At 71.8% G+C, this 55565-nt stretch carries 59 protein-coding genes and 1 riboswitch (2 of these 60 only partly in view); of the genes, 32 read left to right on the forward strand and 27 right to left on the reverse strand.

Annotated elements, in window-relative coordinates; translation table 11 throughout:
• Positions 1-727: the 5' portion of a helix-turn-helix domain-containing protein gene (locus tag K313_RS0105730; protein WP_205621820.1), read on the reverse strand. 206 nt of this gene lie to the left of the window's left edge; the window shows 727 of its 933 coding nt (coding positions 1-727); its start codon is at positions 725-727; its stop codon lies beyond the left edge, outside the window.
• 240 nt (positions 728-967) lie between these two features.
• Here K313_RS0105730 and K313_RS0105735 point away from each other — a divergent pair, with 240 nt between their 5' ends.
• A complete protein-coding gene (locus K313_RS0105735; RefSeq protein WP_029210790.1) occupies positions 968-3187 on the forward strand; it encodes a HelD family protein in 2220 nt (739 codons plus the stop codon).
• A gap of 45 nt (positions 3188-3232) precedes the next feature.
• On the forward strand, positions 3233-3565 hold the full coding sequence (locus tag K313_RS0105740; RefSeq protein ID WP_019284974.1) for a chorismate mutase: 333 nt from the start codon (positions 3233-3235) through the stop codon (positions 3563-3565).
• A gap of 93 nt (positions 3566-3658) precedes the next feature.
• Here the strand turns inward: K313_RS0105740 and K313_RS0105745 are convergent, their stop codons facing one another.
• From K313_RS0105745 to K313_RS0105765, 5 genes are all read right to left on the reverse strand, one after another.
• On the reverse strand, positions 3659-4951 hold the full coding sequence (locus tag K313_RS0105745; RefSeq protein ID WP_029210791.1) for an adenylosuccinate synthase: 1293 nt from the start codon (positions 4949-4951) through the stop codon (positions 3659-3661).
• A 78-nt stretch (positions 4952-5029) separates the two neighbouring features.
• Positions 5030-6028 (reverse strand): helix-turn-helix domain-containing protein, encoded by a 999-nt coding sequence (locus K313_RS0105750; protein WP_029210792.1) that lies wholly within the window; start codon positions 6026-6028, stop codon positions 5030-5032.
• A 324-nt stretch (positions 6029-6352) separates the two neighbouring features.
• Positions 6353-6778: a DUF3151 domain-containing protein gene (locus K313_RS0105755; RefSeq protein ID WP_019284977.1), complete on the reverse strand. Its 426-nt coding sequence runs from the start codon at positions 6776-6778 to the stop codon at positions 6353-6355.
• Between the two features lie 12 nt (positions 6779-6790).
• Positions 6791-7819: a class II fructose-bisphosphate aldolase gene (fbaA, locus tag K313_RS0105760; protein WP_029210793.1), complete on the reverse strand. Its 1029-nt coding sequence runs from the start codon at positions 7817-7819 to the stop codon at positions 6791-6793.
• Positions 7820-8170: 351 nt separating this feature from the next.
• Entirely contained in the window at positions 8171-8878 is a 708-nt protein-coding gene (locus K313_RS0105765) for a TrmH family RNA methyltransferase (protein ID WP_029210794.1), read from the reverse strand.
• Between the two features lie 130 nt (positions 8879-9008).
• Between K313_RS0105765 and K313_RS0105770 the strand changes: the two genes are divergently transcribed.
• Positions 9009-9689, forward strand: coding sequence for a DedA family protein (locus K313_RS0105770; RefSeq protein WP_019284980.1), 681 nt, complete (start codon positions 9009-9011; stop codon positions 9687-9689).
• Positions 9690-9775: 86 nt separating this feature from the next.
• On the opposite strand, the gene K313_RS24425 is transcribed toward K313_RS0105770, so the two are convergent.
• The 3 genes from K313_RS24425 to K313_RS0105785 form a co-directional block, all read right to left on the reverse strand.
• The gene (locus tag K313_RS24425) at positions 9776-10633 is read right to left on the reverse strand and encodes a LemA family protein (protein WP_029210796.1); all 858 of its coding nucleotides are present in this window, start codon (positions 10631-10633) and stop codon (positions 9776-9778) included.
• 142 nt (positions 10634-10775) lie between these two features.
• Positions 10776-11345, reverse strand: coding sequence for an orotate phosphoribosyltransferase (gene pyrE / locus K313_RS0105780; RefSeq protein WP_029210797.1), 570 nt, complete (start codon positions 11343-11345; stop codon positions 10776-10778).
• A 36-nt stretch (positions 11346-11381) separates the two neighbouring features.
• Positions 11382-12158 (reverse strand): SDR family NAD(P)-dependent oxidoreductase, encoded by a 777-nt coding sequence (locus tag K313_RS0105785; RefSeq protein WP_029210798.1) that lies wholly within the window; start codon positions 12156-12158, stop codon positions 11382-11384.
• Between the two features lie 48 nt (positions 12159-12206).
• On the opposite strand from K313_RS0105785, the gene K313_RS0105790 reads away from it, so the two are divergent.
• A complete protein-coding gene (locus K313_RS0105790) occupies positions 12207-13001 on the forward strand; it encodes an exodeoxyribonuclease III (RefSeq protein WP_029210799.1) in 795 nt (264 codons plus the stop codon).
• Between the two features lie 22 nt (positions 13002-13023).
• Here K313_RS0105790 and K313_RS0105795 read toward each other — a convergent pair whose 3' ends face one another.
• Positions 13024-13470, reverse strand: coding sequence for a hypothetical protein (locus K313_RS0105795; RefSeq protein ID WP_029210800.1), 447 nt, complete (start codon positions 13468-13470; stop codon positions 13024-13026).
• 149 nt (positions 13471-13619) lie between these two features.
• Positions 13620-13718, forward strand: a riboswitch (TPP riboswitch).
• On the opposite strand from K313_RS0105795, the gene thiM reads away from it, so the two are divergent.
• The 7 genes from thiM to bioD all read left to right on the forward strand — a co-directional run bounded on the left by thiM (position 13708) and on the right by bioD (position 20317).
• The gene (thiM, locus tag K313_RS0105800; RefSeq protein ID WP_029210801.1) at positions 13708-14532 is read left to right on the forward strand and encodes a hydroxyethylthiazole kinase; all 825 of its coding nucleotides are present in this window, start codon (positions 13708-13710) and stop codon (positions 14530-14532) included. It overlaps the preceding riboswitch by 11 nt.
• Positions 14529-15251, forward strand: coding sequence for a thiamine phosphate synthase (thiE, locus tag K313_RS0105805; RefSeq protein ID WP_240483942.1), 723 nt, complete (start codon positions 14529-14531; stop codon positions 15249-15251). The genes thiM and thiE overlap by 4 nt, the downstream gene beginning before the upstream one ends.
• On the forward strand, positions 15248-16069 hold the full coding sequence (thiD, locus tag K313_RS0105810) for a bifunctional hydroxymethylpyrimidine kinase/phosphomethylpyrimidine kinase (protein ID WP_029210803.1): 822 nt from the start codon (positions 15248-15250) through the stop codon (positions 16067-16069). The genes thiE and thiD overlap by 4 nt, the downstream gene beginning before the upstream one ends.
• 3 nt (positions 16070-16072) lie before the next feature.
• Positions 16073-16720 (forward strand): thiaminase II, encoded by a 648-nt coding sequence (tenA, locus tag K313_RS0105815; protein ID WP_029210804.1) that lies wholly within the window; start codon positions 16073-16075, stop codon positions 16718-16720.
• Between the two features lie 95 nt (positions 16721-16815).
• A complete protein-coding gene (locus K313_RS0105820) occupies positions 16816-18198 on the forward strand; it encodes an alanine/glycine:cation symporter family protein (RefSeq protein WP_029210805.1) in 1383 nt (460 codons plus the stop codon).
• Positions 18199-18264: 66 nt separating this feature from the next.
• Positions 18265-19596 carry an adenosylmethionine--8-amino-7-oxononanoate transaminase gene (locus K313_RS0105825; RefSeq protein ID WP_029210806.1) on the forward strand — a complete coding sequence of 444 codons (1332 nt, stop codon included), beginning with the start codon at positions 18265-18267 and terminating at the stop codon, positions 19594-19596.
• A 13-nt stretch (positions 19597-19609) separates the two neighbouring features.
• Positions 19610-20317 (forward strand): dethiobiotin synthase, encoded by a 708-nt coding sequence (gene bioD, locus K313_RS0105830; protein WP_034252036.1) that lies wholly within the window; start codon positions 19610-19612, stop codon positions 20315-20317.
• Between the two features lie 38 nt (positions 20318-20355).
• On the opposite strand, the gene clpB is transcribed toward bioD, so the two are convergent.
• Positions 20356-22920, reverse strand: a complete 2565-nt coding sequence (gene clpB, locus K313_RS0105835) for an ATP-dependent chaperone ClpB (RefSeq protein ID WP_029210808.1) — start codon at positions 22918-22920, stop codon at positions 20356-20358.
• Positions 22921-23153: 233 nt separating this feature from the next.
• Between clpB and K313_RS0105840 the strand changes: the two genes are divergently transcribed.
• From K313_RS0105840 to cls, 5 genes are all read left to right on the forward strand, one after another.
• On the forward strand, positions 23154-24389 hold the full coding sequence (locus K313_RS0105840) for an inorganic phosphate transporter (RefSeq protein ID WP_029210809.1): 1236 nt from the start codon (positions 23154-23156) through the stop codon (positions 24387-24389).
• 12 nt (positions 24390-24401) lie between these two features.
• A complete protein-coding gene (locus K313_RS0105845; RefSeq protein ID WP_034251975.1) occupies positions 24402-24707 on the forward strand; it encodes a hypothetical protein in 306 nt (101 codons plus the stop codon).
• An 11-nt stretch (positions 24708-24718) separates the two neighbouring features.
• The gene (locus K313_RS20195; RefSeq protein WP_029210811.1) at positions 24719-25111 is read left to right on the forward strand and encodes a DUF3349 domain-containing protein; all 393 of its coding nucleotides are present in this window, start codon (positions 24719-24721) and stop codon (positions 25109-25111) included.
• A 39-nt stretch (positions 25112-25150) separates the two neighbouring features.
• Entirely contained in the window at positions 25151-25462 is a 312-nt protein-coding gene (locus tag K313_RS0105855) for a DUF3349 domain-containing protein (protein ID WP_019284998.1), read from the forward strand.
• An 87-nt stretch (positions 25463-25549) separates the two neighbouring features.
• Complete coding sequence (cls, locus tag K313_RS0105860) at positions 25550-27046, forward strand: cardiolipin synthase (protein WP_029210812.1); 1497 nt, start codon at positions 25550-25552, stop codon at positions 27044-27046.
• Between the two features lie 27 nt (positions 27047-27073).
• On the opposite strand, the gene K313_RS24155 is transcribed toward cls, so the two are convergent.
• Together K313_RS24155 and K313_RS24160 are read right to left on the reverse strand one after the other, a co-directional pair.
• Positions 27074-27631 (reverse strand): hypothetical protein, encoded by a 558-nt coding sequence (locus K313_RS24155; protein ID WP_205621821.1) that lies wholly within the window; start codon positions 27629-27631, stop codon positions 27074-27076.
• Positions 27632-27695: 64 nt separating this feature from the next.
• On the reverse strand, positions 27696-28805 hold the full coding sequence (locus K313_RS24160) for a PHP domain-containing protein (RefSeq protein WP_205621822.1): 1110 nt from the start codon (positions 28803-28805) through the stop codon (positions 27696-27698).
• A 149-nt stretch (positions 28806-28954) separates the two neighbouring features.
• Here K313_RS24160 and K313_RS0105870 point away from each other — a divergent pair, with 149 nt between their 5' ends.
• The 3 genes from K313_RS0105870 (at position 28955) to K313_RS0105880 (ending at position 32088) form a co-directional block, all read left to right on the forward strand.
• Positions 28955-29482, forward strand: coding sequence for an O-acetyl-ADP-ribose deacetylase (locus tag K313_RS0105870; RefSeq protein ID WP_029210813.1), 528 nt, complete (start codon positions 28955-28957; stop codon positions 29480-29482).
• Positions 29479-30249: a carbon-nitrogen hydrolase family protein gene (locus tag K313_RS0105875; protein ID WP_029210814.1), complete on the forward strand. Its 771-nt coding sequence runs from the start codon at positions 29479-29481 to the stop codon at positions 30247-30249. Before K313_RS0105870 ends, K313_RS0105875 begins: the two co-directional genes overlap by 4 nt.
• A gap of 150 nt (positions 30250-30399) precedes the next feature.
• Complete coding sequence (locus K313_RS0105880; RefSeq protein WP_029210815.1) at positions 30400-32088, forward strand: substrate-binding domain-containing protein; 1689 nt, start codon at positions 30400-30402, stop codon at positions 32086-32088.
• A gap of 3 nt (positions 32089-32091) precedes the next feature.
• Here K313_RS0105880 and K313_RS0105885 read toward each other — a convergent pair whose 3' ends face one another.
• The 5 genes from K313_RS0105885 to K313_RS22915 all read right to left on the reverse strand — a co-directional run bounded on the left by K313_RS0105885 (position 32092) and on the right by K313_RS22915 (position 37709).
• Positions 32092-32556 (reverse strand): heat shock protein transcriptional repressor HspR, encoded by a 465-nt coding sequence (locus K313_RS0105885; RefSeq protein ID WP_029210816.1) that lies wholly within the window; start codon positions 32554-32556, stop codon positions 32092-32094.
• Positions 32557-32560: 4 nt separating this feature from the next.
• Positions 32561-33583 (reverse strand): DnaJ C-terminal domain-containing protein, encoded by a 1023-nt coding sequence (locus tag K313_RS0105890; protein WP_029210817.1) that lies wholly within the window; start codon positions 33581-33583, stop codon positions 32561-32563.
• Between the two features lie 92 nt (positions 33584-33675).
• Positions 33676-34422 (reverse strand): nucleotide exchange factor GrpE, encoded by a 747-nt coding sequence (locus K313_RS0105895; RefSeq protein WP_029210818.1) that lies wholly within the window; start codon positions 34420-34422, stop codon positions 33676-33678.
• The gene (gene dnaK, locus K313_RS0105900) at positions 34422-36323 is read right to left on the reverse strand and encodes a molecular chaperone DnaK (RefSeq protein WP_029210819.1); all 1902 of its coding nucleotides are present in this window, start codon (positions 36321-36323) and stop codon (positions 34422-34424) included. The genes K313_RS0105895 and dnaK overlap by 1 nt, the downstream gene beginning before the upstream one ends.
• 156 nt (positions 36324-36479) lie before the next feature.
• Positions 36480-37709, reverse strand: coding sequence for a DUF429 domain-containing protein (locus K313_RS22915; RefSeq protein WP_029210820.1), 1230 nt, complete (start codon positions 37707-37709; stop codon positions 36480-36482).
• 67 nt (positions 37710-37776) lie between these two features.
• Between K313_RS22915 and K313_RS0105910 the strand changes: the two genes are divergently transcribed.
• The 4 genes from K313_RS0105910 (at position 37777) to K313_RS0105930 (ending at position 42458) form a co-directional block, all read left to right on the forward strand.
• On the forward strand, positions 37777-38910 hold the full coding sequence (locus K313_RS0105910; RefSeq protein WP_029210821.1) for an FUSC family protein: 1134 nt from the start codon (positions 37777-37779) through the stop codon (positions 38908-38910).
• Between the two features lie 37 nt (positions 38911-38947).
• On the forward strand, positions 38948-39685 hold the full coding sequence (locus K313_RS24775) for a DUF3253 domain-containing protein (protein ID WP_313535013.1): 738 nt from the start codon (positions 38948-38950) through the stop codon (positions 39683-39685).
• Between the two features lie 98 nt (positions 39686-39783).
• Positions 39784-41358 (forward strand): SulP family inorganic anion transporter, encoded by a 1575-nt coding sequence (locus tag K313_RS0105925; protein ID WP_029210824.1) that lies wholly within the window; start codon positions 39784-39786, stop codon positions 41356-41358.
• Positions 41359-41471: 113 nt separating this feature from the next.
• Complete coding sequence (locus K313_RS0105930; protein ID WP_029210825.1) at positions 41472-42458, forward strand: aldo/keto reductase; 987 nt, start codon at positions 41472-41474, stop codon at positions 42456-42458.
• A gap of 31 nt (positions 42459-42489) precedes the next feature.
• Here K313_RS0105930 and K313_RS0105935 read toward each other — a convergent pair whose 3' ends face one another.
• The 3 genes from K313_RS0105935 to K313_RS0105945 all read right to left on the reverse strand — a co-directional run bounded on the left by K313_RS0105935 (position 42490) and on the right by K313_RS0105945 (position 44482).
• On the reverse strand, positions 42490-43440 hold the full coding sequence (locus tag K313_RS0105935; protein ID WP_029210826.1) for a helix-turn-helix transcriptional regulator: 951 nt from the start codon (positions 43438-43440) through the stop codon (positions 42490-42492).
• A gap of 24 nt (positions 43441-43464) precedes the next feature.
• On the reverse strand, positions 43465-44028 hold the full coding sequence (locus K313_RS0105940; RefSeq protein ID WP_029210827.1) for a CGNR zinc finger domain-containing protein: 564 nt from the start codon (positions 44026-44028) through the stop codon (positions 43465-43467).
• A gap of 112 nt (positions 44029-44140) precedes the next feature.
• Positions 44141-44482: a VOC family protein gene (locus tag K313_RS0105945; RefSeq protein ID WP_029210828.1), complete on the reverse strand. Its 342-nt coding sequence runs from the start codon at positions 44480-44482 to the stop codon at positions 44141-44143.
• A 154-nt stretch (positions 44483-44636) separates the two neighbouring features.
• Here K313_RS0105945 and K313_RS0105950 point away from each other — a divergent pair, with 154 nt between their 5' ends.
• Positions 44637-45341 carry a DUF2470 domain-containing protein gene (locus K313_RS0105950; RefSeq protein WP_156911163.1) on the forward strand — a complete coding sequence of 235 codons (705 nt, stop codon included), beginning with the start codon at positions 44637-44639 and terminating at the stop codon, positions 45339-45341.
• 103 nt (positions 45342-45444) lie between these two features.
• The gene (locus tag K313_RS0105955; RefSeq protein WP_029210830.1) at positions 45445-46188 is read left to right on the forward strand and encodes a sulfite exporter TauE/SafE family protein; all 744 of its coding nucleotides are present in this window, start codon (positions 45445-45447) and stop codon (positions 46186-46188) included.
• 102 nt (positions 46189-46290) lie between these two features.
• On the opposite strand, the gene K313_RS0105960 is transcribed toward K313_RS0105955, so the two are convergent.
• From K313_RS0105960 to arsB, 5 genes are read right to left on the reverse strand one after another with little or no spacing between them, the layout of a single operon-like run.
• Positions 46291-47034, reverse strand: a complete 744-nt coding sequence (locus K313_RS0105960; protein ID WP_240483943.1) for a DUF72 domain-containing protein — start codon at positions 47032-47034, stop codon at positions 46291-46293.
• Entirely contained in the window at positions 47031-48026 is a 996-nt protein-coding gene (locus K313_RS0105965) for a cation efflux transmembrane domain-containing protein (RefSeq protein WP_029210832.1), read from the reverse strand. The genes K313_RS0105960 and K313_RS0105965 overlap by 4 nt, the downstream gene beginning before the upstream one ends.
• Positions 48023-48535, reverse strand: a complete 513-nt coding sequence (locus K313_RS0105970) for a substrate-binding periplasmic protein (RefSeq protein ID WP_029210833.1) — start codon at positions 48533-48535, stop codon at positions 48023-48025. The genes K313_RS0105965 and K313_RS0105970 overlap by 4 nt, the downstream gene beginning before the upstream one ends.
• A gap of 41 nt (positions 48536-48576) precedes the next feature.
• Positions 48577-49002 carry an arsenate reductase ArsC gene (locus K313_RS0105975; protein ID WP_029210834.1) on the reverse strand — a complete coding sequence of 142 codons (426 nt, stop codon included), beginning with the start codon at positions 49000-49002 and terminating at the stop codon, positions 48577-48579.
• Positions 49003-49041: 39 nt separating this feature from the next.
• Positions 49042-50124 carry an ACR3 family arsenite efflux transporter gene (arsB, locus tag K313_RS0105980; RefSeq protein WP_029210835.1) on the reverse strand — a complete coding sequence of 361 codons (1083 nt, stop codon included), beginning with the start codon at positions 50122-50124 and terminating at the stop codon, positions 49042-49044.
• An 81-nt stretch (positions 50125-50205) separates the two neighbouring features.
• Here arsB and K313_RS0105985 point away from each other — a divergent pair, with 81 nt between their 5' ends.
• A complete protein-coding gene (locus tag K313_RS0105985) occupies positions 50206-50565 on the forward strand; it encodes an ArsR/SmtB family transcription factor (RefSeq protein WP_029210836.1) in 360 nt (119 codons plus the stop codon).
• Between the two features lie 75 nt (positions 50566-50640).
• Entirely contained in the window at positions 50641-51276 is a 636-nt protein-coding gene (locus K313_RS0105990; protein WP_029210837.1) for a DUF417 family protein, read from the forward strand.
• Here the strand turns inward: K313_RS0105990 and K313_RS0105995 are convergent.
• Positions 51251-51586, reverse strand: coding sequence for a YnfA family protein (locus tag K313_RS0105995; RefSeq protein ID WP_029210838.1), 336 nt, complete (start codon positions 51584-51586; stop codon positions 51251-51253). The genes K313_RS0105990 and K313_RS0105995 overlap by 26 nt on opposite strands.
• A gap of 381 nt (positions 51587-51967) precedes the next feature.
• On the opposite strand from K313_RS0105995, the gene K313_RS0106000 reads away from it, so the two are divergent.
• The 5 genes from K313_RS0106000 to K313_RS0106020 form a co-directional block, all read left to right on the forward strand.
• Entirely contained in the window at positions 51968-52648 is a 681-nt protein-coding gene (locus K313_RS0106000) for a flavodoxin (protein WP_029210839.1), read from the forward strand.
• A gap of 70 nt (positions 52649-52718) precedes the next feature.
• On the forward strand, positions 52719-53729 hold the full coding sequence (locus K313_RS0106005) for a daunorubicin resistance protein DrrA family ABC transporter ATP-binding protein (RefSeq protein WP_034251979.1): 1011 nt from the start codon (positions 52719-52721) through the stop codon (positions 53727-53729).
• On the forward strand, positions 53726-54559 hold the full coding sequence (locus tag K313_RS0106010) for an ABC transporter permease (RefSeq protein ID WP_029210841.1): 834 nt from the start codon (positions 53726-53728) through the stop codon (positions 54557-54559). Before K313_RS0106005 ends, K313_RS0106010 begins: the two co-directional genes overlap by 4 nt.
• Before the next feature lie 86 nt (positions 54560-54645).
• Positions 54646-55395 carry a ScoMcrA-related endonuclease gene (locus tag K313_RS22150; protein WP_029210842.1) on the forward strand — a complete coding sequence of 250 codons (750 nt, stop codon included), beginning with the start codon at positions 54646-54648 and terminating at the stop codon, positions 55393-55395.
• A gap of 73 nt (positions 55396-55468) precedes the next feature.
• Positions 55469-55565 carry the 5' end (the start) of a restriction endonuclease gene (locus K313_RS0106020; RefSeq protein ID WP_029210843.1) on the forward strand. 965 nt of this gene lie beyond the right edge of the window, so only the first 97 of its 1062 coding nucleotides appear in the window; its start codon is at positions 55469-55471; the stop codon falls past the right edge of the window.

Genomic DNA, 55565 nt, shown 5'->3' on the forward strand with positions numbered 1-55565 from the left:
CCGCGCCAAGGAGCCTCTCGGCCCTGCGCAGGGTGATCTCGTCGGGCACGTAGCAGTCAGGCACCTGGTCGCGCCTCGCCGCCACTGGAGCCCCGTAGGCAGCGGCGGCCAGGGTGCCGGTCAAGGCCCACCCCGGCGAGCCCGGACCCGCCCCGTGGTCGAACAGCCCCATTCGTAGTGCGTCGGCCTGCACCGGGTCAGCCAGATCGGGGGCGCGAACGAAGGAGAACGTGGCGCTCGGCCATCGTGGCACCAAGGCCCAGAACAGCTCGGTGCCAAGGGGGCGATTGTCCTGGCCGATCAAGCCATCTCCCCGCAGGAGCGCGAGAAGGTGCGAGACGGTGCCCGCAGACCTGCCGAGCTCCCGCCCCAGCTCGCGCACACCGCGGCGCCGGGCCGGGTCGAGCAGAAGGGTGGCCGCGATCTCAGCACCCGCCCGACCGGCCAGCGCATCCGACCTGGCCGCAGTCGTTCGCACCGGCTCGATGTCGGCGGCGACGAACAACCCCGGGGCCCGTAGCGACAGCCGCCCGCGCCGGTCCAGGTATCCGGCATGAGCAGCATCCAGCACGGAGCGTGCACCCTGCGTGACCCGATCGGCATCCAGCATGAGCGTGGCGTCGCCACTGTCTCGGGCGTCGAGCAGCCGTCGGGCGACCTCGTCCGTGACCAGGCTCCTCCTTACGACCTCTACCCGCAGCGCCACCCCGTCCGGGTCGACCAGCACGGACGCGCCCTCGAGACCCGCGGCGGGGACCCCCGCTTGAGCCATCGCATCTGCCACCACCCTGGCGTCTGACATAGATCCACCGTCCGCCCTGTTCGACGTTCTGTCAATATCGAACGGTGAACATCTGTTGTTCACACCTACGTGGTCCGGCAACGGGCGGACGCGACTAGAGTGGATGGTTCCGTGGTCGCGCCCCCGCGACCCGCACCGACGCGAGATCAGCAGGTGAGAGCACACGTGACGGATGCCGAGCAGACCCCCGCCACCCCGGCGGAGGAGGCCCTGCGCGCCGAGCTGGCGGTCGAGCAGGAGCACGTCGACCGCGTCTACACCGAGCTCGAGCGGGCGTCCGTGCGGGCCCGGCTGCTGGAGACCGAGGGGCTGAGCCGCGGGCGCACCGACCGGGTCGGAGACGTCCGTGACGAGGAGGCGTCCGCGCTCTTCGAGCGGGACGCCCTGATGTTCAACGCCGCTCGCCGCCGCGCCTCGCTCGACAGCCAGCACGAGGGCCTGGTCTTCGGCCGGCTCGACATCGATCACCCCACCGGCCCCGGCGAGGGACGCGAGGTCCGCTATGTCGGACGGCTCGGCGTGCGCGACGAGGAGTACGAGCCGCTCGTCATCGACTGGCGCGCCCCGGCCGCCGCCCCCTTCTACCGCTCCACCCCCGTCGAGCCCATGGGTGTCCTGCGCCGCCGCGTGCTGCGGTGCCGCGGCCCGCGGGTGATCGGCGTGGAGGACGACCTCATGGTGCCCGAGGCGCCGGACGACATCGTCGTGATCGGCGACGGGGCGCTGATGGCCGCCCTCACCCGCTCGCGCGGCGCCCGCATGCGCGACATCGTCGCGACGATCCAGCAGCACCAGGACGAGGCCATCCGCGCCAAGGCCTCGGGGGTCACCGAGATCACCGGCGGCCCGGGCACCGGCAAGACCGTCGTCGCGCTGCACCGCGCGGCCTACCTCCTCTACTCCGACCGTCGCCGCTTCGAGAGCGGCGGGGTGCTCGTCGTGGGCCCGAGCGCCGCCTACACGGCCTACATCGAGCGCGTGCTGCCGTCGCTCGGTGAGGACTCGGTCTCCCTGCGGGCGCTCGGCGACCTCGTCGACGGCATGTCGACCGACCGCGTCGACTCCCCCGCCGCGGCGGCGATCAAGGGCTCCCTGCGCATGCGCTCGGTCCTCGCCCGCGCCGCTCGCGGCCGGGACCCGTTGGCCCCCACGGAGTTCCGCGCCATGATCTCCGGCCACCCCGTCCGCCTCGACGCCAGCGCGCTCGACCGCGTCCGCCGCCGGGTCCTGCGCCACCAGCGCCGCAACGGCTCGTGGGACGCCGCCGGTGAAGCCCTCGGCGAGGCCGCCTGGGCCACCGTGCACGGCGGGGACCGCGAGGAGTTCTTCGACGCCTACGACGACCACCTGGAGGTCGACGCCTTCCTGCGCGAGTGGTGGCGTCCCGTCGACCCTCGCGAGGTCCTGCTCTGGCTGGCCGACCCCGAGGTCCTGGCCCGGCACGCGCGCGGGATCCTGTCTGACACCGAGCAGGCGGAGGTCGTCGCCTCGATGCAGGTCGCGCTCCGCACCGGCACCTGGTCGGTGGCCGACGTCGCCCTCGTCGACGACGTCGCGGCCCGCCTCGGCCCGGTCGTCGAGCTCGAGCAGGAGGAGCGCGGCTTCTACGAGATCGAGGAGCTGGACGCCACCGAGCGCCACGGCGTGCAGGAGGTCGTCGTCGGCCGTCAGCGCCTGGCCGCCGTCGAGCCCCGCGCCGAGCTCGCGCCCGCCACGGCTCGCGAGCGCCTGCTGTCCGGGCGGATCGGCGACGTCGACGAGTACGCCCACGTCCTCGTCGACGAGGCCCAGGACGTCTCCCCCATGCAGTGGCGGTCCCTCGGCCGACGCGGCCGCTGGGGCTCCTGGACCGTGGTCGGCGACGCCGCCCAGGCGTCGTGGCCCGACCCCGTCGAGGCGGCCGCGGCCCGCGAGGAGGCCTGGGGCGGCAAGGAGCCCGCGCGCTTCCACATGACGACCAACTACCGCAACGCCGCCGAGATCTTCGACTACGCCTCCCGCGTCATCCGCGCCGCGGTGCCGGACGCCGACATCCCGCAGGCCGTCCGCGAGACCGGCGTCGACCCGGTCGAGCTCGACGTCCCCCGCGCCGAGGTCGCCGAGCAGGTCGTCGCCGTGGCCGGGGGCCTCCTCGACGAGGTCGACGGCCTTGTGACGGTCATCCTGCCGGCGTCCTGGGACGTGCTGCGCCCGGCGCTGGAGCCGCTGGGAGACCGCGTCGTCGCCATCGACCCGCTGTCCACCAAGGGTCTCGAGTACGACGCGACGGTGGTCGTCGACCCGGACGCGATCGTGGCCGAGACCGCGGGCGGCATACGGACCCTGTATGTCGTGCTGACGCGCGCAGCCCACCGCATGACGGTGATCCGCCCCGACACACGCTGAGACGGGGCTACCCGCTCACGGGGTGACAGGACAGACTCAGGCCCCATGAGCGAGCAGGACCACCGGTCGACCGAGACGGCGGGCGACGACCCGGTCCTCGCGGCCTACCGACAGAGCATCGACAACATCGACGCCGCCCTGATCCACATGCTGGCCGAGCGGTTCAAGGTCACGCAGAAGGTCGGGGAGTACAAGGCGACCGCTGAGCTGCCGCCGGCCGACCCGTCCCGGGAGGAGCGGCAGATCGCGCGCCTGCGCCGCCTCGCCGAGGCCGCCGAGCTGGACCCGGAGTTCAGCGAGAAGTTCCTGCGCTTCGTGATCGACGAGGTCATCCACCACCACGAGCGGATCCGCGAGCGCGAGCACCGCGACCGCTGAGACCCCCCGCCCCAACACGCAAGATCGTGAGTGTTTCGTCCAACATCCTTGGACCAAACACTCACGATCTTGGAGGGGGTAGAGGGCGGCCGATCAGTCGCGGCCGAGCAGGTCGTGGCGCACGACCACCTCGTCGCGACCCGGCCCCACGCCGATCACCGACACGCGCGCGCCGACCTGCTGCTCGACGAACTCCACGTAGCGGCGGGCGTTCTCGGGCAGCTCGTCGAAGCTGCGGCAGCCGGTGATGTCCTCCTGCCAGCCGGGCAGGACCTCGTAGACCGGCGTGGCGTGGTGGAAGTCGCTCTGCGACACCGGCATCTCGTCGACGCGCTCGCCGTTGATCTCGTAGGCCACGCACACCGGGATCTCGGCGAAGCTGTCGAGGTTGTCGAGCTTGGTGATGACGAAGTCGGTGACGCCGTTGATGCGCGTGGCGTAGCGCCCGATGACGACGTCGAGCCAGCCGATGCGCCGCGGACGGCCCGTGGTCGTGCCGAACTCGTGCCCGATCTCGCGCAGCCGGTCGCCGACCTCGTCGTGCAGCTCGGTCGGGAAGGGCCCCTCGCCCACGCGCGTGGTGAAGGCCTTGAGGATCGCGATGACCCGGTCGATGCGGGTCGGCGGGATGCCCGCGCCGGTGCACGCTCCGCCCGCGGTCGCGTTGGAGGACGTGACGTAGGGGTAGGTGCCGTGGTCGACGTCGAGCAGGGTCGCCTGGCCCGCCTCGCAGAGCACGACCTTGCCGGCGTCCAGCGCCTCGGAGATCTCCAGCGAGGTGTCGGCGACCATGGGCCGCAGCCGGTCGACGTACGAGAGGAGCTCCTGCACGACCTCCTCGGCCTCGATGGCCCGGCGGTTGTAGAGCTTGGTGAGCACCTGGTTCTTGGAGACCAGCGCGGCCTCGACCTTCTGCCGCAGGATCGACTCGTCGAAGAGGTCCTGGACGCGGATGCCGACGCGGTTCATCTTGTCGGCGTAGGTCGGGCCGATGCCCCGGCCGGTGGTGCCGATCTTGCGCTTGCCGAGGAAGCGCTCGCCGACCTTGTCCATCGTCGTGTTGTAGGACGCGATGACGTGGGCGTTGGCGCTGATCCGCAGGCGGGAGGTGTCCAGGCCGCGCGCCTCGAGGCCGTCGAGCTCCTCCATCAGCACGGACAGGTCGACGACGACGCCGTTGCCGATCACCGGCGTGACGCCGGGGGTGAGGATGCCCGAGGGCAGCAGGTGCAGGGCGTACTTCTCGCCGTCGATCACCACCGTGTGGCCGGCGTTGTTGCCGCCGTTGAACTTCACGACGTAGTCGATCTCGGAGCCGAGCAGGTCAGTCGCCTTGCCCTTGCCCTCGTCGCCCCACTGCGCCCCGACCAGCACGATGCCTGGCATGTCAGATAGTCGCCTTCCCTGCTTCAGGTCCGCACGAGACAGGCGCCCGTGCCCCCCGAGTTTACGCGACCGGCCTGTTCAGGGACGTTGCCGACCCGGTATGCCGCCGCTCCCGGCCGCCCGCCGGGCCACCGCCATGCCGAGCTGGAACCGCGTCTCGACGCCCGCCTCGTCCATGAGCAGCGCCACGCGTCGGCGCACCGTCCGCAGGGACACCCCCAGGTGGCGCGCGATCACCTCGTCCTTGTGCCCGGCGGCCAGGAGGGTGAGCAGCCGGCGGGTGTCGCCGTCGTCGGCCGCGGCGTCCGGCGGAGGCTGGCCGGCCTCCCACGCGAGGTCGAAGAGCCGCTGGAACGCGGCGACCAGCATGGGGTCCCGCACCTTGACGTAGTCCGCCTCCAGGCTCCCCCAGTCGGTGGTGGCGAGCACGAGATCGTCGCCGAAGACGACGAACTCGCTGAGCGGCTCGCGCACGAGACGCTGCTCCTCCCCCACCTTCGCGAACCGCGCCATCCACATCCGGGAGGACGCCGACGCGATGGCGGCCATGGGATACAGCGAGCGCATCGACCGGCCCGACTCGATGGTGCGGCGGGACAGGTCGAGGACCTGCTCGATCCCGTCCGGGCTCCAGTCGGCGGTGATGGCCGACGAGCGGATCACGCCCGTCGTGGTCTGGATGCCCTCCAGCACGACGCCCGTCATGAGGTCCGCGGGTACGACCTCCCAGGTGGGGCGGCGGACGCCGGATCGCGCACCGGTGTGGTCCACCGCGAAGTGCGCGATGGCGTTGCGGGTGCGCTCGAGGTTGCCCTGGCGCCGGCGCACGTCGTGCAGGCCCGACTCCACGAGCCTGCCGATGGCGGCGCGAGGGTCGTCGGCGTCCAGCATCCCGTCGGCCGTCTCGGTGACCAGTCCCCGGTCGACCAGGTGCGCCGCCGCCGACCGGACCGCGTCCTCCGACCACCCGAGCCGGCCCGCCAGCTCGTCGACGCTGACGGGGGCGCTGCGGAGTACTCGTCGGTAGAGCCGCTCGGCATCGCGATCGATGTCCAGGGAGCTGAGGAAAGAGGTCATCGCACCTGCTCAGGAAGGGTGTTACAGATTCTTCTTGGCAGGTTAGTGCCATTGGCCGAAAAGCGACACCTGAGCACGCTGCGTTGCGACATACTGGGGACAACGCGAACGAACAACACGCGATGTGACTGAGCACCACGTCGTGATCGATCGCGGACACGAGGCCACGCGCTTGATGGCGGCGCAAGCCTCACAGGGGGAACAGGTGCCGGGGCAGGGGATGCCCCGGCACCACCCATGTCCAGACCGTATGACGAGAGCGCGCCCTCCCGGTGAGACCGGGAGGGCGCGCTCTCGTCATACCTGTGTCGGCAGACGGCAGGGTCACTCCTGCGGAGGGACCAGGCCCATCTGGCGCGCCGCCTCCATCGAGGAGTCGCGCAGCAGCTGGGCGCAGCGCTCCCGCTCGTCCTCCTCGCCGATGGCGTCCGCCGCGTAGGCGAGCGCTGCGACGGCACAAAGGAATCCGCGGTTGGGCTCGTGCTCCCAGGGGACCTCACCCTGACCGCGCCAGCCGGCGCGACGCAGCGAGTCGAGCCCACGGTGGTAGCCCGTGCGGGCGTAGGCGTAGGCCTCGACCGGGCGCCCACCCTGCAGGGCGGACTCCGCGAGCGTGGCCCAGGCCAGCGACGAGGTGGGGTTGGCCGCGGCCACGGCCATGGCGTCCTGCCCGGACGCGAGCGACGCGGCCGCCGGGTCCACCGGCAGCCGCGTCGGCTCGGGCCCCAGCAGGTTGGGGCGCTCAGTCATGCAGTCCTCGACTCACTTGTGGGTGCCGGCGGAACGCAGGTTCTCGCAGGCCTCGATGACACGGCGGGCCATGCCGGCCTCCGCCTCCTTGCCCCACGCGCGCGGGTCGTACTGCTTCTTGTTGCCGACCTCGCCGTCGATCTTGAGGACGCCGCTGTAGTTCTTCAGCATCCAGTCGGCGACCGGGCGCGTGAAGGCGTACTGGGTGTCGGTGTCGACGTTCATCTTGATGACGCCGTAGTCGACCGCGTCCGAGATCTCCTGCGGCAGGGAGCCCGAGCCGCCGTGGAAGACGAGGTCGAGCGGCTTGTCGCCCTTGTCGGTGCCGTACTTGGCGACGATCGCGTCCTGGCACTCCTTGAGGATCTCGGGGCGCAGCTTGACGTTGCCCGGCTTGTAGACGCCGTGCACGTTGCCGAAGGTGAGGGCGGCCATGTAGCGACCCTTCTCGCCCAGGCCGAGCGCCTCGACGGTCTTCAGTGCGTCCTCGGTGGTGGTGTAGAGCTGGTCGTTGATCTCGTTGGCGACACCGTCCTCCTCGCCACCGACGACACCGATCTCGACCTCGAGGACGACGTCGAGCTTGTTGCAGATCGCGAGGAGCTCCTGGGCGATCTCGAGGTTGCGGTCTAGCGGCACGGCCGAGCCGTCCCACATGTGGGACTGGAAGATCGGGACGCCGTACTTCTCGTAGTTAGCCTCCGACGCCTTGAGCAGCGGGCGGACGAAGCCGTCCAGCTTGTTCTCGGGGCAGTGGTCCGTGTGGAGGGCGATGTTGACGTCGTAGTTCTTGGCGACCTCGGTGGCGTAGGCGGCGAGGGCCAGGGACCCGGTCACCATGTCCTTGATGGTCGAGCCGGAGAGGTACTCCGCGCCGCCGGTCGAGACCTGGAGGATGCCGTCGCTGCCGGCCTCGGCGAAACCGCGGATCGCTGCCGTCGCGGTCTGGGAGGAGGTGACGTTGATGGCCGGGTACGCGAAGGAGCCAGCCTTCGCGCGGTCGAGCATGTCGCGGTAGACCTCAGGGGTTGCGATGGGCATGTGCGGGTTCTCCTTCGGTTGGGCTGTCGGTGACCGGCACGGGGCCGGAGGCACGTTCCCATCCTTCCATCACCGGGCCCAGGACGGCGACCGGCCCCCGCAGGGGTCCACCTGGTGGGCGCGAAACGCCACGGGACGGACACCCGCGAGGGCCGGGACGGTGCTGCACATGCTGCTGGGCACAGTGTGGTGCGCAGGGTGCTGGACACAGTGGTGCGCGATGCACCTCCCCCTCTGGTGCATCGCGCACCTCCAGGCTAGGAGACCCTCACCCCCACGCACATGGGTATCCGTACCTACCTCAGGTAGTCACATCCGCCCGCCTTCGCACCCCAGGCCGATGGACCTACCTCAGGTAGGCATATCCGCCCACCTTCGCACCCACGCGTGCATCGCGATCGCGGCAGCCGCGCCGGCGTTGATCGACCGCGTCGACCCGAACTGCGTGATGTGCACGACGGCGTCCGCGGCGTCCAGCAGCTCGCTCGTCAGCCCGGGCCCCTCCTGCCCGAACGCCAGCACGCACCGCTGCGGCAGCTCGAAGGTCTCGAGCGGCACGCTCCCCGGCACGTTGTCGACCGCGATCAGCGGTATGCCGTCCCGCCCGCTCTCCAGCGCGTCACGCTCCTGCGCGCGGCACCAGGCGACGAGATCGGCGACGTCCGGGTGGTGGATCTCGTGCTGGTAGCGGTCTGTGACCATCGCGCCGCGACGGTTCCAGCGGCGACGGCCCACGACGTGGAAGGCAGCGACGTTGAACGCGTTGGCGGTGCGGATCACCGACCCGATGTTGAGGTCGTGCTCCCAGTTCTCGACGGCGACGTGCAGCTCGTGCCGCGTCTCGTCCAGCGCCGCCACGATCGCCGCCATCGTCAGGTAGCGGAAGCGGTCCTCCACGTTGCGGCGGTCGCCGTCCCGCAGCAGCTCCGGGTCGTAGCGGGGGTCCGGTGACCCGTCCGGCCGCGTGGGCCAGGGTCCCGGCCAGGGCCCGACACCGATCGCCGCCGCCCGCCCGCCGCCCGTCGTCGCGTCTCCCCCGCCGGATGCCTGATCGCTCACGGGCGGCAGGCTATCGGCATACGGCCTCGGTCCCCGCCCGGCGAGGGAGCGGCCGGGTCGAGGAACCCTCCCGCCGCCACAGCGGTGCGACAGCGGGGGGACAGGAATCCCCCGTACCCTGGTCGGCGTGATGATCCCCGAGCTGATGTCCTCCCTGAGCTGGATGGACCCGCAGTACCTCCTCGACAACTACGGCAACGCCTTCTTCTGGCTCTCCATGGCGATCGTGTTCGTCGAGTGCGGCCTGCTGTTCCCGATCCTGCCGGGCGACTCGCTGCTCTTTGCGATCGGCATGTTCATCAAGCGCGGAGACGTCGACGTCCACCTGGGCCTCGCCCTGGCGCTGCTGTCGATCGCCGCGTTCGCCGGCAACGTGGTGGGCTACGAGATCGGGCGGGCCATCGGGACCCCGCTCTACAACCGCGACGGGCGCTTCCTCAAGAAGAAGTACTTCGACCAGACCATCGCCTTCTTCGACCAGTACGGCAACAAGGCCCTGGTCATCGGTCGGTTCGTGCCGATCGTGCGGACCTTCATCACGGTCGTCGCGGGCGTCGGCCAGATGGACCGCAAGCGGTTCTTCACCTGGTCGGCGGTCGGCGCGGTGCTGTGGGCCTGCGGCGTGACCCTGCTCGGCTACTTCCTGGGCGCCATCCCCGCGGTGCAGAACAACCTCGAGACCGCGATCCTGCTGATCGTCGCCATCTCGGTGCTCCCCATGGTTTTCGAGTGGTGGATGCACAAGCGCCGCAAGGGCCGCGCCACCATCGACCCGACGCCGGGCGCGGGCAGCACCCGCCACGAGGCCTGACCGGGCGAGAGCCGGCCGACCACCCGACGCGACGACGAAGGACGCCGACCCCCTGGATCGGGGGTGGGCGTCCTTCGTGCTGGTGACTACTGCTGGGGCTTGTCCGGCTGGGTGGACGGCCAGCTGAGGGCGCCGCCCTCCTGGTGCGGGTTGGTGTCTGGGACGCCGCCCTGACGACCGGCGCCCTGAGCGTTGTCAGCGGCACCGGCGGGCAGACCGCCGGCCGGGGCGTGAGCGCCCTCCGCCGTGCCCGGCTGACCGAGACCGGGCGCCTGGGCGGGCGCGGCCGGCTGGGCCGGAGCGGCCGGGGTGGCGCCCTGCGAGGGACCACCGTGCTGGGGCTCGGGGGCGGACTCGTAGGTGCGCGGCGAGTTGGTGTCGAAGTTGACCTGAGGGGTGCTGCGCGCCTGCGCCTCGGCCTCGAAGTACTGCTCCTGGTGGATCCCGAACTGCTTGGCGATCATGTTGCTCGGGAAGGACTCGACCTTGGTGTTGAGCTCGCGCACCGTGGCGTTGTAGTAGCGGCGCCCGGAGGCGATGCGGTCCTCGGTGGAGGCGAGCTCCTGCTGCAGGGCCAGGAAGTTCGAGTTGGCCTGGAGCTGCGGGTAGGCCTCGGCGACGGCCATCAGGCGACCCACGGCGCCGGTGAGCTGCTGCTCCGCGGCGGCGGTCTCGGCGGGGCTGCCCCCGGCGCTGACGGCGGCGGACCGGGCGCGCATCACGTCGTCGAGCGTGCCGCGCTCGTGGGTCGCGAAGCCCTTGACGGTCTCGACGAGGTTGGGGATCAAGTCGTGCCGCCGCTTGAGCTCGACGTCGATCTGGCGCCAGGACTCCTGCGTGCGGTTGCGCAGCCCGATGAGGCTGTTGTGCATGCCGACGAGCCACATGACGATCAGGGCGATGATGACGAGCAGGACGATCAGCGTGATGAGGACGGGTGTCACGTCGGCTCCCTCCAGAGCGGGACTGAGGTCGTGATCAGCCTAGTCGGCCGATCACGGCGGTTGACCGTATGACGAGCCGCCGGCCCCAGGCGTTCCCTGCGGCACCCGGCGGCCGGGACCGCCCGGTCAGCCGGTCAGCCGCTCAGGCGAGGCCGAGCTCCTCCAGGGAGTAGACGTGCAGGTAGGGCACGCCGGCCTCGTCCTGGATGCGCTCGCCGGCCCCGGTCGCGCGGTCGGCGATGGTGGCCACGGCCACCACCTCGGCCCCGTCCTCGCGAGCGGCGGCGACGGCGTCGAGCGGCGAACCGCCCGTGGTCGTGGTGTCCTCGACGACCAGCACGCGACGACCCCGGATCGACGGACCCTCGATGCGCTGCTGCAGGCCGTGCGCCTTGCCGGCCTTGCGGACGACGAACGCGTCGAGCCGCTCGCCCGCGGCGGCGGACGCGTGCAGCATCGACGTGGCGACGGGGTCGGCGCCGAGCGTGAGGCCGCCCACGGCGTCATACGCCAGGTCGTTGGTGAGGTCTCGCATCACGATCCCGACCAGGGGCGCCGCCTCGCCGTCGAGGGTGATGCGCCGCAGGTCGACGTAGTAGTCGGCCTCCTTGCCGGAGGACAGCGTGACGCGACCGTGGACGATCGCCTTGTCCTTGATGATCTCGAGCAGGCGGGCGCGGGCGTCGGCGGGGTTCGTGGGCGCGGTGTTCATGAGGCCCCAGCCTAGTTGCGGCGCGGCGGGGCGGGCTCAGCGGGCGGTGCGGCGACCCGAGGCCAGGCGCCCGCTGACCCGGCGGACGATCCCCCGCGGCGCCACCTGGACGACGCCCACGACGGCCTTGTACAGACCGCCGGGCACGCTCAGCGCTCGACCGCGGGCGACGTCGTTTAGGCAGTCCTGCACGAGCCGGTCGGCGTCGAGCCACGCGGCATCGGGCAGGTGGGACATGTTCATCGAGGCCCGCTGGTGGAACTCCGTGTGCGTGAAGCCCGGGCACAGCGCCGTGGCGGTGACCCCGGTGCCCTGCAGCTCGTTGGCCAGGCCCTCGGTGAAGGTCGTGCACCACGCCTTGGCCGCGGAGTAGGTCCCCATCTGCACGAACGACGCCACCGACGAGACGTTGACGATCGCCCCGCGACCCCGCTCGCGCATCGCCAGCGCCGCGGCCTGCGACACGACGAGCACCGCGCGGGTGTGGATCATCAGGTGATGCTCCTCCCGCTCGATCGGGGTGCGCAGGAAGTCGGTCTTGAGGCCGTAGCCGGCGTTGTTGACGACGAGGTCGACGGGCCGTGCCTGGTCGGCGACCCGGTCGGCCACCCGCTGCAGCTGGTCGCGCTCGGCGACGTCCGCGACGAGGATCTCGCAGCGCGTGTCGTGCAGGTCCCGCAGGTCGTCGGCGACCTCCTGCAACCGGTCGCGGTTGCGGGCGACCAGGACGAGGTCGTGGCCCCGGCAGGCCAGCTCACGGACGAAGGCCAGGCCGATGCCGGCGGACGCGCCGGTGACGAGTGCGGTTGCCATGAGCGACAGCGTAGAGGCTCGGCCAGGCGCCTCCGGTAGGTTGGCGAGGTGCGCATCGCAACCTGGAACGTCAACAGCATCCGGACCCGCGTCGACCGCGTCGTCGCCTTCCTCGAGCGCCACGACGTGGACGTGCTGGCCATGCAGGAGACCAAGTGCAAGGACGCGCAGTTCCCGATGCTGCCGTTCGAGCAGGCGGGCTACGAGGTCGCCCACCACGGCCTCAACCAGTGGAACGGCGTCGCCATCGCCTCTCGCGTCGGGCTCACGGACGTGCAGGTCGGCTTCGAGCACATGCCGACCTACGGCGAGCCGGAGTCGGTCGCCGAGGCTCGGGCGCTCGCAGCGACGTGCGACGGGGTGCGCGTCTGGTCGCTCTACGTCCCCAACGGACGCGAGCTCGGGCACCCCCACTACGCCTACAAGCTCGACTGGCTCGCCCGGCTCAGGGCGGACGGCGAGCGCTGGCTCGCCGAGGACCCCGCGGCCCAGGTCGCGCTCATGGGTGACTGGAACGTCGCCCCGCAGGACGAGGACGTCTGGGACATGGCCTTCTTCGAGGGCAAGACGCACGTCTCGGGGCCGGAGCGCGAGGCCTTCGCGGCCGTGGTGGACGCGGGCTTCGCCGACGTGGTCCGGCCCTTCACGTCCGAGCCCCGCACCTACACCTACTGGGACTACACCCAGCTGCGCTTCCCCAAGAAGCAGGGCATGCGCATCGACTTCTGCCTGGCGAGCCCCGCGCTCGCGAGCCGGGTGACCGGCGCGTCCATCGACCGCGAGGAGCGCAAGGGCAAGGGCGCGAGCGACCACGCCCCGGTGATCGTCGACCTCGACGCCTAGGGGTATCGCCCCGGGCAGCGCCTCAGGCGACGAGCTCCAGCCTGGGGAGCAGGTCCACGCCGTGGGTGCCGACGACGAAGCACCCCAGGTCGATCACCCCTTTCTCCTGCCAGCACCTCTGGGCGACCTCCTGCCACGCGCGATCGGCGGCGATCGCGTGCGCCGGCCCGGGCCGCACGAGCAGGGTGGCGACCGTCGCATGCTCACCCACCACCTCGGCGACCGCCTCGAGGAGCACTCGCACGTGGGCGCGATCGCAGGGGGACGGCAGGTCCCGGAAGGACATGGGGGCGACGAGATGCCCGTTGAGGTCGCCGATCAGGACGGCGACGTCGTGGTCGCGCGGCCCGGGCGGCGGCATCGTGGCCTGGATGGCTCGCCGCAGGTGGACGACGTCGCGCATCGAACGTCCCTCGAGCATCTCGTCGAGGGTGAGCGGGATGTCGGCGGTGGTGGGTGTGGTGTCCATGCAGCGATCGTCACCAGCCCCGGGCTGGGCCACCACCCCCGGCCCGGGGCCTGTGGACGACGGCGCGGATCCACGCGTCGGCGGCCGGGCCTGTGGACAGCCTCCCGTGGGGCCCCGTGGTCCCCTCGCCGACCGCGTCCGTTAGGGTGCGAGGAGACGCGGGGTGCCTGGCCGTCGGCCGGGCTGAGATCACACCCGTCGCACCTGATCTAGGTCGTGCTAGCGAAGGGACGTCGTATGACGGACGCATCCGTGGACCCGGTGGCCGCAGTCACCCCCGACGAGGTGGCCGAGGCGCTCGCCCGGCTCAGTGCCACCACGCCTCTGGTCCAGAGCCTCACCAACATCGTCGTGGCCCAGTGGACGGCCAACGTCCTGCTGGCCGCCGGCGCCGCCCCCGCCATGGTGGACAACCCGCACGAGGCGGAGGCCTTCGCCCGGGTCGCGGGCGGCGTGCTGGTCAACACCGGGACGCCGTACGACGACACGACGGCCGCCATGCGGGCCGCCGTCACGGGCGCGCGGGCCACCGGCACGCCCTGGGTGCTCGACCCGGTCGCCGCGGGCGGCCTGGCCTGGCGCACCGAGGTCGCGGTCTCGCTCATGGACCTGCACCCGCCGACGATCGTGCGCGGCAACGCCTCCGAGATCGCGGGGCTGCTGGGCGGCATCGGTGGCCGTGGGGTCGACAGCGCCGACTCGCCCGAGGAGGTCCTCGACCGCGCCCGCGAGCTCGCCACCTCACGCAGCACCGTCGTCGCGGTCAGCGGCGCCGTCGACCACCTCACGGACGGCGAGCGCCTGGTCCGGGTGCACAACGGCGACCCCGTGATGACCAAGGTCACCGGGGTGGGCTGCGCCCTCGGCGCCCTGATGGCGGGCTTCGCGGCCGTGTGCGACGACGCCCTGCTCGCCGCCACCAGCGCGACGGCGCTGCTGACGGTGGCCGCCGAGCGCGCCGCCCGCGCTGCTCGGGGACCCGGCAGCTTCGCGGTGGGGCTCCTCGACGAGCTGAGCCTGGTCACCCCCGACGAGCTTGCCTCCGGCCTGGTGCTCTCGTGACCGGCCCCCTTCGGTCCGTCCTCGAGGGACGCGACCTGGACCTCACGCTCTACCTCGTCACCGACACGGCCATGTGCGGCGGCGACGACCAGGTCGCGCGGGTCGCCCGCGCCGCCGTCGACGGCGGCGCGACCCTCGTGCAGGTGCGCGACCCCCGGGCCGACGACGAGCGGATCCTGCGCCTGACGCGGTCGGTGATCCGGGCGCTCGAGGGCACCGGCGTCCCCGTCGTCATCAACGACCGGGTCGACCTCGTCGAGGCGGCCGGCGCCGCGGGCGCCCACATCGGCCAGAGCGACCTGTCCCCCGAGCGGGCGCGCGAGCTCCTCGGTCCCGACCGCCTCCTCGGGCTCTCCTGCCAGACCCTCGCCCACGTCGAGGCGGCCCGGGCCCTGCCCGAGGGCACCGTCGACTACCTCGGCCTGGGACCGGTGTGGGAGCAGGCCACCAAGCCCGACGCCGCGACCCCCGCCGGCCCTGAGGGCATCGCGGCGCTCGTGGCCGCCAGCCCCTGGCCGACGGTCGCCATCGGCGGCATCGACGCGTCGCGCATCGGCCTGCTCCCGGCCACCGGCGTCGATGGAGCCGCCGTCGTCAGCGCCGTCTGCGCCGCGGCCGACCCCCGCGAGGCGACGGCCACGCTGCTGGCCCGGTGGCGCGAGGCGGCGGAGCGGCATACGGCCCAGGCACCCGACCGACCTCGGGGAGAGGCGCGATGACCGCCCCGCCCAAAGTCCTCTCCATCGCCGGCAGCGACCCCTCGGGCGGCGCCGGCATCCAGGCCGACCTCAAGACCTTCTCCGCGCTCGGCGCCTACGGCATGTGCGTCATGACGGCGCTCACCGCGCAGTCCACCCAGGGCGTGACCGGGGTGCACGCCGTGCCCGCCGACTTCGTCACCGCCCAGCTGGAGACGCTGCTCGCCGACATCACCCCTGACGCCGTCAAGATCGGCATGCTCGCCGACGCCGAGGTCACCGCGGCCGTCGGCCGGGTGCTGCACCGGCTGCGCGCCGAGGAGACGGACGAGACACCGATCGTGCTCGACCCCGTCATGGTGGCGACCAGCGGCGACCGGCTGCTCGACGAGTCCGCCGTCGCGGCCGTGCGCGAGCTCGTCCCGCTCGCGAGCATCATCACCCCCAACCTGCCCGAGGCCGCGGTGCTCCTCGACACCGAGCCCGCCGGCAGCGTCGACGAGATGGTCGACCAGGCGCGGGCGCTCGTGGCGGCCGGAGCACGCCGCGCCTACGTCAAGGGCGGTCACCACACGGGCACCGAGCTGGCCACCGACGTGCTCGCCGACCCCCGTGGCCAGGTGCTGATCACGGCCGAGTGGGTGGCCACCCGGCACACGCACGGGACGGGGTGCACCCTGTCCTCCGCCCTGGCGGCCCTGCGGCCCCGGCGCCCCGACTGGGAGACGACCTGCCGCGACGCCAAGGCCTGGCTCACCGGGGCGCTGCGGCACGCCGACGAGCTGCAGGTCGGGCACGGGCACGGCCCGGTCCACCACTTCCACGACGTCTGGAGCTGACCGATGACCTTCACCACCGATGCCTGGGCGCGCACCGCCGACGTCCGGTCCGCGATCGACGCCCTACCGTTCGTGCAGGGCCTGGCCGACGGCACGCTCGACCGCGAGCGCTTCACCTACTACATGGCGCAGGACGCGCTCTACCTCGCGGACTACGGCCGGGTGCTCGCGACCCTCGCGGGGCAGGCCACCGACCCCGACGAGATGCTGTTCTGGGCGGAGTCGGCCCGCACCACGGTCGTCGTCGAGCGGGAGCTGCACGGCGCGCACGTCGCCGACCTCGCGGCCGCGCGCCGCTCCCCCAGCTGCCTGGCCTACACGTCCTACCTCTCGTCGCTGACCACCCAGGGCTCGTATGCCGCGGCCGCAGCCGGCGTGCTGCCCTGCTTCTGGATCTACCAGGACGTGGGCGACCACCTGCTGAGCCAGGCCGGCTCCCTCGACGCCCACACCTACGGCGACTGGATCGGGATGTACTCCGACGAGGAGTTCGCCGCCTCGGTGGGCCGCGCCAAGGCGATCGTCGACCGGTGCGCCGAGGGCGCCGACGACGCCACCGTGGAGCGGATGCACGAGGCGTACTCCACGGCGGCGCGCTACGAGTGGATGTTCTGGGACGCCGCCTGGCGCCGGGAGACCTGGCCCGTGTGACCCGGGTCGCACATTCGGGGCACTGCATAGGCATACGCACCGGAGTAGCCTGAGCTCGGACCTCGACGCACCACCCCATCCAGGAGCTGAACCCCGTGGACCCGCTCAAGCTCAACGAGACCATCAACAGCTTCGTGTGGGGGCCGGTGATGCTGGTCGCCCTCGTCGGCACCGGCGTCTACCTCACGGTCCGCACCCACGTTTTCCAGGTGCGCAAGTTCGCCTACACGATGCGCATGACCATCGGGAGCGTGATCGGGCGCAGGGCCAAGGGGGCCGACGACACCAACATCAGCGGCTTCCAGGCCGTCTCCACCGCCCTGGCCAGCACCGTGGGCACCGGCAACATCGTCGGCGTCGCCACCGCCATCACGGTCGGCGGGCCCGGCGCGGTCTTCTGGATGTGGGTCAGCGCCTTCTTCGGCATGATGACCAAGTACGGCGAGATCGTCCTCGCGTTGAAGTACCGCGAAACCAACGCCGAGGGGCAGTACGTCGGCGGCCCGATGTATTACATCAAGAACGGTCTCAAGCAGCCCTGGCTGGCCTACGTCTTCGCGATCTTCGCCACCCTCGCGACCTTCGGCATCGGCAACATGACTCAGGCCAACTCGATCGCCGCCGCCATGGAGAGCAGCTTCGGTCTCAGCCCGGTCGTGGTCGGCATCGTGCTCATGGCCTTGACCGCCATCGTGATCCTCGGCGGCATCAAGACCATCGCCCGGGTCACCGAGAAGCTCGTCCCCTTCATGGCCGTCTTCTACGTCCTGCTCTCCCTCGTCATCCTCGTCCTCAACGCCGGCCAGCTGCTGCCCATGCTGGCGCTCGTCGTCGAGGCGGCGTTCAACCCGCAGTCCGCACTGGGGGGAGCCACCGGCTTCACCATCGCCAAGGCGATCCAGATGGGCATCGCCCGTGGTGTCTTCTCCAACGAGGCCGGCCTGGGCTCCGCGCCCATCGCCCATGCCGCCTCCAACACCAAGGAACCCGTGGCGCAGGGCCTGTGGGGCATCTTCGAGGTCTTCGTCGACACCATCGTCATCTGCACGATGACCGCCTTGGTCATCCTCACGACGGGCGTGTGGCGCGGCACCGAGCAAGGATCGGCCCTGACCATCGCGGCCTTCAATCACGGCCTGCCGGGCACGATCGGCGGGATGGGCCTCACCATCGGCCTCGCACTGTTCGCGTACTCGACCATCCTCGGCTGGTCCTACTACGGCGAGAAGAGCCTGGAGTTCCTGTTCGGGCGCACCGGCGGCACGAAGTACGCCATCCTGACCTACCGGCTCGTCTTCATCGCCGCGGTCTACGCGGGGTCCGTGGGCGGCCTGCACGCTATCTGGGCGATCGCCGACACGCTCAACGGCCTCATGGCCATCCCCAACCTGATTGCCGTCCTGCTGCTGTCGGGCGTGATCATCCGCGAGACCAAGGGCTACCAGCAGCGCGAGCGCACGGGCGAGCTCCTCGGCTGACCTGCGGCAAGCACACCCGCCGTGGCACCACCCCGGTCGGGCCGGGTGCGACGCCATACTGGCGTCATGAACACTGTTCAGGAGACGCCCTTGGTCGCTTGGGACCGGGATCACCTCTGGCACCCCTACTCGACCTTTCCCGCCACCACGGCGCCTCACCTCGTGCGCTCCGCCGAGGGGGTGCGGCTGCGGCTGGACGTGGACGGCGAGACCCGCGAGGTCGTGGACGCCATGTCCTCCTGGTGGTGCGCCATCCACGGGTATGCCGTCCCGGAGCTCGACGCGGCCGCGCACGACCAGCTGGGCCGGATGAGCCACGTGATGTTCGGCGGGCTGACGCACGAGCCCGCCATCCGCCTCGGCCGGCGGCTGGTCGAGCTCGCCCCACGTGGTGGCGGCGACGAGTCCCCGCTCCAGCACGTCTTCCTCGCCGACTCGGGGTCCGTGGCCGTCGAGGTCGCCCTCAAGATGGCCTGGCAGCACCACGTCGCCCTCGGCCGACCACGCCGGCGGATGTTCACGATCCGCGGCGGCTACCACGGCGACACCTTCGCCCCGATGAGCGTGTGCGACCCCGAGGGCGGCATGCACTCGCTGTTCACCGGCGTGCTGCCCGAGCAGGTCTTCGCGCCGCGCCCACCGGGCGGCCTCGACCGGGACGGCAGCGATCCCGCGATGGTGGCCTGGGAGCGGGAGACACGCAGGCTGTATGCCGAGCACGCCGCCGACGTCGCGGCGGTCGTCGTCGAGCCGATCCTGCAGGGCGCGGGCGGGATGCACGTCTACAGCCCGCATGCCGTGCGCGTCCTCGCGTCGCTGGCCCGGGAGTCTGGCGCGCTGCTCGTGGCGGACGAGATCGCGACGGGTTTCGGCCGCACGGGGACGCTGTGGGCCTCGGACCGGTGCGGGATCGTGCCGGACATCATGACGGTCGGCAAGGCACTGACCGGCGGCTATCTCACCTTGGCGGCGACGCTGTGCACCAGCGACGTGGCCCGCACGGTCAGTGGCGGCGCGGCCGGGGCGCTGATGCACGGGCCGACATTCATGGGCAATCCCCTGGCCTGCGCCGTGGCCCTCGCCTCGCTGGACCTGCTCGAGGCCCGCGGCTGGGCGGCGGAGGTCGCCCGTATCGAGCGACGGCTCGGGACCGGGCTCGCCCCCGCTCGATCCCTCCACCACGTGCGAGACGTCCGCGTGCTGGGCGCCGTGGGCGTCATACAGCTGGACGAGCCCGTCCGGGTCGCCGAGGTGACCGCGGCTGCCCTGGACCGGGGTGTCTGGGTGCGGCCGTTCCGGGACCTCGTCTACACGATGCCGCCCTACGCGTGCTCGGAGGCCGAGGTCGCCACCATCACCCGCGCGCTGGTCGAGGCCGTCGCGCTGGCGCACGGCTGAGAGGCTGGTGGCCATGAGGACCGAGAGCACCGCCCCCGTCATCGTCGTCACGGGCACCGGCACCGACGTGGGCAAGACCGTCGCGACCGCAGCCCTCGCCGTCGGGTTCCGCGAGCAGGGCCTGCGCGTGGCCGTGGTCAAGCCCTGCCAGACGGGGGTCGGGCCGGACGAGGACGCTGACCTGGCCGAGGTGCGCCGCCTCGCCGGTGACGTGCAGACGCACGAGCTGGTGCGCCTGCCCGAACCGCTCGCGCCGGACACGGCCGCCCGGCACGCCGGCATCGGCATCCCGCCGGTGCCGGTCCTGGCGTCCCAGGTCGCCCAGGTGTCGCGGCGCGGGGACGTCGACCTGGTCCTCGTCGAGGGTGCCGGTGGGCTGCTGGTCCGGCTCGACCTGGCCGGTGGCACCCTGGCCGACCTGGCGCTGTGCGTCCAGGAGCTCGGCCTGCGGGTCGGCGTGGTCGTGGTGGCCGCCGCCGGGCTCGGCACCCTCAACCACTCGGCGCTGACGGCCGAGGCGCTGCAGCTGCGCGGCCTGGACTGCCTGGGGTTCGTGATCGGGTCGTGGCCCGAGCACCCCGACCTGGCCATGCGGCTCAACCTGGAGGACCTGCCGGAGGTGACCGGCGCACCCCTGCTCGGTCGGATCCCGGCCGGGGCCGGGTCGTGGGACGCCCAGACCTTCCAGGATCGCGCCGGCGCCTGGCTGCCGATCTTCTAGAGCCGCAGCGACCTGGCCAGGGGCGCGTCAGCGCAGTGTCAGCGCAGGGTCAGCGCGTCGGCGCCACCGTCGCGGTCGACGACCACCGTCTGCCCGTCGCGGACGTCGCCGCCGAGCAGCGCCTTGGCGAGGCGGTCGCCGATCTCTCGCTGCACCAGCCGGCGCAGCGGACGGGCGCCGTAGGCCGGGTCGTAGCCGGTGAGGGCCAGCCACTCCCGCGCGGCCTCGGTGACCTCCAGGGTGATCCGCCGATCGGCCAGGCGACGGCCCATCTCGGCAACCTGCAGCTCGACGATGTGGCCGAGCTCCGCCATCGAGAGGGGGTCGAAGATCACGACCTCGTCGAGGCGGTTGAGGAACTCCGGCTTGAACGCGGTCCGCACGGTTGCCATGACGGCGTCGCGCTTGGCGGTCTCGTCCAGCGTCGGGTCGACGAGGAACTGCGACCCGAGGTTGGAGGTCATCACGAGGATGACATTGCGGAAGTCGACCGTCCGCCCCTGGCCGTCGGTGAGGCGACCGTCGTCGAGGACCTGCAGCAGGATGTCGAAGGTCTCCGGGTGGGCCTTCTCGACCTCGTCGAGCAGCACCACGCTGTAGGGACGACGCCGCACGGCCTCGGTCAGCTGGCCGCCCTCCTCGTAGCCGACGTAGCCGGGAGGTGCACCCACGAGGCGGGCCACCGAGTGCCGCTCGGAGTACTCCGACATGTCGATGCGGACCATGGCGCGCTCGTCGTCGAAGAGGAAGTCGGCGAGCGACTTGGCCAGCTCGGTCTTGCCGACACCGGTGGGGCCGAGGAAGAGGAAGGACCCGGTCGGACGGTCGGGATCCGCGACCCCGGCCCGCGAGCGCCGGACCGCGTCGGACACGGCCTGCACCGCGGCGGCCTGGCCGATCAGCCGCTCGCCGATGACCTCCTCCATGTGCAGCAGCTTCTCGGTCTCACCCTCGAGCAGACGGCCGGCGGGGATGCCGGTCCACGCGGAGATGACCTCGGCGATGGCGTCGGCGTCGACCTGCTCCTGCACCATCGGCCCACCCGTGGCGACCGCCGAGACGGCCGCCTCGGACTCGGCGGCCTGAGCCGCCTCGACCTCACGTTCGAGGCGGGGGATCTCGCCATACATGATCGGAGCCGCATCGTTGAGCCGGCCCTCGCGGACCATCATGTCCGCGCGCGAGCGTGCCTCGTCGAGCTGAGCCTTGAGCTCACCGACCCGGTTGAGGCCGGCCTTCTCGGCCTCCCAGCGGGCGTTGAGACCCGCGAGCTCCTCGCTGCGGTCGGCGATCTCCTTGCGGAGCCGCGCCAGCCGCTCGCGAGAGGCGTCGTCGGTCTCCTGCTCCAGGTGCAGCTCCTCCATCTTGAGGCGGTCGACCTGGCGGCGGAGCTCGTCGATCTCGACGGGCGAGGAGTCGATCTCCATGCGCAGCCGCGACGCCGCCTCGTCGACGAGGTCGATGGCCTTGTCGGGGAGCTTGCGGCCGGTGATGTAGCGGTCGGACAGCGCGGCCGCGGCCACGAGGGCCGAGTCGGAGATCGCGACCTTGTGGTGCGCCTCGTAGCGCTCCTTGAGCCCACGCAGGATCGCGACGGTGTCCTCGACGGACGGCTCGCCCACGAAGACCTGCTGGAAGCGCCGCTCCAGGGCCGAGTCCTTCTCGATGTTCTCGCGGTACTCGTCCAGGGTGGTCGCGCCGATGAGCCGCAGCTCGCCGCGGGCCAGGAGGGGCTTGAGCATGTTGCCCGCGTCCATGGACGAGTCGCCGGAGGCGCCGGCGCCCACGATCGTGTGGATCTCGTCGATGAAGGTGACGATCTCGCCGTCGGACTGGCGGATCTCGTCGAGGACGGCCTTGAGCCGCTCCTCGAACTCGCCGCGGTACTTGGCCCCGGCGACCATCGCACCGAGGTCGAGGGAGATGAGCCGCTTGTTGCGCAGGCTCTCCGGGACGTCCCCGGCGACGATGCGCTGGGCGAGGCCCTCGACGACGGCCGTCTTGCCGACGCCGGGGTCCCCGATGAGGACGGGGTTGTTCTTGGTGCGCCGGGACAGGACCTGCACGACGCGGCGGATCTCGGAGTCACGGCCGATGACCGGGTCGAGCTTGCCGTCGCGGGCCACCTGGGTCAGGTCCGTGCCGTACTTCTCGAGGGCCTCGAAGGTGCCCTCGGGCGTCGCGGACGTGACCTTGCGGCCGCCACGGACCTGGGGGATCTGCGCCTCGATCGCGTCGGGGTCGAGGCCGAAGCGTCCGGCGCGGGCGACCGCCGCCAGCAGCTGGTCGGTCGAGATGTAGGTGTCGCCCATCGCCGCGGCCGCGTTGCCGGCCTGCTGCAGGACGGACGCGGTGGCCTGGGAGGCCCCGGGGGTGCTGGTGGACCCGGACACGGTCGGGAGGCCGGCGAGCACCTGGGCGGCGGCGCGGCCCACGGCCTGCGGGTCGGCGCCGGACGCGGTGATCAGCGGTCCGGTGGTGGTGTCCTGCTGGCCGAGCAGGGCGAGCAGGAGGTGGGCGGGCTCCACCTGCGCGTGGTGCGCTGCGGTGGCGTCGTGCACGGCCGCGTTGACGGCCTCGGCCGACTTGGTGGTCAGCTCCATGTGGGGCGGCTCCTCTAGTGGGACGGACAAGGGGTGTATGCCGGAAGGCCCGGCCTCACCTGGTGCAACCTCGACAGAGTTGAGCCTATTCCGCTCAACCCTGAATGCGTCGGCCACCGAGCCGTTCCGACGGCCGAACATCGTGCGACATCAGGGTGAACAGCTGGTGACTGCACGCCGCGGCGTCAGGCCCCCGGTTCGCGGTCGTGGTTTCGCGCCGCACAATAGGTCCCGTGGACGTTTCCCTCATCCTCCTCGTGCTGGTGGTCATCACGGCTCTGGCCTTCGACTTCACCAACGGCTTCCACGACACCGGCAACGCGATGGCGACGTCCATCGCGACCGGTGCCCTCAAGCCCAAGACCGCGGTCGCCCTCTCCGGCATCCTCAACCTCATCGGCGCCTTCCTCAGCGTGGAGGTCGCCCTCACGGTCACCAACGCCGTCATCAAGATCCAGAACAAGGACGGGTCCCCGATCACGACCCTCATGGCCGACCACGGCCAGGCGCTCCTGCTCATCGTGCTGGCGGGCCTCATCGGCGGCATCGTCTGGAACCTCCTGACCTGGCTCCTCGGCCTGCCGTCCAGCTCGTCGCACGCGCTCTTCGGCGGCCTGATCGGCTCGACCATCGCCGCCATCGGCTGGGCCGGCGTCAAGTGGAACGGCGACGGCAGCAAGCTCGACGGCGTCGTCGGCAAGGTGATCATGCCGGCGCTCCTGTCGCCCGTGATCGCCGCCGTCATCGCGGCGTCCGGCACCTGGCTGATCTACAAGATCACCGAGGGCGTCAACGAGCGGTGGAAGGAGTCCGGCTTCCGCTGGGGCCAGATCGGCTCGGCCTCGCTCGTCTCCCTGGCCCACGGCACCAACGACGCGCAGAAGACCATGGGCGTCATCACCCTGGCCCTCATCGGCTACGGGTCCCACACCGACACCCACTCCGTGCCCTTCTGGGTCAAGTTCTCCTGCGCCGTCGCCATCGCGCTCGGCACCTACCTCGGCGGCTGGCGCATCATCCGCACGCTCGGCAAGGGTCTCGTCGAGATCGCCTCGCCGCAGGGCATGGCGGCCGAGTCGGCGTCGGCCGCCGTCATCCTCACCTCGAGCCACCTGGGCTTCGCGCTCTCGACGACGCACGTCGCCACCGGCTCGATCCTCGGCACCGGCATCGGCAAGAAGGGCGCCGAGGTCCGCTGGGGCGTCGCGGCCCGCATGGTCGCCGCCTGGCTCATCACCCTCCCCGCGGCGGCCGCCGTGGGGGCGATCATGTGGTTCATCGGCCACGCCCTCGGCGGGCTCCTCGGGGTCATCACGATCTTCGCCATCCTGTGCGGCCTCGCCGGCTACATGTACCACCGGTCCCGCCAGGCGCCGGTCGACCACAACAACGTCAACGACGAGTGGGACGCCTCCGGCGTGCCGGCCGAGACGGCCGACGCGCTCGCGTCCTGGCGCTCGGCTCGCTGAGAGGAGTTCGTCATGCTGCACAACCTCGGGCTGCTCTTCGACGCGGCGTGGAAGGTCCTGGCCGTCGGGCTGCTCCTCGGCGCCGGACTGCCTGCCCTGTTCGCCCTCGGGATCCGGTCCATGGCCTACGGCGTGGGAGGCGCGGCCGAGATCGACACCACGGCGTCGCCGCACCCGGTCGGCCGAGCCCTGGGCATCCTCTGCTTCGCCCTCGTGGCGGCAGCCGTCCTGCTCGGCATCACCATCATCGTGACGTCCGGCTTCGGCAAGTCCGTCAGCTTCGAGCACATCTTCCCCGTGCTCGTCGACAAGCACTGATCGCCTCCCCGATGACCACCAATCCCTTCACCCGACTCCTCGGCTGGTTGCGCGGCGGCTACCCCCAGGGCGTCCCGCAGTCGGACTACGTGGCACTCTTCGGCATCCTGCACCGCGACCTCACCGAGACCGAGGTGGCCGAGATCGCCGTCGCCCTCCGCAAGGACCGCGGCGTCCCCGACTCCGAGATCAGCCGCGAGGAGATCGCGGCCGGCATCCGCCGCGTCGCGATGGAGAAGCCCTCCGAGGAGGACATCGCCCGGGTGGCCGGCCGGCTCGCCGCTGGCGGGTGGCCGCTCGCGACGGGGGCGGCCGCGGCCGAGCCGGTCGCCCAGCACGACCCGCACGCCCAGCACGACCCGCACGACGACGCCGTCGGCAACCCGTCGCCCGGCAGCGGCTGAGGCCATGATGGAGAGCCCCCGATCTCTGAGGAACCGGCCATGACCTCGTTCATCGAGCGCGCGCTCAACTGGCTGCGCGCCGGCTACCCCGGCGGTGTCCCCGACACCGACTACCAACCCCTGCTCGCGCTGCTGCGCAGACGGCTGACCGACGACGAGGTCGACGAGCTCGGTCAGGAGCTGGTCCGTCGTGGCATGGTGCCGGCGGGCAAGATCGACGTGGGCGTCGGCATCACGAGGGTCATCGACGAGCTCCCCACCGAGGAGGAGATGCACCGCGTCGGCGAGCGCCTGCGCGAGGGCGGCTGGCCCGTCGACCTCGACGAGGCACGGCGACGCCGCGAGGAGTGACCCGCTGACGCAGACCCCACCCACCCCCCACCACCTCGCGTGCCAGACTCGGCACGCGAGGTGGTCCTGCGTCCGGAGGAGGTGAGCATGGACTGGTGGCTCGGCTGGTTCGCATGGTTCGACTGGCCACCCACGCCGGGCAACCTCAGCGTCGAGCTGCTGGTGCTGCTCGACCTGGCGTTCCGCGTGGTGGCGGCCTCGGTCGTGTCCAACAACCGCCGGCCCTCGAGCGCCGTGGCCTGGTTGCTCGCGATCTTCTTCATCCCGTTCCTCGGGCTCTTCGCGTTCATCCTCATCGGGTCGCCCAAGCTGCCCCGCCGCCGCCGCAACAAGCAGCGCCGCGTGTCGGAGGTGATCCTGCAGCGCACGGCCGACATGGACACCCAGGGGCCGGACTCGGCGCCGCCGTGGCTGGAGCCCCTCGCCCGGATGAACCGGCGACTCGGCGCCATGCCGATGGTCGCGGGGTCGGACGCCACCGTCGAGACGGACTACGTCCGGTCGCTGGAGATGATGGCCGAGGAGATCGACCTCGCCCGCGAGTACGTCCACGCCGAGTTCTACATCCTCAGCCTCGACGAGACGACGACACCGGTCTTCGCGGCCCTCGAGCGGGCCGTGGCCCGTGGGGTCGAGGTGCGGGTCCTGTTCGACCACCTGGCCTCCCTGCGGATCCCGGGCTACCGCCGGACGATCAAGCGCCTCGACGCCATGGGTGCCCAGTGGGCCCGGATGCTCCCGTTCACGCCGTTCAAGCGCGAGATCCTGCGCCCCGACCTGCGCAACCACCGCAAGCTGCTCATCATCGACGGCGCCGTGGGCTACATCGGCTCGCAGAACCTCATCGACGCGCGCTACGGCAAGCGGCGCAACCGCCGGCTCGGGCGCGAGTGGATCGACATCATGGCGCGCTTCACCGGACCGGTGGTGCTCGAGCTGGACGCGGTCTTTCGCACCGACTGGTACTCCGAGACCGACGAGCTCCTCGACGTCGGCTCCACGCAGGGGCTCCCGGAGGTGCGGGCGACCGGCGACCTCTACGCCCAGTGCGTGCCCAGCGGCCCGGGCTTCGAGGCCGAGAACAACCTCAAGCTGTTCAACGCCCTGATCTACAACGCCCTGCACTCGGTGCGCATGATCAGTCCCTACTTCGTGCCGGACGAGTCGCTGCTGATGGCGGTCACGACCGCGGCCCAGCAGGGGCTCAAGGTCGAGCTGTTCGTGTCGGAGCAGGGCGACCAGTTCCTGGTGCACCACGCCCAGCGGTCCTACTACGAGATCCTGCTGGACGCCGGCGTGGAGATCTGGATGTATCCCCAGCCCTACGTCCTGCACGCCAAGACCCTCACGGTCGACGGCCAGACCTCGGTCATCGGGTCGTCCAACCTGGACATGCGCTCGTTCACCCTCAACCTCGAGGTGTCGGCCCTCGTCGAGGGGCGCGAGTTCGCCCAGGACCTGGAGGCGTTCGAGGATCAGCTGCGGTCCCGCTCGCGCAGGCTGGACCTCGCGGAGTGGCGACGTCGGCCGTGGCACGAGCAGGTCGCGGACGGCTTCTGCCGCCTCACCTCCGCGCTCATGTGACCTGCCGTATGCCGGGGTGGAGAGGGCTCAGACCACGTCGACGAACACGGGGTTGGTGTAGAACCACGTGTCGGCCCAGGGGTTCCCGGCGTCCGGGGTCCCGTCGTGCGGGACCGGACCGTGGGGATCGACGGCGGCCCCGAGCGGGCCGACGCCGTGGCGGTTGCCGTCGCTGCCGCGCAGGCGCAGGTAGCCCGAGTGCTCCGCGACGAGCTCGAGGCGCAGCGTGACGGGTCCGCGGCGGCCGCCGGTGTCCCAGGTGCGCACCACGCGGGTGCCGGGCGCCCGCCAGGTGTCGCGGTCGGTCGCGGGCCCGGTGACCCTCCCCTGGATCACGTCCACGTGCGCGAGCTGCGGCAGGATCCCCCAGGCGTTGCGATAGGTCGTGGGGTGGATGGTGACCGTCAGGGTGATGCTGGAGCCGCGGCGGACGCGGATGCGGCCGCCGAGCGTGGCGCTGACCTGCCGGCCACCCGCATGGCCGCGACCGCGACCAGCTGGTCCGCCACCGGTGACCTCGACCTCGACGCGGTTGACCAGGTGCCCGTGGTCGACCCAGCTGCGGCCCTCGGGCAGGGCCTGCATGACGGCGCGGTAGCTGCGACGCTCGACGCCCGTGTGGTTGCGGCTGAACTTACCGGGCCAGTAGTCACCGCCCCCCTGGGGATCGGCGGTGGGGACGGGGTCGGGGCGACGGCCCAGGGTGTCGAAGGTCTCGCCGGGCGGGTACGCGCCGACCGTGGTGCGGTCGCGCGACTCGTTGTGGTGGTCGGAGTTGGTGGTGATCCAGTAGGGCCTGGCCCTCGGCCAGCAGGGAGTCCCAGAGGCCACCGACGACCGAGCTGGCCCAGTCGAAACCGCCCCTCGTGCGATAGGCCTCGAGCGGGTAGCCCGGCCAGGAGTAGGCCGAGGGCGCGTTCTCGTACTCCCCGCGCTGGTAGCCGGGCGCCCGGTTGGTCCCGAAGGCACCCGCCTGTGCCCCCGGGGCCCCCTCCATGCCGATCATGATCTCGGGGGCGGCGTCACGCCAGGCGCGCAGCTCGTGCGGCGAGTCGATGCCCAGCCGCAGCGGGTGGTTGGCGAGGACCAGCACGTCGTCGACGACGCCACGGCGCCGTTCGGCCGCGAGCCATCGCAGCGCCTCGACCGCCTTGGCCTCCCACTCGGCGACCTGCGGGGTCCCGGGGGTGGGCTTCTCCCACCGGTTGAGCTTGCCGTCCCACAGCCTCTCGAACTGGCGCAGCAGATCGGCGTCGTTGTCGCCGGGCGCGACCATGACGGTGCAGTACTCGGCCGCCGGGATGTACCACTCCAGGCCCTGGTAGATGAGCAGGTCGGGGTACTGGCGCCGCATCCGCTGCAGGTGGCGCTCCAGGTGCGCGCCCTTGTCGTGGTGCCCGACGTTGGAGTGCTCGGTGAACACCATCCAGTCGACGCCGAACTCGTGGGCCCGCGCGACCTGCGTCTCGACGAGGTACTTCGCGTCGTGCGAGAACACCGTGTGGACGTGGTGGTCGCCGACGAGCCAGTCGTAACGGTCGTGGCGCGGCCGCCGCCCGGCGGGTGCGGCACCGGCGTCCGGCGCCGCGAGGACCCCGGGCAGCAGACCGGCTCCGAGAGCCGCGGCCCCCGCGGCCCCCGCGGCCGTCAGGACGCTGCGACGGCTCGCACCCGTGGCGGTCGGGAGGGGCGTGACCGGCTCGTCCCAGACGTGGGGAAGCGGCTGATGGTCCTGATGGGGGGAGCCGTCGCGGCACATGTCACGGGCCTCTCTGCTGGCAGCGGGTTCTCCAGGACGCTAGGTGGCCCAGGCGTCCAGGCCGGCCCTGGACGGTGAACGCCGCGCGACCGCTGCGGGACGGGGTGGTTCCGGGGCCGCCCGGTGACCGCCGTCGTAGGCTGGGAGCCATGGCTGGCATCGAGATCGTGCAGGGCGACATCACCACCCAGGCGGTGGACGCGATCGTCAACGCCGCGAACTCCTCCCTCATGGGTGGCGGTGGCGTGGACGGGGCGATCCATCGCGCCGCGGGGCCCACGCTGCGCGAGGAGTGCCGTCACCTGCGGGCCACGGACTACCCCGAGGGCCTGCACGTCGGTGACGCCGTCGCCACGGGCGCGGGCGACCTGCCCTGCCGCTATGTCATCCACACCGTCGGCCCCAACCGGCACGAGGGACAGATCGACCCCCGGCTGCTGGCGTCGTGCTACACCCGCTCGCTGGACGTCGCGCAGCAGCTGGGCGTCCGGACGATCGCCTTCCCGGCGGTGAGCGCGGGCGCCTATGGCTGGAAGGTCGCCGACGTCGCGCGCATCGCCCTGACGACGGTCGCGGCTCACTCCCGGGACGGGATCGACCTGGTGCGGTTCGTGCCGTTCGACCCCACGTCCTACACCGCGTTCGAGGCCGCCTGCGTCGGGCTGGGGCGGTCGTGAGGCGCTGGCGCGTCGCGGCCGGGCAGCTCGCCAGCACCGACGACAAGCAGCACAACCTCGAGCAGGCCTGCCGCCTGGTGGCCGAGGCTGCGGAGGCCGGCGCCCGGCTGGTCGTCCTCCCCGAGGCGACGATGATGACCTTCGCCGTGCCGCTGGGCCCGCACGCGGAGCCCCTCGACGGCCCCTTCGCCGAGGCCCTGCGCGAGGCCGCGCGCACGCACGAGATCACCGTGGTGGCAGGGATGTTCGAGCCCGCCGACGACGGGCGGGTGCACAACACCCTCCTGCTCACGGGGCCGCACGCGGAGGCCACCTACCGCAAGGTGCACCTGTTCGACGCCTACACCACGACGGAGTCCGAGACGGTCGCTCCGGGGTCGGGCTACGTCAGCGTGGAGGTCGACGGCGTTCGCGTGGGGCTGGCGACCTGCTTCGACGTGCGGTTCCCCGACCAGTTCACCGAGCTGGGCCGGGCCGGCGTGGAGCTCGTGGCGCTGCCGGCGTCCTGGGGCGACGGTCCGGGCAAGGCACAGCAGTGGGACCTGCTGACGGCCGCGCGGGCGCACGACTCCCAGTCCTGGCTGGTGGCCGCCGGGCAGGCCTGGCGTGCCGACTCCGTCCGCAAGCCCCTCGGCATCGGGCGCAGCGCCGTCGTGGACCCCACGGGGGCCGTGCGGGCGCGACTCGGCGGGTCGCCGGACCTGCTGGTGGCCGACATCGACCTCGACCTGGTCGAGCGCACCCGGGCCCAGGTGCCGATCCTGTAGGGCCGAGCGGGTCGGACCGGCACACCCACGGTGACGGATTCGCCCTTCGCCATCACCCAGCGTATTTGGTTACGGCGCTTGGGCTTTCACCTGGGCACCTGAGGACGGGAACGCGGGCGCCGGCTCCTCCCCCTCGGCTACATTGCGGCCATGGGACGCCACTCTGCCCCTCGGACCATCCCCAAGGTCGCGGTCCTCGCCCTGCCCATCGCTGCCGTCATCGGCATCGCGGGGGCCGCCGCGTTGGTCAACGACGACTCACCTGGGGACGCCGCCGCAGGCTCGACGTCCCCGCGCACCGGCCTGTCGGCCTGCTCCTCGGTCACGCCGATGCGGGTCACCACCACCGAGGAGCTCGCGCCCGTGCTGGGCCAGGTGGCCCAGCGGCAGGAGACGCGCGGCGACGACTGCATCGACTACACCGTCGACGTGCAGAGCTCGTCCGTGACCGCGTCCGGTCTCATGAGCGGGGCGGACGACCGCACGCAGGTGTGGATCCCCGACTCCAGCCTGTGGGCCGAACGCGTCACGTCCGCGGCGCCCAGCACCAAGCTCGACATGGGGCCCGTCGTCGCGACGTCGCCGGTCGTCTTCGCCATACCGCGCGGCGCCGCCGGCACGGCGCGCCCCGGACCGCTCACGTGGTCCCAGCTGATCGCGCAGCGCGCCGTCCCCCTCAAGGTCGCGAGCCCGGAGCGGAGCACCCCGTCCCTGCTCGCCCTGCTCGGCGCCAAGCAGGCCGTCGCCTCCTCGCCGCAGGACGCCCGAGCGCTGCAGGGTCTCCTGCTGACCCTGTCCCGCAGCACGGTCGACGAGGCCGACCTGAGGCGACAGGCCCTGACGCCGGCCGCGTCCGCGCCTGCCTTCCCCACCTCCGAGCAGCAGCTCGCCCACCTCAACCAGGCCAACCCCAAGACGCCGCTGCGGGCGATGACCCCCAGCGACGCCACGCCCCAGCTCGACTACCGCATGGTGACCGTGGCCGGCAAGAACGCCCCGTCTGCGGCCGCCGTCGCCAAGCTGCAGGACGCCCTGGCCGACGCCCAGTCGGTCGACGCGCTCCGCAAGGCGGGGTTCCGGATCGGCGAGTCCGACGGCCCCGACCTCGCCGGTGTGCCCGCCAGCCTCCCCAAGGTCATATCGACACCGCGCGCCAGCGACGCCGACACCGCCCTGCGCACGTGGGTCACCATGTCCCGACAGACCCGCATGCTGGCGGTCATCGACACCTCCGAGTCGATGAAGAAGCCAGCGATCCCCGGCATGAACCGCCTCCAGCTCGCGTCCGGGGCCGCGCTCAAGGCCCTCGAGAAGTTCCCGCCGAGCAGCCAGATCGGCCTGTGGACCTTCGACCTCGCGCACGCCTCGCAGCCCAAGGACTGGGTCGAGCGGGTCCCGATCAGACGCATCGACGCGACGGCGGGACCCCTGACCCAGCGTGAGGCCCTCGCGCGCTCGGCGATGGGCCTGCAGTGGCAGCGCGCCAACGGCACCGCGGTCCACGACACGATCTGGGCGGGCTACCAGCAGCTGCAGCGCACCTACCAGCCGGACTACGCCAACGCTCTCGTGCTGCTGACGGACGGCAAGAACGAGGACCCCAGCTCCATCAGCGAGGCGCAGCTGATCGCCAACCTGAGGCAGGCCGGCAAGGACAGCGCCCGGCCGGTGCGGCTCGTGCTGATCGCGATCAGCCAGGACGCGGATCTCGGTGCGCTGCAGCGCATCGCGGCCGCGGTCCCCGACGGTCAGGCCTACGACGCCCGCCGGCCCGAGAACATCTACGCCATCATGCAGACCGCCCTGACGACGCGGGAGATCGCCGCGCCGGCCCAGTAGGCCTCAGCGCGGCGCGTCGGGGCGCCAGACGACCAGGGCCTGGCTGGTCGAGCGGGGGACCCGCGGACGCTGACCGGGTGGCATGGCCACGACGTCGCCGCGGCGACCCGCGGCGAACACACGGTGGCCGTACAACGCCTGAGGGCGCAGCTGCTCGACCTCGGACAGAGCGTCCGCGAGCCTCGCCTCGAGGGCGCTGACGTGGCTCTCGAGGTCGAGGATCCGCCGTATGCCGGCCAGGCTCACGCCCTCCTCCTGGGAGAGCCACTGCACCTCGCGCAGCTGGGCGACGTCACGCGCGCTGTAGCGCCGCCCGCCGCCCCCGGACCGCTTGGGCACGACGAGGCCGAGCCGGTCGTACTGCCGCAACGTCTGCGCGTGCATGCCCGCCAGCTGCGCCGCCACCGAGATCACGAAGATGGGTGCGTCGTCGTCGGGGACGAACTCGCGTCGCTCGCGGCCGGGCACGAGATCACGCCCTCGCGGCGCGGGCCCGCAGGTCGGCGCGGACGTCGGTCTCGGCGTCCTCCGCGGCCAGGACCTCGACGGCGGCCCGGGCCTCGTCGGTGAGCCGCTGCGGGACCACGACGTGCACGGTGACGATCAGGTCGCCGGTCGCTGACCTGGTGGCGATGCCGCGGCCCTTGACCCGCAGTCGCTGGCCGCTCTGGGTGCCGGCACCGAGCCTGACGCCGACGAGGTCGCCACCCAGGGTGGGCACCTTGATGGTGGCGCCCAGCGCCGCCTCCGCGAAGGTCACGGGGACCTCGACGGTCAGGTTGTCGCCGTCCCGGCCGAACACCTCGTGCGGGGTGACGGTGACGTTGAGGAAGAGGTCACCGCGGGGCGCCTGCGGGTCGCCGAGGCCGCCCTTGCCGCGGAGCCGGATGCGCTGGCCGTCCCTGACCCCTGCGGGGATCCGGGTGGTGATGCGCTCGCCGTCGGCGGCGGTCAGCGTGACGGTGTCGCCGCGCACCGCCTCGGGGAAGCCGATGGTGACGGTGGCCTCGACGTCGGCGCCGGGTCGCGGGCCGGTGGGGGCGCCATACGCGCCGTATCCCTGGCCGAAGGGGCTCTGGCCCCCTCCCCCGCCGAACATGCGCAGGAGGTCCTCCATGTCCGGCTGGCCGCCGCCCGGTCCGCCGCTCGTGGTGAACCGCATGCCGGGGCCGCCCGCGCCACCGCCGGTGAACAGGTTGCTGAAGACGTCCTCGAAGCCGCCGTTGCCGCCGGCCCCAGGAGCGAATCGCGCTCCGCCGTGGGCCATCTGGCGGATGGCGTCGTACTGCTTGCGCTGCTCGGCGTCGGAGAGGACCGCGTAGGCCTCGCCGATCTCCTTGAACCGCTGCTCGGCCGCGTCGTCACCGGGGTTCTGGTCCGGGTGCAGCTTGCGGGCGAGCTTGCGGTACTCGCGCTTGATGGTCGCCGCGTCGGCGTCCTCGGCCACGCCGAGCGTGGCGTAGAAGTCCTTCTCGAACCAGTCCTGACTGGCCATCGGCGACTCCTTCCATGGGTCGAAGGTGCTACGCAAAGGGGGTGGTGCCCGGCCGGCCCGCCAGTCGTGCTGGCGGGCCGGCGTGGGCGGTGCTACTGCGGGTCGGCGACCGAGACGCGGGCTGCGCGCAGCACGCGGTCGCCCTGCCGGTAGCCGGGTTGCAGGACCTGGACGACCGTCGTGGTGGTGGCTCCCTCGGGGAGCTCCGCCTGGACGTGCATCAGGGCCTCGTGCAGGGCCGGGTCGAACTCGTCTCCCGGCTCGCCGTAGGCCTCGAGGCCGAAGCGGCCGAGGGCCTGCTGCAGCTTGTCGGCGATCGACGCGAAGGGCGTGCCCTCGCCGAGGTCGCCGTGCTGGCGGGCCAGCGCGATCTCGTCCAGGACCGGCATGAGCGCCTCGATCACCGAGGCGGCGCCCAGGTCCTTGAGCAGGACCTTGTCGCGGTCGACACGCCGCTTGTAGTTGACGTACTCGGCCTGCAGGCGCTGCAGGTCGGCGAGCCGCTCGGCGGCCAGCACCGTGTCGGGGTGCTCGCCGTCGGCCTTGGCCCGCGCGGCCGCGGCGTCCGCCTCGGCCGCGCCGACCTCGGCCTCGTGCAGGGCCGACTCCTCGGCCGAGAACGGGTCCTGCGGCATGCCGCTCTGCTGGTCACCGGGCTCGTGCTGGTCTGACGGGTCGGACATCGGGGTCTCCCTGTCGTCGCTCGAGGTGGGTGCGGGGGTGTCGGGAGCCGGCTGGCGCACCTCGCCCGTGGCGGGGTCGATGCGTCGCTTGTCCCGGATCACCGGGCCGGTGGGCTCCCCCTCGGGAGAGCCCACGCGACCGGTGGTGTCGTCCATCACTTCTTGTCCGTGTCGTCGTCCACGACCTCGGCGTCGATGACGTCGTCATCGGCCTTGGCCTGGCCGGCGCCGGCAGCACCGCCCGCGGCACCCGCCGCGCCGGCTCCGGCAGTGCCCGCACCCGCGGCGCCCTCGTCGGACTGCTGCGCGTAGAGCGCGGCGCCGAGCTTCTGGGACTCCTCGGAGAGCGTGGTGGCCTTGGTGGAGATGTCCTCGGACGAGGTGCCCTCGGCGGCCAGCGCGTCCTTGAGGTCCTTCAGCGACTCGTCGACGGGCTTGCGGCCGTCCTCGGGAAGCTTGTCGGCGTTGTCGGCGAGGAACTTCTCGGTGGAGTAGACGAGCTGCTCGGCGTTGTTGCGAGCCTCGGCCTCCTCGCGCCGCTTCTTGTCCTCGTCGGCGTGCGCCTCGGCGTCCTTGACCATGCGGTCGATCTCGTCCTTGGACAGCGCGCTGCCGCCCGAGATCGTCATCGACTGCTCCTTGCCCGTGCCCTGGTCCTTGGCGGACACGTGCACGATGCCGTTGGCGTCGATGTCGAAGGTCACCTCGATCTTGGGCATGCCGCGGGGGGCCGGGGCGATGCCGGTGAGCTCGAAGGTGCCGAGACCCTTGTTCTGCTGGGCCAGCTCGCGCTCGCCCTGGAAGACCTGGATCAGCACGGACGGCTGGTTGTCGTCGGCCGTGGTGAAGACCTCGGAGCGCTTGGTCGGGATGGCCGTGTTGCGCTCGATGAGCTTGGTGAACAGCCCACCCTTGGTCTCGATGCCGAGGGACAGCGGCGTGACGTCGATCAGCAGGACGTCCTTGCGCTCGCCCTTGAGGACACCGGCCTGCAGGGACGCGCCCATGGCCACGACCTCGTCCGGGTTGACGCCCTTGTTGGGCTCCTTGCCCGTGAGCTCCTTGACCAGGTTGGACACGGCCGGCATACGGGTCGAGCCACCGACCAGGACGACGTGCGCGATGTCGCTGACCTTGATGCCCGCGTCCTTGATGACGTTGTGGAAGGGCTCCTTGGTCCGCTCGAGCAGGTCGGCGGTCATCTGCTCGAACTGCGTGCGCGTGAGCGTCTCGTCGAGGTGGATCGGGCCGTTCTCGCCCATCGAGAGGTACTGCAGGTTGATGTTGGTGCTGGTCGCGGTGGACAGCTCCTTCTTGGCCTGCTCGGCGGCGTCCTTGAGGCGCTGCATGGCGATCTTGTCCTTGGACAGGTCGACGCCGGTGTTGTTCTTGACCTGGGTCAGGAGGTGCTTGACGATCCGGTCGTCCCAGTCGTCGCCGCCGAGGCGGTTGTCGCCGTTGGTGGCGCGGACCTGGATGGTCGCGAAGCCGTCCTCGGCGTCCTTGCCCACCTCGAGGAGGGACACGTCGAAGGTGCCGCCGCCGAGGTCGAAGACGAGGATGAGCTCGTCCTCCTTGCCCTTGTCCAGGCCGTAGGCCAGCGCGGCCGCGGTCGGCTCGTTGACGATGCGCAGGACGTTGAGGCCCGCGATCTCGCCGGCCTCCTTGGTGGCCTGGCGCTCGGCGTCGTCGAAGTACGCCGGGACGGTGATGACCGCGTCCGTGACGGGCTCGCCGAGGTAGGACTCGGCGTCGCGCTTGAGCTTCATCAGCGTGCGGGCGCTGATCTCCTGCGCGGTGTAGTCCTTGCCGTCGATCTCCTGCTTCCAGTCCGTGCCCATGTGGCGCTTGACCGAGCGGATGGTGCGGTCGACGTTGGTGACGGCCTGGCGCTTGGCGATCTCGCCGACGAGCACCTCGCCGTTCTTGCTGAACGCCACGACCGACGGGGTCGTGCGACCGCCCTCGGCGTTGGCGATGATCTCCGGCTCGCCGCCCTCGAGGACGGAGACGGCGGAGTTGGTGGTGCCGAGGTCGATACCGACTGCACGTGCCATGTGTGGCTCTCCTTGTTGACTAGCGGATGTTGAGTCGTCAGCACTCAAGGTATGACCGCCTGCGATCCATGTGCAAGCTCGTGTCAGTGAACTTGAGTCTATCTGGCTCAACTCCGTCGGTCACGCCTTTGTTCCCCGACGTCGGCCGGCGAGGGGTCAGACCCAGATCGCGGCGTCGATGCCGTCGCTGAAGCGCTCGGGCCGAGCAGGATGGCGGACGGCCTCCCCGCGGACGACGCGCGCCGCGCTCCAGGCCGCGGCGGCGGAGTCGAGGACGTCGTCGGCACCGCGCCGACCGAGGTCGAGGTCCCGCGGCAGGTGGATCCCCTGGGCCAGGAGCAGTCCCTCGCGCTCGCGCAGCCCCTCGGGCGTCTTCTTGCTCGAGGCCAGCGGGGCGCCCGCCATGATCGCGAAGCACAGCTCGGGGTGCACCTCGACCACCGGCAGGGTCGGCCCCTCCCCGCGCACGTAGGCGTCGACGTCCAGGATGGCCCTGCGCATGGCATAGCTCTGCGCGGCCAGGCTGGTCCCGCCCGTGCGGGCGACGCTGATCCGGCGGGCCTCGGCATACGACTCGGCCGCCAGCGCGTCACGCACGGGGGTCGCAAAGACCGAGCCGGCGCGCGGGCCCAGCCGCCCGCGCACCTCGACGTCCGCCCTGCGGCGCCCGGTGTCCGGCAGGCCGATCGGCGCGTCGACCGCGACGAGCTCGACGTGCACAGCGCCGTGATCGACCCGGTCGATCACGGTCCGCAGGTCGGCCCCGGCCACGATCCGCACCGTCCCCGCGCCGGACACGGGCAGGAGCGCGCCGGTCCACCCGCCCCGGGCCCCGTCGACGCCGAGCACCCACCCGTCGTATGTCGGTCCGCCGCCCTCACGAGCAGGCGAGGTCTCGAGCCCCAGATCCCCGAGCACGCTCGACACGGCATCCTCGGGCGACACCGCGTGCCGGGGCGCGCGGACGTCGTCGCCGTCGACCGGCACCTCGTCGAACAACCGCAGCCCGTCCAGCAGCACCACCGGCACGCCGGTGCGCGCCGCGAGCGCGATCTCGCTGACCGTCCCCCAGCTGTGGCCCACCGCGACCACCGCGTCGCAGGCACGGACGAGCAGGGCGTTGCGCATCTCGCCGAGGCCGGTGGGGATGGTGACCGACAGGTGCGGGTTGGCGGCGGAGCGATCCTCGCCCGGCAGGAGCCCGAGGCTCGTCCCGCCCGCCTGCCCGCAGCCCAGCGCGGCGCCCGCCATCACGCCGCCGAGACCACCGGTGACGACGACCAGTCCCTGCTCGGCGAGCAGCCGGCCGACCGTGACTGCCTGCTGCACCTGCTCCGACGTGGCCGCACCCGGGCCGACGACACCGACATACCCTCGTGGTCGCACGCCCCCAGGATGGCATCCTGTCGACTTCCCGGGCGGCGCGCCCGACGCCGAACTACTCTCGACGGCGATGAGCTCGACCCGTCCTCCGCTCGACGACCCCGACCAGCCCAGCCGCCCCACCCGCAGGGAGCGCGTGCGCACCGTCGTCCGGCCCGCCCTGCAGGTCGACCGCGGTGCTGCTCAGCCCGCGGTCGCGGTGCCCTATGCCCTGGGCTTCGGCGCCGTCCTGCTCGCCGGGGTGCTGATGTCCGAGCCGTTGTTGGGCGTGGTCGCCGCGAGCGGCGCGATCAACGCCGGTGGTCTCGGCGTCGATCCGCAGATCGCGCGGCCTCGGCTCACCATGCTGGTGACCACAGCCGTCCTGTCGTCGTCGCTGTTCGTTGCCTGCCTCGTGTCCGACCACCCCCTGCTCGCGGTCCTGACCCTCGCCGCCATCGGCGCGGTCGTGGGGTTGCTCAGCCCGCGCGAGGGCCCGGGTCAGGTCGGGGTGCAGGCGGTGGTCGGCTTCCTCGCCATGGGCCAGCAGGCGACGCCCCTGCGGACGGCCCTGACCTATGCCGGCCTGGTCGCCGTGGGCGGGCTGGTGCAGGTCATGATCGGCACGCTCGTCGGGCCTCGGTCGCGACGCCGACGGAGCCGGGTCGCGGTCGTCCTGCGACGGGAGCTCCCCGGCCCGGAGAGGGCGGAGCCGGCGCCGCTGCCCGAGGTGCGCCGGGCGGTGTTCGACGACCTGCGACACCCCGGACCGGAGTCACGCTGGCATGCCCTGCGCCTGGGCCTCGGCCTGGGTGTCGCCGAGGCCCTCTCCCAGCTCCTGCTCCCCCTGCGCGGCTACTGGGTGCCCCTGACGGTGGTCAACGTGCTGCAACCTCGGCTGACCGACACGATCGCGCGGGGGCTGGACCGCCTGCTCGGCACCGCGGTCGGGGTGGCGGCGGGCGGCGGCGCCGTGGTCCTGGCGCGCCCCGAGGGAATGACCCTGCTGGCTCTCGGCACCCTGCTCGCCTGGGCGATGTTCGCCCTGCAGTCCGTCAACTACTTCTTCTACACGACGGCCCTGACCGCCTGGGTCGTGGTCTTCCTCGAGGTCATGGGGATCGGCGCGCAGGGCTCGGTCCCTCAGAGGCTCCTCGCCACGGCCGCCGGCGGGATCCTGTCGCTGGTCCTCGTGGTCCTGGTGCGTGGTCGCGGTCCGAGGTGAGCCCCCGCACCGCTCGGGAAGGACCTAGAGTGCCGGGGTGGCCGCGCCCGCACCAGCACCCACCGACGCCGAGCTGCGCGTCGACATCGTCGACCTGCTCGGCCGCCGGTCCGCGGACGTCACCATCTGCCCGTCCGAGGTCGCGCGCGGGCTCGGCGGCGAGGACTGGCGGGAGCTGATGCAGCCGACCCGGGATGCCGCCGCCCACCTCGCCGACGAGGGCGTGATCGAGGTGGTCCAGGGTGGCCGGCCGGTCGACGTGCGGACGGCCCGAGGCCCGGTGCGCCTGCGCCGTGGCCCGTCCTGGCCGGACGCCTCGCAGCCGCACGTGCAGGCGCAGTCCGAGGCACCAAGGACCCACTGGCTGCTGCCGATCGACCCGGCGGCGCACGCCGAGCACCAGCCGCCGGACTGGCGGACCCGTCCCGATGCCGGCCCGGTCTGGGAGGCGATCGGTCGCTCTCAGCAGATCGACCGCTGGTGCCTGCGCTCGGGATTCCGGACGATGCAAGCGGGCGACACGATCTGGGCCTATCTGTCGCGCCGCCAGGAGCTGTGCGCCGTCGGAACGGTCCGGGAGGTCGCGCAGGACGGCGGCGCCTGGCAGGTCCTTGTCCGCTGGGACGACGCCCGCACCGCCGCACTGGGACGAGACCCCTTGCCGCGCAGCACTTTCGGTCAGGTCCCGATGTCGACCTGCCGCGCCCGCGAGAGCGCAGCCAGGGTCCTGACGGAGCGCTACGACGCGCTCCCCGGCCCCCGGCATACGGCCTGAGCGGGGCAACCCTCACGTGGCGTCAAGGTAGGATCGCGAAGCCTCACCCCGCCGCAGCTGGCTTCACGCTGCGGCCCTTTTCATGGACGGAGCCATCCTTGGCCAGCACCACCCCCAGCGCCGCCGAGACCCGGGGCGGCGAACGGGGCTTCCCCCTCGTCCCCGACGCCGGCGACCGAGACACCTCGACGCTCGCCGCGCTGCGCGACCCCCGGCGGCTCAAGACCGAGGTGCTGGCCGGGCTCGTCGTCGCCCTGGCGCTCATCCCCGAGGCCATCTCGTTCTCGATCATCGCGGGCGTCGACCCCCGCATGGGGCTGTTCGCGTCGTTCACGATGGCCTGCACCATCGCGATCGTCGGTGGCCGTCCGGCGATGATCTCCGCCGCGACGGGCGCCGTCGCCCTGGTGATCGCCCCGGTCGCCAGGGATCACGGGATCGACTACTTCCTGGCCACGGTGCTGCTCGCCGGGGTGCTGCAGATCGTCCTCAGCCTGCTCGGCGTCGCCAGGCTCATGCGCTTCATCCCCCGCATGGTGATGGTCGGCTTCGTCAACGCCCTGGCGATCCTGATCTTCCTGGCCCAGCTCCCCCACCTGGTCGGCCCCTCCATCCCCCCGATCGTCTACCCCCTCGTCGCCCTCGGCATCGCGGTGCTGGTGCTCCTGCCTCGCGTCACGACCGCGGTCCCGGCGCCCCTGGTCGCCATCGTGCTGATCACCGCCCTCGTGCAGGTGACCGGGTGGCGCATGCCCACCGTCGGCGACCAGGGCGAGCTGCCGGACTCGCTGCCGACCCTGCTCCTGCCGAACGTCCCGCTCACCCTGCAGACCCTGCAGGTCATCGGGCCGTTCGCGCTCGCCATGGCGCTGGTCGGCCTCCTCGAGTCGCTCATGACCGCCACGCTCGTCGACGGGATCACCGACACTCACTCCGACAAGACCCGTGAGGGCTGGGGGCAGGGCGTGGCCAACATCGTCACCGGCCTCTTCGGCGGGATGGGCGGGTGCGCCATGATCGGCCAGACCATGATCAACGTGAAGTCCTCCGGCGCCCGCACCCGGATCTCGACCTTCCTCGCCGGGCTCTTCCTGCTCGGCCTGGTCGTGGGGGCCGGCCCCGCCGTCGCCCGGATCCCGATGGCGGTGCTCGTCGCGGTGATGATCATGGTCTCGGTCGCGACCTTCGACTGGCACAGCGTCGCCCCGTCCACGCTGCGCCGCATGCCGTGGAGCGAGACGATCGTCATGCTCGTCACCGTCGTCGTCACGGTCGCCACCCACAACCTGGCCTACGGCGTGATCGCCGGCGTCAACACGGCGTTCGTCGTGTTCGCGCGCCGCGTCGCGCACTTCTCCACGGTCGAGCGGGTGGCAGAGCCCGACGAGGACGCAGACGGCACGATCGACACCCGGGTCTACCGGGTCCACGGCGAGCTGTTCTTCGCCTCGAGCAACGACCTCGTCTACCAGTTCGACTATGCCGGCGACCCGGAGCACGTCGTCGTCGACCTGTCCGGGTCCCACGTCTGGGACGCCTCCACCGTCGCCGCCCTGGACGCCATCGAGGCGAAGTACGCCGCCAAGGGCAAGCGCGTGGAGATCGTCGGTCTCGACGCCGCCTCGGCGACCCGTCATGCCCAGCTGTCCGGCCACCTCGGCGCGGGCCACTGACGCGACCCCAGGCAGGCCCTGGGAGTACCCCCTCCCACCAGGGACTCCCCCTGCCCCTCTCGACCGGTGTGTGATGGACACATCCGAACCCGTCGACGAGCAGGAGGAATGCCATGCACACCAGGACCTTGGGGCAGGGACTCGAGGTGTCGGCCATCGGCCTCGGCGCCATGGGCATGTCCATGAGCTACGGCCCCAACCCGGGCGACCGTGACGAGATGATCGCGGTGCTGCGCTACGCCGTCGAGCACGGGGTCACGTTCATCGACACGGCCGAGGTCTACGGCCCCTACGTCAACGAGAAGCTCGTCGGCGACGCCATCGCACCGATGCGCGACCAGGTCGTCGTCGCCACGAAGTTCGGCTGGCGCATCGAGGACGGCCAGATGAAGGGCACGGACTCCAGCCCTGCCCAGATCCGCCGCGTAGCGGAGGGTTCCCTGCGGCGCCTCGGCGTCGAGGCGATCGACCTCTTCTACCAGCACCGCGTCGACCCGGACGTCCCCATCGAGGAGGTCGCCGGCACCGTCGCCGAGCTCGTCCAGGAGGGCAAGGTCAAGCACTTCGGCCTGTCCGAGGCCGGCGCCGACACCATCCGCCGCGCGCACGCCGTCCACCCCGTCACCGCCGTCCAGAGCGAGTACTCCCTCTGGACCCGCGATCCCGAGCCCGCCGTCCTGCCCGCGTGCGCCGAGCTGGGCATCGGGTTCGTGCCGTTCAGCCCCCTCGGCAAGGGCTTCCTGACGGGCACAGTCTCGGCCGACGCGACCTTCGGCGAGGGTGAGATCCGCGCTCGCGTGCCGCGGTTCGCGGCCGAGAACCTCGCGGCCAACCAGGCCCTCGTCGACCACGTCAAGGCGCTCGCGGAGCAGCGCGGTGCCACGCCGGGTCAGGTGGCCCTCGCCTGGCTGCTCGCGCAGCACCCCTTCATCGTGCCGATCCCCGGGACCCGTCGCCGCGAGCGCATCGACGAGAACGCCGGCTCCACCGCGGTGGCCCTGTCCGCGGACGACGTCGCCAACCTCGACGGGCTCGCGGAGCGCGTCGGCGTCGCCGGGGAGCGCTACGACGAGGCCGGGATGTCGATGGTCGGTCTCTGACCCCACCAGCGCGTATGCCGTCCCGCCCGCCTCAGTCCGCAGCCGCGGCGAGGCGGGCGGCCACGTCGCGGGCGGCCTGCCGCAGCTCGGGGCCACCGAGGATGCGCCAGGGATGAGGGATCTGGGCGAGGCGCTCGAGGACATACATCTCGGCGTTGCTGGTCGACCCGCGCAGCTCGCAGCCGCCCTCGACCGCGGTCAGCGTGCCGGAGACGGCGCCGACCCAGCGGGCGACCTCCTCGACGGGGGCGTCGAAGCGCACGTGCGTCGTCAGCTCCCAGCCCGCCCCGAGCGCCTCCTCCAGCGCGGCCACGGGGTCGAGATCGGCTGGGGCCGAGCAGGACTCGGCCGTCGCGGTCACGCGCGCCACCCGGTCGGCGCGCAGCGTGCGCGTGGCCTGGGCGTGGTGGGAGTGGCCGAGGAGGTACCACCGGCCGTGGCGCACCACGAGCGCCCACGGGTCCACGAGCCAGGTGTGGGTGCGGCCCGACTCGCTGCGGTAGTCCAGCTCGACCCGGCGCCCCTCGGCGATGGCGGCGACCAGCGCGCTGGTGACGGTCGACTCCGGCAGCGGGTCCGGACGACCCGCCCCGCTCGCGGTGTCGCGCACGACCGCCGCCTGCTGCCGCACCCGGGCCGGCAGCGCACGGATGACCTTGTCCAGCGCCTCGCGCCGGATGTCGGTCCCCTGCCGCTGCCCCGCCGTGGCCGACAGGACCGCCGTGACCAGGGCGATCGCCTCGTCCTCGGTGAACACGACGGGAGGGAGCCGGGCGCCGCGCCCCAACCGGTAGCCGCCATACGGCCCCCTGGAGGACTCGACCGGCACCCCCGCCTCGCGCAGCGTCAGGACATAGCGCCGCACCGCTCGCTCGGTGACGCCGAGCCGGTCGGCGAGCTGGGCAGCGGTGACCCCCGGCCGGTCCTGGATCGCCTCGAGCGCCAGGAGCGTCCGCACCAGCGGGGTCGCGCCGTCGTCCACGCCGCCAGCCTAGGTCGCGCGAGCTCACTGGTTGCGGTGGTAGAACGCGCGTCCCTTGGCGCGGTTGCCGCACAGCCCCATCGAGCACCACGACCGCGAGCGGTTGCGCGAGTGGTCGTAGAACGCCCAGCGACAGCTCGGCTCGCGGCAGGCCTTGAGCCGCGTCCAGGTACCGTCGGCGACGGCCGGTGGCACGGCGGCGACCAGGGTGGCCAGGGCCGCGTCGACGACCGACAGGCCGGGTCGAGGGACGAGCCGGGGCGCGGGCCCGCCGATGTCCAGCACGAGCGGCAGCTCCGCGACGAGCCCCGCGAGGTCGCTCCGCGCGTGAGGGTCCAGGTCGTCGGGACGGGGGCTGTCCACCGGCGGGGCGTTGTTCTCGGCGATCAGGGCCCGCAGACCCTCGCGCACCGAGGTCGCCCGGGTGAGCCCCGCCTCGTCGACTGTGACCCCGGCGGGGGCGAGGTCGCGTCCGGCCAGCCATGCCTGGAGCTGCTGGCGGGTGCTGAGCCCGTCCGCGTCCGGCCCTCGCGTGTTGATGAACTCCTCGATCAGGCTCAGCGGGTGGGGGGTGGCGGGCGATTCCATCCGTGAATTCTAACCGCCTATCGAGGTTGGTCGGCGCGCGACGACGGCTCCTCGACGCCTGTCCGGGCCTGGGTGTCCGGCGTGATGACCGTGAGGGCCAGGACCACCGCGGCTAGGAGGCGACCACGCAGAACTGGTTGCCGTCGGGATCGGCCAGGACGACCCACCCGTCGTCGTCGAACCTCTGCACCTCGGTGGCCCCGAGGTCGCGGATCCGGCCCACCTCGCCAGCCAGGTCGCCGGTGAACAGGTCCAGGTGCAGCCGGTTCTTGCCTGCTCGCGGCTCGGGCACGAGCTGCAGGGACAGACCCACGCCGCCCTTGCCCGGGTCCTCGAGATAGGTCGTGCCCTCGTCCGAGGACGCGACCTGGTAGCCGGTCACCGCCCGCCAGAAGGCGGTGCTGCCCGACAGGTCGTTCGTGTCCACGCACACGTTGCCGATGCTGATGCTCATGGCTCCTCTTCCCTCTCCCTTGACCAGTGATGCCATGACGCCAGTTTGATAACCGGCAAACGTCAATGGATAGTTAGGTCTCTTCCGCCTCGGATTAAGTTAGGGTTGCCTAAGTCGAAGGCTGCTGACGGACGAACGGATGGAGGAGGGCCCCGTGATCGACGCCGACCGCCGCGCCAAGACCGTGATGGCCACCTCGACGCACGTCGAGCTCGGCGTGCTCGACCACCGGGTGCTGCTGCGCCGCCACGCCCTCGAACGCTCCGGCGCCGTGCTCTTCTCGCTCGGCGAGGTCCCACCCCGCTGCGCGCTGCGCGTCGCCCCCGGGGCCGACCTGCCCGTCCTGGACCTGGTCGCGGTCGACGTCTCCTGCGCGCACCGGGCCGATCGGGTGCGGGGCATCGTCCGCATGACGGGGACGGTCGACGTGCATCTCGGACCGATCCGCGACGACCTGGCCGAGCACCTCGCGGTGTCCGACGGCACGCCCGTGGGGCGCCTGACGCCCAGCCGCGTGAGCCTCGAGTGGCGGATCGAGACCACGGACGGCCGACCGACCTATCAGGTCGTCGAGCCGCAGGACTACGTCGCCGCGCGCATCGACCCGCTCGGCGGGTGGGAGGACCGGTGGATGGCCCACCTCGACGAGGGGCACCGGGAGCTGGTCCGGGCGCTCGTCTCGCGCCACCTCCCCCTCGGCCCGGACGCCAGGGCGCGCCCCGTCCTGGCCGACACCCGCGGCGTGGTCGTGCGCGTCGAGCAGGACGGCCGCGTGCAGGACGTCCGCGTCCCCTTCCCGCACGTGGTGGGCTGCGGGTGCAAGGCGGTCCAGGCGCTGAGCGCGCTCCTGCACACCTGAGCGCCGGGCCGCCCATCCCGGCCACGGCCACCCGCGGGGCTACCCTGCAGCACATGACCCATCCCGGCCACGCGTCCGCCCCCGTGGGACCGGCGGTCGCGCGGTGGAGCTGACGACCTTCGCCCTGCTCGTGCTGGCCGGGGTGGCAACGGGATTCGTGGGCTACCTCACCGGCATGGCCTCGCTCGTGTCCTATCCCGCCATGCTCGCGGCGGGACTGTCGCCCGTCGCCGCCAACGTCAGCCAGACCCTCGGCCTGATCGGCATCGGGGCCGGCGCGGCCACCCGGGCGATGCCCACGCTGCTCGCCGGCGGACGCCGGGACCTGCTGCTGCAGCTCGGCCTCGCGGCCCTCGGCGGCGGGATCGGCGCCGCGGTGCTGCTGGTCGGCGGCGAAGGCTCCTTCCAGCTCGTCGTACCCTGGCTCATCCTGCTGGCCTCGCTCATGGTCCTGGTCTCCCCGCGCCTGCGGCGCCTGCAGGGAGACCGGTCCGCACCCCGCTGGGTCTACCTCGCCGGGGTCCTCGCGGTGAGCACGTATGGCGGGTACTTCGGCGCCGGTGCCGGCACGATCTACCTCGCTCTCGCGCTGCTGGCCTCCAGCGACGCGTTCAAGCGGTCGATGATCCTCAAGTCCGTGCTGCTCGCCGCCACCAACATCGTGGCCGCGGTGCTGTTCATCGCCTTCGGGCCGGTGAGCTGGTGGGCGGCACTGGCGCTCGGCCTCGGCTGCCTGGTGGGTGGCAACCTCGGCCCCGCCGCGCAGCAGCTGATCCCCGAGCGGGTCATGCGCTGGCTCGTCGCGGTGGCCGGTGTGGGGCTGGCCGCCTGGCTGGCCCGCGCCTGACCCCGCTCGCGATCCTCCCCCATCGTCGGGTGGGTTCGGTGTCGTCATAGCAGCACCGAAGTGACCCAACGCCGGGGCGGCTCGAGCCGCGAGGCGGCGTAGCTAGGCCTGCTCGCCGGCGACCAGCTCCTTGAGGCGGAGGCCGTTGAACGCGGCATACCCGTAGTTGTCGTTGTTGAAGTAGCAGTAGGCAGGTCGGCCGCCCGCCGTGAGACCCCGCAGGTGCCCCACCCACCGCGTGAGGGCCTCGTCGTCGAAGGACCCGCCATACCGCCACTCGGGGTCGCTGTTGTGGAACCGCACGTAGGCCAGCCGACCAGACGCCCGCAGCACGGGCTCGCGCCCGGCGATCACCGACACCACGAAGCCCGCGCCGTGCCGGTCGAGCAGGTCGAACACCCCGTCGTCGAGCCAGGACTCGTGCTGCGGCTCGACCGCGACCTGCACCCGCTCGGGCAGCATCCCGAGGAAGGTCGAGAGCCGGTCGTCGTCGCGGTGCAGGTCGGCGGGGAGCTGCACGACGAGCGGGCCGGCCTTGTCACCGAGCAGGTCGTGGGTGTGCGTGATGCGCTCGACCCAGTCCTCGGGGTCCTTGAGCTTGCGGTAGTGCGACAGGTAGCGCGACGCCTTGACCGTCATCTCGAAGCCCGCCGGCAGCCGGTCGCGCCAGCCCTCGACGGTGGTGTCGGCGGGCCAGCGGTAGTGCGAGCCGTTGAGCTCGACGGTGTCGAACCGCTCGGCGTAGTAGTCGAGCTGGTCGGCGATCCGCAGCCCGTCGGGGTAGAAGGTCCCGCGCCAGTGCTTGTAGGTCCAGCCCGAGGTGCCGATCCGCACGTCCATGGTCATGCGCGGTCCTCCCGGGGGTCGGGCAGGTCACCGATCCGGCTCACCGGCATGATCACCACGTCGTCCAGCTTCCAGTCCAGGGCTCGTATGGCGGCCGCCGCCGCCTCGACGTCCGCCGTCAGCGCCGCGGATCCCCGTGGCACCACGAAGGACTCGACGTGCAGCACGTGGCCCATGTCGCGGACCCGGTTGCGCGCGTCCGAGACCCACCCGAATCCCCGCAGGACCTCGTCGACCTCCGCGACCAGGGGGTGGGTGTGGGCGGAGTCGTAGGTCCTGGCCCGCCCGTCCATGAGGTTGCGTCCGGCATACCGCAGGTTGGACCACCCGTCCTTGACGATGGACAGGGCGATGGCGCTGGCCACCGCCGCGTCCGCCCACCACCAGCCCAGCCCGATGCCGACGATGCCGGCGATCGACCCGGCCGCGGTCATCCAGTCGGCCTTCTGCATGTCGGCGTCGGCGTAGAGGATCCGGTCATGGAGCGCCTCGGCCAGCGGCATCTTGCGCCGGGCGATGATGATCGGCCCGACGAGGGTGTAGGCCATGACCGCGATCATCACCCAGCCCGCCCAGACGGTGTGCCCGAGCAGCTGGAGGGTGCCGATCGGCGGGTGCTCCGCCTTGACAAGCCCGGTGACGGAGTCCCACAGCAGCATCGCGCCGACCAGCAGCAGCGCCACCGAGGCGGCGAGGTGACCGCTGGCGACCGCGCGGTGGCGGCCGTAGGGGTACTCGGGCGAGGGGCTCTTGCCGACCTGCCTCCGAGCGATCAAGAAGGCGATGGGCGGCACGAACGCCAGCAGGTCCTCGATCCAGGCGGCCTTCATCGCCTGGGACGAACCCATGACGAGGTAGACGGCGACCACGCAGGTCACCATGTAGCCGATGGTGATCCACTCGAGCCGGGTCGCGCGGTGCAGGGCGTCACGCTGCTCGGTCGGCAGGGTCGTCGCCCCGAACCTGGTGCGGGACGTGCCGTGGCGGCTCATGACGCTCCCTCGGCGGCGTCCAGCCAGCGCTCGAGGTCGGACAGCAGGGCGTTCTCCCCCGCGGGCACGGCCAGGACGTGCTGCCGGGTCTGGCCGCCGGGGTCCGTGGACTCGGCATAGGGCCTGGTCAGCCCGACGTCGGCGGCCCAGGGGCTGGTCGCATCGAGCCCGGCCACGACCAGGTCGACCTCACCGTCGGACAGGTCCTCGACGAGGGCGGCCTCGCTGTGGGTGGTCCACTCGACGCGGGCGCCGAGGTGCGCGGCATACCGCTGGGCGAGCTCGGCCTCGGGCCCCGACGGCTCCCCCTCGGGATCGGTGACGACCACGCGTGGCGGCGCGTGGGTCGCCCCGACGCGCAGCACCCGCTCGGACCGGACCCGGTCCAGGGTGCGTCCGGGATCGGTGGGGACCTGCACCCCGCACGCCGAGACTGCCGCGATCACCAGGGCCGCGAGCGCCGACCGTGCGAGCAGCCCTGCCCCTGCAGGGAGTCGACCAGCGTTCATGCACCGAACCCTAGGTGACCTCGGCCGGCACGAGGGCGTTGTCAGCGCCCGAGCGGCTGCACCTCGACCCCCAGCTCGCCGAGGAGCTCGGTCACCCGACGCCGTATGTCCTCCCGGATGGGTCGCACGGCCTCGACGCCCTGACCGGCGGGGTCGGCGAGCACCCAGTCCTCGTAGCGCTTCCCGGGGTAGTAGTGGCAGTCGTCCCCGCAGCCCATGGTGATCACGACGTCGGAGGCCTGGACCGCCTCGGGCGTGAGGACCTTGGGCTTCTCGGCGGAGATGTCGATGCCCTCCTCGAGCATCGCCTCGCGCACGGCGGGGTTGACGGTGTCGGCGGGGGCCGAGCCCGCCGAACGCACCTCGACGGCCCCGCCGGACAGGTGGTGGGTGTAGGCCGCACCCATCTGGGAGCGGCCGGCGTTGTGGACGCACACGAACATGACGGAGGGTCGGCGGTCGTTCATCGGGACTCCTGGGTCGACGATGGGTGTCAGCGGGGGGTGTCAGCGGGGGGTGTCAGCGGCGTGCGGGAAGCGGCGGCGCAGCCAGAGGCTGACGTAGACCAGGCCGACGAGCACGGGCACCTCGATCAGCGGGCCGACGACGCCGGCCAGCGCCTGCCCCGAGGTCACGCCGAAGGTCGCGATCGCCACGGCGATGGCCAGCTCGAAGTTGTTGCCCGCGGCCGTGAACGCCAGGGTCGTCGTGCGCTCGTAGCCCATGCCGAGCACCCGCCCGAGGACGTAGGACACGCCCCACATCAGGGCGAAGTAGACGAGCAGGGGCAGCGCGATGCGCGCCACGTCCAGCGGCCGGTTGGTGATCTGCTCCCCCTGCAGGGCGAAGAGGATGACGATCGTGAAGAGCAGCCCGTAGAGGGCCCAGGGCCCGACCTTCGGCAGGAACCCCCGCTCGTACGACTCTCTCCCCCAACGCTTCTCGCCGATCCGGCGGGACAGGTAGCCCGCCAGCAGCGGGATGCCGAGGAAGATCAGGACGCTCGTGGCGATCTCCCACGGGGAGACGTCCAGGGCGGACTGCTCGAGCCCGAGCCAGCCGGGCAGCACCGACAGGTAGAACCAGCCGAGGGCCGCGAACGCGATGACCTGGAAGATCGAGTTGAGGGCGACCAGGACGGCCGCGGCCTCGCGGTCGCCGCAGGCCAGGTCGTTCCAGATGATCACCATGGCGATGCAGCGGGCGAGCCCGACGATGATCAGGCCGGTGCGGTACTCCGGCAGGTCGGGCAGGAAGGTCCACGCGAGGGCGAACATCAGCGCGGGCCCGACGATCCAGTTGAGGACGAGGCTGGAGCCGAGCATGCGTCCGTCGCGCGTCACGGTGTCGAGGCGGTCGTAGCGGACCTTGGCCAGCACCGGGTACATCATCACGAGCAGGCCGATCGCGATCGGCAGCGAGACCCCGTCGACCTCGACTGACGCGAGAGCGTCGCCGAGACCCGGCACCAGGCGCCCGAGCAGGAGGCCGGCGACCATGGCGACGCCGATCCACACCGGCAGGTATCGGTCGAGGGTGGACAGCCGCGCCGTGACCGAGGTCTCGGGCGCGCGGTCGGTGGTGGTCATGGCTTCCTCTCATCGACGTTCGTCGATCTGGAGCCTGGCACTCGCATTGAGAGTTGTCAATATGGCGGATACCATCGCCGTATGACGACCTTGGCCACCGCCTCGACGGACTGCTGCGCCGCGGGCAGCACCACCCTGATGCCCGCCGACCGCGCCGCCTGCCTCGCGGAGATCTTCAAGGCCCTGGCCGACCCCACGCGCGTGCGGCTGGTGGGTTACCTCGCGGCGGCGCAGGGCGGCACGGTGTGCGCGTGCCACCTCCCCGACGAGCTGGGGATCAGCCAGCCGACGCTGAGCCACCACCTCAAGAAGCTCGTCGGCGCCGGGATCATCACGCGCGAGCAGCGCGGCCGGTGGGCGCACTACGCGGTGGTCCCCGAGGTGCTGGACCTGGCCCGCGACTTCCTCGGCGCCACGACGGGCGACGCGCGCTGCTGCTGACGGCCCCCGGCCGTCGAACCTGTCGCACCCCCTAATTCAGGGCGCCCTCATGGTCACGAACTACGCTGCCCTGCTGTGGAATTCAACGCGATGCAGCAGACTCGCCGACCGATCCTCGAGCGCCTCGTCTCCCTCGACCGGGCCGCCCTGACCCTCACCCGGCTCGGCCTCGTCACCGTCACCCTCTGGATCGGCGGCCTCAAGGTCATCCCCTACGAGGCCGAGGGGATCACCCCGTTCGTCGCCAACAGCCCGGTCATGCGCTGGCTGTATGCCGACCCCGACGGGTACCGGGCGCACCGCAACGCGGAGGGGGTCCTGCACGAGGTGAACCGGGCCTGGCACGCCGCCAACGGCACGTACCCGGCGGCGCTGCTCATCGGCGTCACCATCGTGGCGATCGGCATCCTCATCGCCCTGCACTGGGTGTCGCCGCTCCTCGGCGCGCTGGGCGGGGTGGCGCTGTTCGCGATGAGCCTCGTGACCCTGAGCTTCCTCGTCACGACCCCCGAGTCCTTCGTGCCCGCGCTCGGCGGGGAGCACCACGGCTTCCCCTACCTGTCGGGCGTCGGGCGGCTCGTCCTCAAGGACGCCATCATGATGGGTGCCTCGCTCGTCGTCGCCGTCGACTCGGCCCGCATCGTCCTCGCGCGATGGGCGGCTGCGGATCCCGCCCGGCAGACGGTCACGCCGAGCGCGGCGCGTACATGATGAGCGCCACGCCGGCCAGGCAGACGAGGGCCCCGATCACGTCGAACCGGTCGGGACGAAAGCCGTCGACGACCATCGCCCACACGAGCGAGCCGGCGACGAACACCCCGCCGTAGGCCGCGAGGATCCGGCCGAAGTGGGCGTCCGGCTGCAGGGTCGCGACGAAGCCGTAGGCCCCCAGGGCGATCACGCCGGCCCCGGCCCACAGCCACCCGCGGTGCTCGCGAACCCCCTGCCACACCAACCACGCTCCGCCGATCTCCGCGACGGCGGCCAGGGCGAACAGGAGCAGGGACCGAAGGATCGTCATACGGCCATCATCGACCAGCAGGAGCACCTGGCTGGGCGTCGAGGTCGGTGGCGGCCTTGGCGGGATCGCCGGGCTGGGTCCCGTGCACGGTGTCGTGGTCCTTGCGTCGCCGGCCGGCCGTCTCGGTGTAGTCCGCGATGGGCTCGCGGTGCGGAAGGCCCCGGGCTCGACGACCGTGGCCGTGATCCCGAGGGGCGCGACGGCCTCGTCCTCGCCCTCCTCGACGGCCGACCGATAGCCGTAGCCCGCGTTGTTGACCAGCACGTCCACGCCGCCGAAGCGCTCCTGGGCCTGCGCGACCGCCTCGCGTGTGGGAGACCCTGCGGGTACCCGGAACGCCGGGCACTGCCTCGACCGGCGGATCTGAGGTGGACTGGCCCCATGCCCGGACCGCTCCTCTCCCGCAGATCGCTGCTCGGCGCCCTCGTGGGCGGCGGCTCCGCCCTGGCGCTGGCCGGGTGCAGCCGCCCGACGACAGGGAGCCCGACCATGACCGCCACCCCGCCGGCGACCCCTTCCGGCCCCTCGCCCGCGACGCCCTCCGGACGGGTCCTGCTGGCGTACTTCTCCCGCCACGGCGAGAACTACTGGTACGGCGGTCGCCGCACCCTGCAGGTCGGCAACACCGAGGTGCTCGCCCGGATGATCGGCGACCAGATCGGCTGCGACGTCCACCGGATCGAGGCCGCCGAGCCCTACCCGGCCGGGTATGACGACACCGTGGCCCGCAACGTGCGCGAGCAGGAGGCCGACACCAGGCCTGCCATCGCGAACGCGCTGCCCGATCTCTCGGCATACGGCACCGTCCTGCTGGCCAGTCCGATCTGGAACGTCCAGCCGCCGATGATCATGCGCACGTTCGCCGAGGGAGTGGACCTGGCCGGGAGGGTGGTGCTGCCGGTCACGACGCACGCCATGAGCGGCCTCGGGAGAGCCCCCGAGATCTATGCCGCCGTCGCTCGCGGAGCGAGGACGGGCGAGGGGCTCGCGGTGCGGGGCGAGCGCGTCAGCGAGTCCGCCGACCAGGTGCGATCCTGGCTCGCCGCGCGCGAGCTGGCGTAGCCAACGCCTGCGGACCTGACCTGTCCGGAAGCCGCTGTGAGGGAAGCCTCACCTCTGCCATGCTCTGGGCATGTCATCCAGCCCAGCGGTGATCGCTGAAGACCTCGTCAAGCACTACTCGGGCGGCCGGGGCCACGACGTGGTCCGCGCCGCCGACGGCATCTCCCTCACGGTCCCCGAGGGCAGCGTCCTCGGGGTGCTCGGCCCCAACGGAGCCGGCAAGACCACCACGGTCCGCATGCTCACGACCCTGATCCGCCCCGACTCCGGGCGGGCGACCGTCGCCGGCGCTGACGTGGTCCACGACCCCCAGGCGGTGCGCCGGCTCATCGGCGTCTCCGGGCAGTACGCCGCCGTCGACGAGTACCTCACCGGCTACGAGAACCTCGAGATGGTCGGCCGGCTCTATCACCTCTCCGCGCAGGACTCGCGCCGGCGAGCCCGCCAGCTGCTCGAGGACTTCCGCCTCGAGGACGCCGCCGACCGCCCGGCCAAGACCTACTCCGGCGGCATGCGTCGCCGCCTCGACCTCGCCGGCGCCCTCGTCGCGCGGCCGCCCGTGATCTTCCTCGACGAGCCCACCACCGGGCTCGACCCGCGCAGCCGCGGCGACATGTGGGACGTCATCGGTGACCTGGTCCGCGAGGGCACGACCGTGCTCCTCACGACGCAGTACCTCGAGGAGGCCGACCGCCTCGCCGACAACATCCTGGTCGTCGACCACGGTCGAGTCATCGCCGAGGGCACCGCCGACCAGCTCAAGGACCAGGTCGGCGGCGGCCGCCTGCACGTGACGGTGGCCGACGCCTCCGACATACGGCTGGCTCGCGAGGTCCTCGAAGGACTCGGTGAGGGCCAGGTCGAGGTGGAGGAGCACACCCGCGAGCTCACGCTGCCCGCCGCAGGCGGGACCCGCACCCTCGTCGACGCCGTCCAGCGGCTCGGCGACCGGGGAATCACGGTGCAGGACATCGGCGTCCGGCGCCCCACGCTCGACGACGCCTTCCTGTCGCTGACCGGCCGCCCGGCCGAGGGCTCCGAGGGCACCGAGCACAAGACCGATCAGGAGGACGCCCGATGAGCACGCTGCTCGCCGACGCCAGCACCATCGCCCGACGAAACCTGATCAAGATCAAGCGCGTTCCCGACCTGATCGTCTTCACGACGCTGCAGCCGATCATGTTCATCCTGCTGTTCGGCTACGTCTTCGGCTCGCTCGCGGGGTCCGGCAACGGCCAGGGCTACCGCGAGTTCCTGATGGCCGGCATCTTTGCCCAGACCATCATCTTCGGCGCCACCATCACCGGCTCCGGCATGGCCGAGGACATGCAGAAGGGTGTCATCGACCGCTTCCGCACGCTGCCGATGCACCCCGGCGCGGTGCTGACCGGACGCACCTTCAGCGACCTGCTCAACAACGTCATCGTGCTGATCATCATGACGCTGACCGGTCTCGCGATCGGGTGGCGGATCCGCGACGGGCTGCTGCGTGCGCTGCTGGCCTACGCGCTGATGCTGGCGTTCGCCTACGCGATCAGCTGGGTCATGGCCTACATCGGGCTCAAGGTCCGCGCCCCGGAGATCTTCAACAACGCGACCTTCATGATCATCTTCCCGCTGACCTTCGTCGCCAACACCTTCGTGCCGAGCGAGAACATGCCGGCCGTCCTGCGCACCATCGCCGGGTGGAACCCCGTCTCGACGATCACGCACGCCGCCCGCGACAACCTCGGCAACCTGTTCGCCCTGACGCCGGGTGGGAGTGCCGGCGCCGCAGGGATGCGCGAGCGGATCGAGTACACCTGGGCCCTGCAGCACGCCGAGATCTACACCATCGCCTGGATCGTCGGGCTGCTGCTGGTGTTCGTCCCGCTGTCGATCCGGACCTACCAGCGCTCCGTCGCCCGCTGAGCCATTGCCTCTCCCTGCCCCAGCCCGTATGCCGAAACCCGGGGCACTGTCCACGCAGCGTGCGGCCTCTCGCTACTCTCAGGCACGTGCAACTACCCACGCTCACCCGCGACGCGGTACTGAAGGCCATCGAGGAGTGCCAGGCATCAACTGAGGCCCGATTTCTGCGCTATTACGGGTTCGGCGACCGAAACATCAAGCACCGCATCCAGCATCAGGGAGAGAAGTACCCAGCGAAGGCCATCATGGGTCGCGCTTTCTGGCACGTGGACAAGACGTTGGTCCGCGCGGCCGACCTCCGCGGCAAGGGCGGGAAGCACGCCATGGCGCGGTTGGCAGACGTGGGCTTCCACCCGGAAGAGACGGCCGTTGCGTCGCCCAGCACGAGCGCGGCATCGGCCTCCACCGTCCTTGTTGTTGCGTGCGAGCAGAACACCGCGGATGTATTCGAGAGGGGAGCCCAGCCGAGCGGCGCAGGAACCCGCACTGAGGCGGATCTCATGCGCCGCCTTGAGAAACACCTACGTGTTCTCGGGCACCACCCTGGCAGGCTTCGTATCCAGCCAGCCGACGGCAAGGCCCAGTTCGCCACGGACACCTACGACGTGACATCCAACGTGCTCTACGAGGTGAAGGCGACGGCGGAGCGCAAGTCCGTACGCATGGCCATCGGGCAATTGCTCGACTACGCGAGGTATCGCACGCCTCGCCCGCGACTCGCCATCGTCCTGCCCGAGTCGCCCGGACAGGACCTGCAGGACCTCATCGAGTCGATCGGAATGACGCTGGTCGTCGATTCCGATGTGGGGTTCATCGGACTGCCGGACTCCAGGTAGCTGCTTAAAGCTCCCACCAACGTCAACAAGGTGTGACAGTCTGTCGCCACTTGTGCCGAAGGAGAGATGAGCCATGACAGCAATGTGGGGCATTCACAACGACGCGCTCGGCGCGGAGCTGGTGACGAACGGTTTCATCTCGATCGGATGGGACGAGATCGGAGACGTCC

This window comes from Arsenicicoccus bolidensis DSM 15745 (assembly GCF_000426385.1).
In the GTDB taxonomy this organism is placed as follows: Bacteria; Actinomycetota; Actinomycetes; order Actinomycetales; family Dermatophilaceae; genus Arsenicicoccus; species Arsenicicoccus bolidensis.

Coding starts and splice junctions, on each gene's coding strand:
- K313_RS0105740 (WP_019284974.1), top strand. CDS start 3,233: ATGAGCGAGCAGGACCACCGGTCGACCGAGACGGCGGGCGACGACCCG.
- K313_RS0105745 (WP_029210791.1), bottom strand. CDS start 4,951: ATGCCAGGCATCGTGCTGGTCGGGGCGCAGTGGGGCGACGAGGGCAAG.
- K313_RS0105750 (WP_029210792.1), bottom strand. CDS start 6,028: ATGACCTCTTTCCTCAGCTCCCTGGACATCGATCGCGATGCCGAGCGG.
- K313_RS0105755 (WP_019284977.1), bottom strand. CDS start 6,778: ATGACTGAGCGCCCCAACCTGCTGGGGCCCGAGCCGACGCGGCTGCCG.
- fbaA (WP_029210793.1), bottom strand. CDS start 7,819: ATGCCCATCGCAACCCCTGAGGTCTACCGCGACATGCTCGACCGCGCG.
- K313_RS0105770 (WP_019284980.1), top strand. CDS start 9,009: ATGATCCCCGAGCTGATGTCCTCCCTGAGCTGGATGGACCCGCAGTAC.
- pyrE (WP_029210797.1), bottom strand. CDS start 11,345: ATGAACACCGCGCCCACGAACCCCGCCGACGCCCGCGCCCGCCTGCTC.
- K313_RS0105785 (WP_029210798.1), bottom strand. CDS start 12,158: ATGGCAACCGCACTCGTCACCGGCGCGTCCGCCGGCATCGGCCTGGCC.
- K313_RS0105795 (WP_029210800.1), bottom strand. CDS start 13,470: ATGGACACCACACCCACCACCGCCGACATCCCGCTCACCCTCGACGAG.
- thiM (WP_029210801.1), top strand. CDS start 13,708: ATGACGGACGCATCCGTGGACCCGGTGGCCGCAGTCACCCCCGACGAG.
- thiD (WP_029210803.1), top strand. CDS start 15,248: ATGACCGCCCCGCCCAAAGTCCTCTCCATCGCCGGCAGCGACCCCTCG.
- tenA (WP_029210804.1), top strand. CDS start 16,073: ATGACCTTCACCACCGATGCCTGGGCGCGCACCGCCGACGTCCGGTCC.
- K313_RS0105825 (WP_029210806.1), top strand. CDS start 18,265: ATGAACACTGTTCAGGAGACGCCCTTGGTCGCTTGGGACCGGGATCAC.
- bioD (WP_034252036.1), top strand. CDS start 19,610: ATGAGGACCGAGAGCACCGCCCCCGTCATCGTCGTCACGGGCACCGGC.
- clpB (WP_029210808.1), bottom strand. CDS start 22,920: ATGGAGCTGACCACCAAGTCGGCCGAGGCCGTCAACGCGGCCGTGCAC.
- K313_RS0105845 (WP_034251975.1), top strand. CDS start 24,402: ATGCTGCACAACCTCGGGCTGCTCTTCGACGCGGCGTGGAAGGTCCTG.
- K313_RS20195 (WP_029210811.1), top strand. CDS start 24,719: ATGACCACCAATCCCTTCACCCGACTCCTCGGCTGGTTGCGCGGCGGC.
- K313_RS0105855 (WP_019284998.1), top strand. CDS start 25,151: ATGACCTCGTTCATCGAGCGCGCGCTCAACTGGCTGCGCGCCGGCTAC.
- cls (WP_029210812.1), top strand. CDS start 25,550: ATGGACTGGTGGCTCGGCTGGTTCGCATGGTTCGACTGGCCACCCACG.
- K313_RS24155 (WP_205621821.1), bottom strand. CDS start 27,631: ATGCAGGCCCTGCCCGAGGGCCGCAGCTGGGTCGACCACGGGCACCTG.
- K313_RS24160 (WP_205621822.1), bottom strand. CDS start 28,805: ATGTGCCGCGACGGCTCCCCCCATCAGGACCATCAGCCGCTTCCCCAC.
- K313_RS0105870 (WP_029210813.1), top strand. CDS start 28,955: ATGGCTGGCATCGAGATCGTGCAGGGCGACATCACCACCCAGGCGGTG.
- K313_RS0105880 (WP_029210815.1), top strand. CDS start 30,400: ATGGGACGCCACTCTGCCCCTCGGACCATCCCCAAGGTCGCGGTCCTC.
- K313_RS0105890 (WP_029210817.1), bottom strand. CDS start 33,583: ATGGCCAGTCAGGACTGGTTCGAGAAGGACTTCTACGCCACGCTCGGC.
- K313_RS0105895 (WP_029210818.1), bottom strand. CDS start 34,422: ATGGACGACACCACCGGTCGCGTGGGCTCTCCCGAGGGGGAGCCCACC.
- dnaK (WP_029210819.1), bottom strand. CDS start 36,323: ATGGCACGTGCAGTCGGTATCGACCTCGGCACCACCAACTCCGCCGTC.
- K313_RS0105910 (WP_029210821.1), top strand. CDS start 37,777: ATGAGCTCGACCCGTCCTCCGCTCGACGACCCCGACCAGCCCAGCCGC.
- K313_RS0105930 (WP_029210825.1), top strand. CDS start 41,472: ATGCACACCAGGACCTTGGGGCAGGGACTCGAGGTGTCGGCCATCGGC.
- K313_RS0105940 (WP_029210827.1), bottom strand. CDS start 44,028: ATGGAATCGCCCGCCACCCCCCACCCGCTGAGCCTGATCGAGGAGTTC.
- K313_RS0105945 (WP_029210828.1), bottom strand. CDS start 44,482: ATGAGCATCAGCATCGGCAACGTGTGCGTGGACACGAACGACCTGTCG.
- K313_RS0105960 (WP_240483943.1), bottom strand. CDS start 47,034: ATGACCATGGACGTGCGGATCGGCACCTCGGGCTGGACCTACAAGCAC.
- K313_RS0105965 (WP_029210832.1), bottom strand. CDS start 48,026: ATGAGCCGCCACGGCACGTCCCGCACCAGGTTCGGGGCGACGACCCTG.
- K313_RS0105970 (WP_029210833.1), bottom strand. CDS start 48,535: ATGAACGCTGGTCGACTCCCTGCAGGGGCAGGGCTGCTCGCACGGTCG.
- K313_RS0105975 (WP_029210834.1), bottom strand. CDS start 49,002: ATGAACGACCGCCGACCCTCCGTCATGTTCGTGTGCGTCCACAACGCC.
- arsB (WP_029210835.1), bottom strand. CDS start 50,124: ATGACCACCACCGACCGCGCGCCCGAGACCTCGGTCACGGCGCGGCTG.
- K313_RS0105985 (WP_029210836.1), top strand. CDS start 50,206: ATGACGACCTTGGCCACCGCCTCGACGGACTGCTGCGCCGCGGGCAGC.
- K313_RS0105995 (WP_029210838.1), bottom strand. CDS start 51,586: ATGACGATCCTTCGGTCCCTGCTCCTGTTCGCCCTGGCCGCCGTCGCG.
- K313_RS0106000 (WP_029210839.1), top strand. CDS start 51,968: ATGCCCGGACCGCTCCTCTCCCGCAGATCGCTGCTCGGCGCCCTCGTG.
- K313_RS0106005 (WP_034251979.1), top strand. CDS start 52,719: ATGTCATCCAGCCCAGCGGTGATCGCTGAAGACCTCGTCAAGCACTAC.
- K313_RS0106010 (WP_029210841.1), top strand. CDS start 53,726: ATGAGCACGCTGCTCGCCGACGCCAGCACCATCGCCCGACGAAACCTG.